50 protein-coding genes, 1 tRNA gene and 2 pseudogenes (1 of these 53 running past the window's edge) are annotated in these 57,671 nt (G+C 63.7%); 23 read left to right on the forward strand and 30 right to left on the reverse strand.

All coding sequences use genetic code 11. From position 1 onward, the window contains the following. Positions 1-431 (reverse strand): annotated as a pseudogene (locus FXB41_RS36995) (L,D-transpeptidase); the annotation flags it as partial. A gap of 322 nt (positions 432-753) precedes the next feature. Between FXB41_RS36995 and FXB41_RS37000 the strand changes: the two are divergent. Further along, positions 754-1,596, forward strand: coding sequence for a hypothetical protein (locus FXB41_RS37000; protein ID WP_007600702.1), 843 nt, complete (start codon positions 754-756; stop codon positions 1,594-1,596). A 2-nt stretch (positions 1,597-1,598) separates the two neighbouring features. Here FXB41_RS37000 and sseA read toward each other — a convergent pair whose 3' ends face one another. From sseA to FXB41_RS37015, 3 genes are all read right to left on the reverse strand, one after another. Beyond that, on the reverse strand, positions 1,599-2,456 hold the full coding sequence (gene sseA / locus FXB41_RS37005; protein WP_219685292.1) for a 3-mercaptopyruvate sulfurtransferase: 858 nt from the start codon (positions 2,454-2,456) through the stop codon (positions 1,599-1,601). A gap of 222 nt (positions 2,457-2,678) precedes the next feature. Beyond that, positions 2,679-3,092, reverse strand: a complete 414-nt coding sequence (locus FXB41_RS37010; protein ID WP_007613708.1) for a rhodanese-like domain-containing protein — start codon at positions 3,090-3,092, stop codon at positions 2,679-2,681. A gap of 124 nt (positions 3,093-3,216) precedes the next feature. Next, on the reverse strand, positions 3,217-4,392 hold the full coding sequence (locus FXB41_RS37015) for a vWA domain-containing protein (protein ID WP_007600698.1): 1,176 nt from the start codon (positions 4,390-4,392) through the stop codon (positions 3,217-3,219). A gap of 123 nt (positions 4,393-4,515) precedes the next feature. Here FXB41_RS37015 and FXB41_RS37020 point away from each other — a divergent pair, with 123 nt between their 5' ends. From FXB41_RS37020 to FXB41_RS37035, 4 genes are all read left to right on the forward strand, one after another. After that, positions 4,516-4,761, forward strand: a complete 246-nt coding sequence (locus FXB41_RS37020) for a GlsB/YeaQ/YmgE family stress response membrane protein (RefSeq protein ID WP_007613712.1) — start codon at positions 4,516-4,518, stop codon at positions 4,759-4,761. Between the two features lie 92 nt (positions 4,762-4,853). Beyond that, positions 4,854-5,696, forward strand: a complete 843-nt coding sequence (locus FXB41_RS37025) for an AAA family ATPase (RefSeq protein ID WP_007600695.1) — start codon at positions 4,854-4,856, stop codon at positions 5,694-5,696. Positions 5,697-6,383: 687 nt separating this feature from the next. Then, positions 6,384-7,688, forward strand: a complete 1,305-nt coding sequence (pncB, locus tag FXB41_RS37030; protein WP_219685293.1) for a nicotinate phosphoribosyltransferase — start codon at positions 6,384-6,386, stop codon at positions 7,686-7,688. Between the two features lie 245 nt (positions 7,689-7,933). After that, positions 7,934-9,241: a GGDEF domain-containing protein gene (locus FXB41_RS37035; protein ID WP_219685294.1), complete on the forward strand. Its 1,308-nt coding sequence runs from the start codon at positions 7,934-7,936 to the stop codon at positions 9,239-9,241. Between the two features lie 14 nt (positions 9,242-9,255). On the opposite strand, the gene FXB41_RS37040 is transcribed toward FXB41_RS37035, so the two are convergent. Beyond that, a complete protein-coding gene (locus tag FXB41_RS37040) occupies positions 9,256-9,876 on the reverse strand; it encodes a TetR/AcrR family transcriptional regulator (RefSeq protein WP_007600688.1) in 621 nt (206 codons plus the stop codon). Between the two features lie 534 nt (positions 9,877-10,410). On the opposite strand from FXB41_RS37040, the gene FXB41_RS37045 reads away from it, so the two are divergent. Together FXB41_RS37045 and FXB41_RS37050 are read left to right on the forward strand one after the other, a co-directional pair. Next, positions 10,411-13,815, forward strand: coding sequence for an acyl-[ACP]--phospholipid O-acyltransferase (locus tag FXB41_RS37045; protein WP_219685295.1), 3,405 nt, complete (start codon positions 10,411-10,413; stop codon positions 13,813-13,815). Between the two features lie 5 nt (positions 13,816-13,820). Next, a complete protein-coding gene (locus tag FXB41_RS37050) occupies positions 13,821-14,495 on the forward strand; it encodes an esterase/lipase family protein (RefSeq protein WP_007600685.1) in 675 nt (224 codons plus the stop codon). Between the two features lies 1 nt (position 14,496). Here the strand turns inward: FXB41_RS37050 and tcuB are convergent, their stop codons facing one another. Together tcuB and tcuA are read right to left on the reverse strand one after the other, a co-directional pair. Beyond that, entirely contained in the window at positions 14,497-15,603 is a 1,107-nt protein-coding gene (gene tcuB, locus FXB41_RS37055) for a tricarballylate utilization 4Fe-4S protein TcuB (protein WP_219685296.1), read from the reverse strand. Further along, complete coding sequence (tcuA, locus tag FXB41_RS37060; protein ID WP_219685297.1) at positions 15,590-16,981, reverse strand: FAD-dependent tricarballylate dehydrogenase TcuA; 1,392 nt, start codon at positions 16,979-16,981, stop codon at positions 15,590-15,592. Before tcuA ends, tcuB begins: the two co-directional genes overlap by 14 nt. A gap of 159 nt (positions 16,982-17,140) precedes the next feature. Here tcuA and FXB41_RS37065 point away from each other — a divergent pair, with 159 nt between their 5' ends. Further along, positions 17,141-17,836, forward strand: coding sequence for a GntR family transcriptional regulator (locus FXB41_RS37065; RefSeq protein WP_219685298.1), 696 nt, complete (start codon positions 17,141-17,143; stop codon positions 17,834-17,836). Between the two features lie 13 nt (positions 17,837-17,849). On the opposite strand, the gene ybaK is transcribed toward FXB41_RS37065, so the two are convergent. The 8 genes from ybaK to mobB all read right to left on the reverse strand — a co-directional run bounded on the left by ybaK (position 17,850) and on the right by mobB (position 27,753). Continuing rightward, on the reverse strand, positions 17,850-18,323 hold the full coding sequence (gene ybaK, locus FXB41_RS37070; RefSeq protein WP_219685299.1) for a Cys-tRNA(Pro) deacylase: 474 nt from the start codon (positions 18,321-18,323) through the stop codon (positions 17,850-17,852). Between the two features lie 233 nt (positions 18,324-18,556). Further along, entirely contained in the window at positions 18,557-21,325 is a 2,769-nt protein-coding gene (gene fdhF / locus FXB41_RS37075; RefSeq protein WP_007600675.1) for a formate dehydrogenase subunit alpha, read from the reverse strand. After that, a complete protein-coding gene (locus FXB41_RS37080; RefSeq protein WP_219685300.1) occupies positions 21,322-23,031 on the reverse strand; it encodes an NADH-ubiquinone oxidoreductase-F iron-sulfur binding region domain-containing protein in 1,710 nt (569 codons plus the stop codon). Before FXB41_RS37080 ends, fdhF begins: the two co-directional genes overlap by 4 nt. A 245-nt stretch (positions 23,032-23,276) precedes the next feature. Further along, positions 23,277-23,564, reverse strand: coding sequence for a hypothetical protein (locus tag FXB41_RS37085; protein ID WP_007600673.1), 288 nt, complete (start codon positions 23,562-23,564; stop codon positions 23,277-23,279). Positions 23,565-23,655: 91 nt separating this feature from the next. After that, a complete protein-coding gene (locus tag FXB41_RS37090; protein WP_219685301.1) occupies positions 23,656-25,311 on the reverse strand; it encodes an OFA family MFS transporter in 1,656 nt (551 codons plus the stop codon). Positions 25,312-25,629: 318 nt separating this feature from the next. Beyond that, entirely contained in the window at positions 25,630-25,893 is a 264-nt protein-coding gene (locus FXB41_RS37095; protein WP_007600670.1) for a sulfurtransferase TusA family protein, read from the reverse strand. A gap of 66 nt (positions 25,894-25,959) precedes the next feature. Further along, on the reverse strand, positions 25,960-27,216 hold the full coding sequence (locus tag FXB41_RS37100; RefSeq protein WP_007600668.1) for a molybdopterin molybdotransferase MoeA: 1,257 nt from the start codon (positions 27,214-27,216) through the stop codon (positions 25,960-25,962). A gap of 9 nt (positions 27,217-27,225) precedes the next feature. Beyond that, positions 27,226-27,753 carry a molybdopterin-guanine dinucleotide biosynthesis protein B gene (mobB, locus tag FXB41_RS37105; RefSeq protein WP_007600666.1) on the reverse strand — a complete coding sequence of 176 codons (528 nt, stop codon included), beginning with the start codon at positions 27,751-27,753 and terminating at the stop codon, positions 27,226-27,228. A 208-nt stretch (positions 27,754-27,961) separates the two neighbouring features. On the opposite strand from mobB, the gene fdhD reads away from it, so the two are divergent. The 3 genes from fdhD to FXB41_RS37120 are packed head-to-tail and all read left to right on the forward strand — an operon-like array spanning position 27,962 to position 29,764. Next, entirely contained in the window at positions 27,962-28,852 is an 891-nt protein-coding gene (gene fdhD / locus FXB41_RS37110; protein ID WP_007600665.1) for a formate dehydrogenase accessory sulfurtransferase FdhD, read from the forward strand. Further along, on the forward strand, positions 28,833-29,474 hold the full coding sequence (gene mobA, locus FXB41_RS37115) for a molybdenum cofactor guanylyltransferase MobA (RefSeq protein WP_088941160.1): 642 nt from the start codon (positions 28,833-28,835) through the stop codon (positions 29,472-29,474). The genes fdhD and mobA overlap by 20 nt, the downstream gene beginning before the upstream one ends. A gap of 56 nt (positions 29,475-29,530) precedes the next feature. Next, on the forward strand, positions 29,531-29,764 hold the full coding sequence (locus FXB41_RS37120) for a hypothetical protein (RefSeq protein WP_245285994.1): 234 nt from the start codon (positions 29,531-29,533) through the stop codon (positions 29,762-29,764). Between the two features lie 26 nt (positions 29,765-29,790). On the opposite strand, the gene FXB41_RS37125 is transcribed toward FXB41_RS37120, so the two are convergent. From FXB41_RS37125 to FXB41_RS37135, 3 genes are read right to left on the reverse strand one after another with little or no spacing between them, the layout of a single operon-like run. Then, positions 29,791-31,740: a molybdopterin biosynthesis protein gene (locus tag FXB41_RS37125; RefSeq protein WP_007600662.1), complete on the reverse strand. Its 1,950-nt coding sequence runs from the start codon at positions 31,738-31,740 to the stop codon at positions 29,791-29,793. 12 nt (positions 31,741-31,752) lie between these two features. Then, entirely contained in the window at positions 31,753-32,859 is a 1,107-nt protein-coding gene (locus FXB41_RS37130) for a molybdopterin-binding protein (protein ID WP_007600661.1), read from the reverse strand. 54 nt (positions 32,860-32,913) lie between these two features. Then, positions 32,914-33,747 carry an ABC transporter substrate-binding protein gene (locus FXB41_RS37135; protein WP_007600660.1) on the reverse strand — a complete coding sequence of 278 codons (834 nt, stop codon included), beginning with the start codon at positions 33,745-33,747 and terminating at the stop codon, positions 32,914-32,916. 406 nt (positions 33,748-34,153) lie between these two features. Here FXB41_RS37135 and FXB41_RS37140 point away from each other — a divergent pair, with 406 nt between their 5' ends. Further along, a complete protein-coding gene (locus tag FXB41_RS37140; protein WP_219685302.1) occupies positions 34,154-35,047 on the forward strand; it encodes a substrate-binding domain-containing protein in 894 nt (297 codons plus the stop codon). 99 nt (positions 35,048-35,146) lie between these two features. Continuing rightward, positions 35,147-36,373, forward strand: coding sequence for an ABC transporter substrate-binding protein (locus tag FXB41_RS37145; RefSeq protein WP_219685303.1), 1,227 nt, complete (start codon positions 35,147-35,149; stop codon positions 36,371-36,373). Positions 36,374-36,481: 108 nt separating this feature from the next. On the opposite strand, the gene FXB41_RS37150 is transcribed toward FXB41_RS37145, so the two are convergent. Then, positions 36,482-37,459, reverse strand: coding sequence for a TAXI family TRAP transporter solute-binding subunit (locus tag FXB41_RS37150; RefSeq protein ID WP_219685304.1), 978 nt, complete (start codon positions 37,457-37,459; stop codon positions 36,482-36,484). Between the two features lie 107 nt (positions 37,460-37,566). Between FXB41_RS37150 and FXB41_RS37155 the strand changes: the two genes are divergently transcribed. Beyond that, positions 37,567-38,541, forward strand: a complete 975-nt coding sequence (locus FXB41_RS37155) for a Bug family tripartite tricarboxylate transporter substrate binding protein (protein WP_219685305.1) — start codon at positions 37,567-37,569, stop codon at positions 38,539-38,541. Positions 38,542-38,925: 384 nt separating this feature from the next. After that, positions 38,926-39,001 (forward strand) — tRNA-Ile (locus FXB41_RS37160). A gap of 170 nt (positions 39,002-39,171) precedes the next feature. Here the strand turns inward: FXB41_RS37160 and FXB41_RS37165 are convergent. After that, positions 39,172-42,606, reverse strand: coding sequence for a DEAD/DEAH box helicase (locus tag FXB41_RS37165; RefSeq protein WP_219685306.1), 3,435 nt, complete (start codon positions 42,604-42,606; stop codon positions 39,172-39,174). Beyond that, positions 42,593-43,372 (reverse strand): Hachiman antiphage defense system protein HamA, encoded by a 780-nt coding sequence (locus tag FXB41_RS37170; RefSeq protein ID WP_219685307.1) that lies wholly within the window; start codon positions 43,370-43,372, stop codon positions 42,593-42,595. The genes FXB41_RS37165 and FXB41_RS37170 overlap by 14 nt, the downstream gene beginning before the upstream one ends. Positions 43,373-43,879: 507 nt before the next feature. Here FXB41_RS37170 and FXB41_RS37175 point away from each other — a divergent pair. From FXB41_RS37175 to FXB41_RS37190, 5 genes are all read left to right on the forward strand, one after another. After that, complete coding sequence (locus FXB41_RS37175) at positions 43,880-45,634, forward strand: amidohydrolase (protein WP_246649485.1); 1,755 nt, start codon at positions 43,880-43,882, stop codon at positions 45,632-45,634. Between the two features lie 100 nt (positions 45,635-45,734). Continuing rightward, complete coding sequence (locus FXB41_RS37180; protein ID WP_219685308.1) at positions 45,735-45,968, forward strand: hypothetical protein; 234 nt, start codon at positions 45,735-45,737, stop codon at positions 45,966-45,968. 107 nt (positions 45,969-46,075) lie between these two features. Further along, positions 46,076-46,204: a hypothetical protein gene (locus tag FXB41_RS41620; RefSeq protein ID WP_007600646.1), complete on the forward strand. Its 129-nt coding sequence runs from the start codon at positions 46,076-46,078 to the stop codon at positions 46,202-46,204. 408 nt (positions 46,205-46,612) lie between these two features. Beyond that, positions 46,613-46,846: a hypothetical protein gene (locus tag FXB41_RS37185; protein WP_007600644.1), complete on the forward strand. Its 234-nt coding sequence runs from the start codon at positions 46,613-46,615 to the stop codon at positions 46,844-46,846. Positions 46,847-46,951: 105 nt separating this feature from the next. Further along, entirely contained in the window at positions 46,952-47,248 is a 297-nt protein-coding gene (locus FXB41_RS37190; protein ID WP_219685309.1) for a hypothetical protein, read from the forward strand. A gap of 70 nt (positions 47,249-47,318) precedes the next feature. On the opposite strand, the gene FXB41_RS37195 is transcribed toward FXB41_RS37190, so the two are convergent. The 5 genes from FXB41_RS37195 to FXB41_RS37215 form a co-directional block, all read right to left on the reverse strand. Next, the gene (locus FXB41_RS37195) at positions 47,319-47,609 is read right to left on the reverse strand and encodes a hypothetical protein (RefSeq protein WP_219685310.1); all 291 of its coding nucleotides are present in this window, start codon (positions 47,607-47,609) and stop codon (positions 47,319-47,321) included. 154 nt (positions 47,610-47,763) lie between these two features. Next, a complete protein-coding gene (locus tag FXB41_RS37200) occupies positions 47,764-48,255 on the reverse strand; it encodes an Hsp20/alpha crystallin family protein (protein WP_219685311.1) in 492 nt (163 codons plus the stop codon). 167 nt (positions 48,256-48,422) lie between these two features. Next, entirely contained in the window at positions 48,423-49,295 is an 873-nt protein-coding gene (gene rpoH, locus FXB41_RS37205; RefSeq protein ID WP_219685312.1) for an RNA polymerase sigma factor RpoH, read from the reverse strand. Positions 49,296-49,320: 25 nt separating this feature from the next. Continuing rightward, the gene (locus FXB41_RS37210; protein WP_157158649.1) at positions 49,321-49,503 is read right to left on the reverse strand and encodes a hypothetical protein; all 183 of its coding nucleotides are present in this window, start codon (positions 49,501-49,503) and stop codon (positions 49,321-49,323) included. Positions 49,504-49,624: 121 nt separating this feature from the next. Then, a complete protein-coding gene (locus tag FXB41_RS37215) occupies positions 49,625-50,176 on the reverse strand; it encodes a TetR/AcrR family transcriptional regulator (RefSeq protein WP_219685313.1) in 552 nt (183 codons plus the stop codon). Between the two features lie 115 nt (positions 50,177-50,291). Between FXB41_RS37215 and FXB41_RS37220 the strand changes: the two genes are divergently transcribed. After that, positions 50,292-51,149 (forward strand): oxidoreductase, encoded by an 858-nt coding sequence (locus FXB41_RS37220; protein WP_219685314.1) that lies wholly within the window; start codon positions 50,292-50,294, stop codon positions 51,147-51,149. Between the two features lie 47 nt (positions 51,150-51,196). After that, entirely contained in the window at positions 51,197-52,198 is a 1,002-nt protein-coding gene (locus FXB41_RS37225; protein WP_219685315.1) for an NADP-dependent oxidoreductase, read from the forward strand. 28 nt (positions 52,199-52,226) lie between these two features. Here the strand turns inward: FXB41_RS37225 and FXB41_RS37230 are convergent, their stop codons facing one another. The 4 genes and pseudogenes from FXB41_RS37230 to FXB41_RS37245 all read right to left on the reverse strand — a co-directional run bounded on the left by FXB41_RS37230 (position 52,227) and on the right by FXB41_RS37245 (position 57,263). Then, positions 52,227-53,024, reverse strand: a complete 798-nt coding sequence (locus tag FXB41_RS37230; protein ID WP_219685316.1) for an adenylate/guanylate cyclase domain-containing protein — start codon at positions 53,022-53,024, stop codon at positions 52,227-52,229. Between the two features lie 133 nt (positions 53,025-53,157). Then, positions 53,158-54,342 (reverse strand): adenylate/guanylate cyclase domain-containing protein, encoded by a 1,185-nt coding sequence (locus FXB41_RS37235; protein WP_219685317.1) that lies wholly within the window; start codon positions 54,340-54,342, stop codon positions 53,158-53,160. Positions 54,343-54,485: 143 nt separating this feature from the next. After that, positions 54,486-55,070: a HutD/Ves family protein gene (locus FXB41_RS37240; protein WP_219685318.1), complete on the reverse strand. Its 585-nt coding sequence runs from the start codon at positions 55,068-55,070 to the stop codon at positions 54,486-54,488. Positions 55,071-55,173: 103 nt separating this feature from the next. Then, positions 55,174-57,263 (reverse strand): annotated as a pseudogene (locus FXB41_RS37245) (adenylate/guanylate cyclase domain-containing protein). Between the two features lie 319 nt (positions 57,264-57,582). Here FXB41_RS37245 and FXB41_RS37250 point away from each other — a divergent pair. Further along, positions 57,583-57,671, forward strand: partial view of a BufA1 family periplasmic bufferin-type metallophore gene (locus FXB41_RS37250; protein WP_007600627.1) — the beginning only. It continues 217 nt past the right edge of the window; only the first 89 of its 306 coding nucleotides appear in the window; the start codon lies at positions 57,583-57,585; its stop codon lies beyond the right edge, outside the window.

The following is a 57,671-nucleotide window of genomic DNA, read 5'->3' on the forward strand; positions in this document are numbered from 1 at the left end:
TGCGCCGGACGATCGGCGTAGATCACCGCAGGCGGGCCGGCAGGGCGGCCGTAGCGCGGATCGTCGGGTGATGTCACGGGACCCTGCGGCGGCGCGGCCGAGTAGACGGGGGCGCCGGCGGGACGGCCATAACGGGGATCATCGGGCGACATCACCGGCCCCTGCGGCGGCGCGGCGGAATACACCGGGGGAGCGCCGGGCGGACGGCCGTAGCGCGGATCCGGGCCGGGCGGCGGCAGCGCTGCCTGCGGCATCGCATCGTCTTCATCGTCCATAGCGTCGAAATTCGGCGCGCGGTCGCCGGGCCGATATTCGGCCGGCGCGCCATAGCTCGGCGCCTGCTGGACCGGATAGCTCTGGGCCTGCGCGAGCGAGGTTCCCGCCGCAGCGACTGTTGCGGCAGCGCATATCGTCAGAAAATGTTTGATCATCATCGCTCTTGTATAGTCCCCGGGCCCCGTCCGGACCGTTAACGGCCAGATGACGGAAGATAGCGGCACATTCAAGACATGACAGGCGGATTTGTGCCTGATTTGCCGATTTGTGATCCGCAAGACTACCGTTGCCTGGTTGCATCACGGGACGAAAATCAGCCCACGCCCGAGATTGCTGGACTAGCCGGCTCTGTTTTTTACGGAACGGCGCGGAATCGTTGCGGTATGTTCGAATCAGCCTGATTCGCCGCCGCTTTGAGCTTCGATCCCCCGCGTGGCGAACGCGGCAAGCAGTACCGTCACCGCGTTCAGATGGCTCATGGGCCCTGGCCACTTCGCCGCCGGGGCGGAAATTCGCAATCCCTCGATGCTTCCCGGCTTTCGCTTTCTGTTTGCCGCGATCCTGCTGTCAGCCTCCATCCTGGTATTCGGCCTGGGCGCCGCCGCGCTGCTGCGGGCGAGCCATGAGCAGTATGTCAGCAACCCCTCCTGGCGGAATGGTCCGCAGGAGCAGGTGTTTGCACAAGCTCCCGAGCCGGCCCAGCCGGTGCTCGCGGTCCTGCGCGCCGAGCCGGAGGCGGCCACCGATCCGACGCCGTCGCTGCGCGATCAAGTCCCGACCATCGCGCTGCCGATGAGCGAGCCCGAGCCGGTCGTCGTGGTGACAACCGAGACCGACGGTCAGCCGCAGGTCGTTGCAGCTCCGGCTGACGTCCCGGCCGAACCGGCCAATGTCGAGGCCAAGGCCGAGACGACGACGGACGCCGCGGCGCCGGCCTCAAGCAACACGCTTACTCCGGCCGACGCCAGCGCATCCATCGCCGAGGCCAAGCCGGTTTCGATCGCTCTCACAAGCAAACCAACACCTGCCGCCCCCAGCGCAGCCTCGGCTTCGTCCACGTTCGACATGGCGAGCGCGAAGTTCGCCGCATTGAATAACCTGGCAACCACGGCCTGGAAGGATCCGCCGGCGAAGGCCAAGGCCGACGCTAAGGCCGACAGCAGTTCGCCGGAGAGCAAGGCGACTAAGCCGCGGGCGCACCGGGTGAAGAAGCGCCGCCGCATTGTCCGGCGTCCGCCGCCGCCGGTTCAGCAACTCGATCCGTTCGGGCAGCCGCAACCCACCCTCGCCGCAACGACGACCGCGCGCGCACGTCAGTAGGGTTACGCCGGCCCCGTTGCGATCGGCGGTCCCTTTTCCTGGCCCCATTCCGACCATGAGCCGTCGTAGAGCGCGGTGTCGGTGATGCCGAGGCGATAAAGCGCCAGCGTCAGCACGCCGGCAGAGACCCCGGAGCCGCAGCTCGTCACAATCGGCGCATCGAGCCTGACGCCGGCGTTCGTGAAGGCCGCGCGGAGATCATCGAGCGGCTTCATCGTGCCGGTCGCGGCGTCGAACAGCAGGTTATAGGGCACGTTGCGAGCGCCCGGGATATGGCCGGAGCGAATGCCCGCGCGCGGCTCGGGCGCCCGGCCCTCGAACCGGTCGGCGGCGCGCGCGTCGATCACCTGCTCGACACGGCTTTCGACGTTGGCGATCAATTGCTGCATGCTACGCACGCGCTTGGAATCGTAGCTCGCCTTGAACGTCGCGGGCTTCGGCTTCGCCTCGCCACTTTCGACCGGACGCCCCTCGGCGCGCCACTTCTTCAGGCCGCCATTGAGGATGCGCACATTGCCGTGGCCGAAGGCCAGGAACATCCACCACGCGCGGGGAGCAGCGACCCAGCCGCCGGCATCGTAGAGCACGACAGTATCGGCATTGGAGATGCCGAGTTGGCCGACGTCGCGGCCGAACTGCTCGGCGCTCGGATACATGTGCGGCAGCGGGTTGGAGTGGTCCGAGACCGCGTCGACGTCGAAGAACACAGCGCCCGGCAGATGCGCGGCAAGGTAATCATCCTTCGGCAATGGCAGCACACCCGGCAGCTTGAAGCTGGCGTCGAGCACCTTGACGTTGGCGTCATTGATGTGGGCGGCGAGCCATTCGGTGGAGACGAGGGGATCGGTGGGGGTGGTCATTGGCTTTTCCTTGCAGTCATTACGGTGCGCGCGCAGCGCGAGAGAGTTTGATACGGCGCGCGGCAAATTCCGCTGTCATCGCCCGGCCAGTGCGCAATTGCGCACTAGGAACGGGCGATCCAGTACGCCGAGACGATTGTGCTTCAATCGATAGGCCGCGGCGTACTGGATTCCCCGCCTTCGGGGAATGACGCCGAAAATTGGAGCGGCAGCGCAGGACCCTCACCCCTTCTTCTTCGGCTCCCATTGCTCCACCGGCCCGCCGGCGTCGCGCCAGGCGGCGTAGCCGCCGGCGATGTGGGCGACGGGCTTGAGGCCCATGTCCTGCGCGGTCTTGGCGGCTAGCGCGGAGCGCAGGCCGCCGGCGCAATGGAAGACGAACTTCTTGTCCTCCTGGAACACCGGCTTGGCATAAGGGCTCTGCGGATCGATCCAGAATTCGAGCATGCCGCGGGTGCAGGCGAACGCGCCGGGAATGCGGCCGTCGCGCTCGATCTCGCGGGGATCGCGGATATCGACGATAACGACGTCGCCGTTCTTCGAGATCTCGATGGCGTCCTTGGCGGTGAGCGTCTCGATCTCGGCATTGGCCTCGTCGATCAGCGCCTTGATGCCGCGGGTGATGGTCTGGGGCATGTGGCTCTCCCTCTTGTTGTCATTCCGGGGCGTGCGCAGCACGAGCCCGGAATCCATTTGTCTACACGTGCTGCGGCCCGATGGATTCCGGGTTCTCGCTGCGCGAGCCCCGGAATGACAACAGCTAGTGCGTCAATTCCTTCATCGCACCCTCGAGCCCCTCGATCGTGATCGGATACATGCGGTTGGCGAAGATGCGTTTGATGATGGTGGTGGATTCCGAATAGTCCCAATGCTTCTGCTGCACAGGGTTGAGCCACACCGCATGCGGATAGGTGCGGATGATGCGGTCGAGCCAGACCGAGCCGGGCTCCTCGTTGACGTGCTCGACCGAGCCGCCGGGTACCATGATCTCGTAAGGCGACATCGAGGCGTCACCGACGAACACGATCTTGTAGTCGTGCGGGTATTTGTGCAGCACGTCCCAGGTCGGGGTGCGGTCGGTGAAGCGGCGCTTGTTCTGCTTCCACACGCCTTCATAGAGGCAGTTGTGGAAGTAGAAATATTCCATGTGCTTGAACTCGCTCTTCGCCGCCGAGAACAACTCCTCCACCTGCTCGATATGCGCGTCCATCGAGCCGCCGATGTCGAAGAACACCAGCAGCTTCACCGCGTTGCGGCGCTCGGGCCGCATGTGCACGTCGAGATAGCCGTGATTGGCGGTTTCGCGGATGGTGGTGTCGAGGTCGAGTTCATCAGGCGCGCCGGTGCGCGCGAATTTGCGCAGGCGCCGCAGCGCCACCTTGATGTTGCGGATGCCGAGCTCGACATTGCCGTCGAGGTCTTTGAACTCGCGCTTGTCCCACACCTTCACGGCGCGGTTGTTGCGGTTCTTGTGCTGGCCGATGCGTATGCCTTCGGGATTGTAGCCATGGGCGCCGAACGGCGAGGTGCCCGCCGTGCCGATCCATTTCGAGCCGCCCTGATGGCGGCCCTTCTGCTCCTCGAGGCGCTTCTTCAGGGTCTCCATGAGCTTGTCCCAGCCCATGGCCTCGATCTGCTTCTTCTCGTCGTCGGTCAGGTATTTCTCGGCGAGCTTCTTCAGCCATTCCTCGGGGATCTCGGCCCCCTCCATGGCGTCGAGCAGGCTTTCCAGTCCCTTGAACACGGTGCCGAAGACGCGATCGAACTTGTCGAGGTTGCGCTCGTCCTTCACCAGCGAGGTGCGCGACAGATAATAGAAATTCTCGACCGAATAGTCCGACAGATCAGCATCGAGCGCCTCCATCAGCGTGAGGTATTCGCGCAGCGTCACGGGGACCTGCGCGTCGCGCAGAGAGGTGAAGAATTGCAGGAACATGGGTGACAGATTGCCCGTCGGGGGGCGAACGTCAAGGGGCGGAGGCCACTGCTCTGCGCTGGACCGGGAGGGTTTTTGCTCTAGAATTGGCGGTCTCACGGGGTTGTTTTGGGGACGTTTGCAATGGGAATTCTCGCAGCGCTCATCATTGGCGCGATCGCAGGCTGGCTTGCCGGCAAGATTGTCCATGGGGCGGGATTTGGGCTGATCGGCAACATCGTCGTCGGCATCATCGGTGCACTCGTGGCGAGCTGGATTCTCCCTCAGCTGCATATCCAGCTCGCAACGGGCACGGTCGGAGCCATCGTGGATGCCACGATCGGCGCGGTGATTGTGCTCGTCATCCTTTCGCTGATAAAACGGGTCTGAAAGCCTGACCGAACCAGGAACGGCCGCCACGCGCGGCCGTTCCCATGTCGCGACCGGGGCAATGCCGGGACGACGACCAACAAGGACGCGCGATGAAATTTACCGGCACCAAGGACTATGTTGCGACCGACGATCTCAAGGTCGCGGTCAATGCCTCGATCGTGCTGGAGCGCCCGCTGCTCATCAAGGGCGAGCCCGGCACCGGCAAGACGGTGCTGGCGGAGGAAGTGGCGAAGGCGCTGAACGCCCCGCTTCTGACCTGGCACATCAAGTCCACCACCAAGGCACAGCAAGGCCTCTACGAATACGACGCGGTGTCGCGCCTGCGCGACAGCCAGCTGGGCGATGCGCGCGTGTCTGACATCAAGAACTACATCAAGCGCGGCAAGCTGTGGGATGCCTTCACCGCCGAGCAGCGCCCGGTGCTGCTGATCGACGAGATCGACAAGGCCGATATCGAATTCCCGAACGATCTTTTGCTCGAGCTCGACCGCATGGAATTCCATGTCTACGAGACCGGCGAGACGATCAAGGCCAAGCAGCGCCCGATCATGATGATCACCTCCAACAACGAGAAGGAGCTGCCGGACGCGTTCCTGCGCCGCTGCTTCTTCCACTACATCAAGTTCCCCGATGCCGATACCATGACCCGGATCGTCGATGTCCACTTCCCCGGCATCAAGAAGCGGCTGGTCGAGGAAGCCCTGCGCATCTTCTTCGAGGTCCGCGAAGTGCCCGGGTTGAAGAAGAAGCCGTCGACCTCGGAGCTGCTCGACTGGCTCAAGCTGCTGCTCAACGAAGACATGAGCGTCGAGCAGTTGCGCGAACGCGATCCGCGCAAGCTGATCCCGCCGCTGCACGGTGCGCTGCTCAAGAACGAGCAGGACGTGCATCTGTTCGAGCGGCTGGCGTTTCTGAGCCGACGGGAAGTGTAGACAACGGCTCTGCACGCTCGCAATCGCAAGGCGAACGCGCGACGAGCGAACCTGCCTGGACCGGGGCCCGATCACAGCAGGACAATTCCGTAGTCCCGGCGATCGCTGCTGTTTCGCAACGGGCCAGAAATCCGTCGCGGGCATATGCCGCAAGCCTTCGCGTTGCCGAATTCGTCACCCGGAGCTCAAGCTCGGACGTCCGGGCTGCGACGAGCACTGGTGTTGCGTTGCCTGGCTTTCCGGCGATCACCAGCTTTTCCACAACGCTCTCGACATTGCGCGATACGCGCGCGAGCTTCCTTGGCGCCGGACCACTCATCGGTGTCGAAGGCCCGTTCCCATTTGCCGGCAAATGGTCGTTCGATATGCCGGCGACGCCGCCCTGCTCCTCGGCCGGCAACGGTCGGCGACCAGTTCGTCGAACCTGTTCTCGGTAACGCCGTCGGTCCTTTCTCTCCTCGTTCCAATCGCGAATACGCTCAACACGGGCAACGATCGGCACGGCCCCCGCGTCACGCTCACGGGAGGGTCCGAGGCCAGGTAGGCCACCCGGCCATCCGCAGACCGGTACGCGAACGGGCTCTCTGGGCGATTTCGAGCCGCCCTCGCGCAACCGGATGCTCGGCGGTGACCTGCCCTTCGCCAAATCCACTGGTTGCGCACCGGGAGCCACGCTAGAATTCCCCCATGACAGTGACCGACATTGCGAGCCGAACCTATAATCACAGCTGGCGGCTGGATCCCATCATCCGCAGCCTGCTTGATACCGACTTCTACAAACTATTGATGTTGCAAATGATTCGGGAATCTTACCCGCATCAGCAGGTGACATTCTCGGTCATCAACCGATCGCGCCATGTGCGGCTCGCCGAAATCATCGACGAGGGCGAGCTGCGCGCCCAGCTCGACCACGCCCGCACCATCCGCTTCACCAAGAAAGAGCTGATCTGGCTTGCCGGTAACACTTTCTACGGCAAGACCCACATGTTCTCGGCGGACTTCATCCGCTGGCTCGCCGAATTCCGGCTGCCCGAATACGAGCTGCGCAAGGTCGAAGGCCAGTACGAGCTGCACTTCCACGGGCCGTGGAGCCATACCACGATGTGGGAGATTCCTGCGCTCGCCATTCTCAACGAATTGCGCTCGCGCGCAGCGATGAAGGGCCGCGGCCGCTTCGAGCTCGACGTGCTCTATGCCCGCGCCAAGGCCAAGCTTTGGACCAAGGTGGAGCGGCTGCGCAAACTGGATGGCTTGCGGCTCTCCGATTTCGGCACCCGTCGCCGCCATGGCTTCCTTTGGCAGCGCTGGTGCGTGGAGGCCGTGAAGGAAGGCCTGGGCCCGTCCTTCATCGGCACCTCCAACGTGCTGCTCGCGATGGACAATGATCTCGAAGCCATCGGCACCAATGCCCATGAACTGCCGATGGTCGCCGCGGCGCTCGCCAAGGACGACGAGGAATTGCGCTGGGCGCCCTATCGCATCCTCGACCAGTGGCGCCAGACCTATGGCGGCAACCTCCTGATCGCGCTGCCCGACGCTTTTGGCACCAAGGCGTTCCTGCGCGATGCGCCGGAATGGGTTGCAGACTGGACCGGCTTCCGCCCCGACAGCGCGCCGCCGATCCAGGCCGGCGAGGAGATCATCAAATGGTGGGAGCAGAAGGGCCGCAATCCCAAGGACAAGCTGCTGGTGTTCTCCGACGCGATGGACGTTGGCTCGATCGAGGAGACCTACCACCACTTCACTGGCCGGGTGCGGCTCTCGTTCGGCTGGGGCACCAATCTCACCAATGATTTCGTCGGCTGCACGCCGGACGGATCGTTCAATCTCGATCCGATTTCGCTGGTCTGCAAGGTGTCATCGGTCGACGGACATCCGGCCGTCAAGCTCTCCGACAATCCCGAGAAGGCGACCGGCCTGCCTTCGGAGATCGAGCGCTATTTGCGCGTCTTCGGCGACGCCGGCCGCGTGCGCAAGCCGGTGCTGGTCTAGCGGCAGGGCAATCTCTCCATCGGGTAAACCACTTGGGGCGAATGCGCGACATCGGCTCGCCGATGTCGCGTCAGTTCCGGTTCGACGGCATTTGCAACGATCTGCCAGCATCCGCTTCACAACGCCTTCACCCTGCGACGCAGTCTCCTGGCATTTTCAAGTCGAGTTAAGCACCTTTCGCGCGTAATCCGCGTTATGAGCGGATCGCTCCGCTGGGGTCGTTGAGCGACTTGGGGAAACGCAACGTGTTTCGCAGAACAGCGCCGTCAACGAAGGGACGCAACTTCCTTCACGTCGTCAAACTCGTCTCGCCTTTCGTCACGGTCGTTCTGCTGCAGGCGGCGATCGCCGGATTCAGCCTGGAGGTTATGTCCTCGGTCCGCGCCTATGTCGCGGGCGAAGCGCTATGGTCCCGCTCGCAGAAGAACGCCGTCTATTTCCTCAATCTCTATCTGCATTCGGGCGACGCCAGCCAGTTTGCGCAATATCAGACCTCGCTGGCCGTTCCCATCGGCGACGAGTTCGCGCGCTGGGCACTCGAGCGCGATCCGGTCGACGTCGAGGCCGCCCGCATCGGCTTCCTGCAAGGCGGCAACCATCCCGATGACGTGCCGGGACTGATTTGGCTGTTTCGCTACTTCAAACAGGTCAGCTTTCTCAAGGAAGCGATCCGCGAGTGGGCCGCCACCGACCCCATGCTGCTGGAGCTGAGCGTGTTCGGCGAGGTCATCCGGTCAGAGTCGAAGAACGGGCCGGTTCAGGACGGCAACCGCCTGCAATTGTTGTCGTCGCGGCTGTCGGAGCTCAACACTCAGTTCACGGTGCACGCCAACCGGTTCTCCACCGTCCTCGGCGAAGGCTCGCGCGCCATCAAGATGACGCTGACTGGCGTCAATATCGTCACAGCCGTGACGCTGATCCTGCTCCTGATCTGGCACACGCGGCGATTGGTGCTGCAACGACAGGCTTTCGAGGATGCCCTGCATGCCGAGAAGGAGCGCCTGGCCTGGCAGGCGTCGCACGACTGGCTGACCGGCTTGTCCAACCGTCGCGCCTTCGAGGCCCGCCTGCAAAGCGAGCTGGACGACACCGCGGCGGGTTCGCTGGGCCTGATCCTGCTCGATCTCGACCAGTTCAAGGACGTCAACGACAGTTGCGGTCACCTCGCCGGCGACCGTCTGCTCCGCCAGATTTCGCGCCTCCTGCTACAGGAGCGGCGGCCGCATGACCTGGTGGCCCGGCTCGGCGGTGACGAATTCGGCTTAATCCTTCCCCGATGCACGCCGTACGACGCCGTGGATATCGCCGAACGGCTGCGCCGGTCGCTCGAGCTATCCGTCTTCGCCTGGGACGATCGTTGCTTTGCAGTGACGGCTAGTATCGGCGTTGCCTGCATCACCGACGGCAACGCCACGCTCGAGGACGCGATGCGGCGCGCGGATGCCGCCTGCTATCGCGCCAAGGAGAACGGACGCAACCGTGTTCAGGTCGACAACGGGACGACGGACGTCGTCGTCGTCACCTCGCGGCAGCGCAAGGCCGCCAGCGCATAGCAGCGCTCAGCACGTTATCGCATTGGCAGAATCCCGAGCCCCGCGAGATGCGCATCCAGAAATTGTTCGACCTGCTGGCGCAGCATCTGCGGCGGTACGGCCACCATGCGCTCTTCGAGGCCGAGCGAGATGATCCCGTGCACGGCGGAAAACAGGGTGCGTGACAGCAGCGCGATCTGCACGTCGTCTGCCTTCGGAAGCAGCCGCACCAGGGGCGCATGCATCAGCGCGAAGGCCTCCATCACCATCTGAAGGATGTCATCGGGGTAAGGGCGGTCGTCCTCCATCCGATGTTCGAACAGCGAGCGCAGCAGATTCGCGTGCTCCGCGAAGAATTCGAGGTAGGTCGCAGCCAGCCCATAGAGCTGGCGAACCGGATCCTCGGCTGGAACTTGGCCCAGCCGCACCGTTAGGGCATTAACGGTCTCCCGATTCACGGTCAGGATTACGCCGTCGAAGTCGCCGAACTCGTTATAGACACTTCCAACCGAGCAGCCGGCGGCGTCAGCGACGTCCCGGACTTTCAACGATTTCAGCCCTTTAGTGGCAATAATGCTGCGAGCGATCTCCACGATCTGCTGCCGCCGTCGAGATTTTTTTCGGTCTCGCAACGATTCGTCTTGAACATTGTTCATTTTCAGGCTACTCATCTGAACAATGTTCAAGCTAGCCCGGAGACCTTCAAAATGCAAACCCTCGCTGTTGATATCGCCTCCACCTTCGTCGATGACGCCACAGCTCTCGTGACCGGATTTGGCCGCGCCCTCCTGCGGCTCGCAATGGGGCCGATCGATCGCATCGCAAATGCCTGCGACATTGCCGGCGTCCTGACCGAGCGCCGCGCGACCTTCCGGATGTGGCGGGCCAACCGCCGCGTTCGTCATGAGGGCCGCCGCTTTAACCTGCTCGGCCGCCTCTCGCCCTTTCGCCGCCTCGCCCATCTCACCTGAGGCGCGCACGCCTCCTTGCCGGAGCGTGATAGAGCCGCGACCAACCATTTGCGAACCAAATGTCGCCACGCGGAGACCAACAGGATCGGAAGGCAAAGGCGCAGAGCAGGCCGGGGACGATCGTCGTCAACCCGCAAATGCCCGTCGCATCTCCTCCGGTCCCGACGCCCATCGGACAATGAAACAACCTCAGACAGCGTTTCCAAAACAGGACTAGTCATGATCAGGGATTTGATGTCGTCACGCCGCTTCGCGCCGCTGTTCTGGGCGCAATTCTTCTCGGCGCTGAACGACAACGTGCTCAAGAACGCACTCGTCATCATCCTGCTTTACAGTGCCGCGACCGGCCACGGAGATGCGCTGGTGACGGTCGCGGGCGCCGTCTTCATCTTCCCCTACTTCATCCTGTCCGGGCTCGGCGGCCAGCTCGCCGACAAATATGTCAAATCCGTCGTCGCAAGGCGGCTCAAATTCGCCGAGATCTTTGCCGCGGGCTTTGCCGCGGCCGGTTTCTTCCTGCACTCGGTGCCGCTGCTGTTCGCAGCGCTCGCACTGTTCGGCGTCATCGCCGCGCTGTTCGGTCCCGTGAAATATTCGATGCTGCCGGACCAGCTCGAGCTCGGCGAGCTCGCGACCGGCAACGCGCTGGTCGAAGGCGCGACCTTCATGGCCATCCTGCTCGGCACCGTTGCCGGCGGCCAGTTCGTGGCCGGCTCCGCGCATATGGGCTGGGTCGCATCGGCCGTGGTCGTGCTGGCCCTGCTGTCCTGGGCCTTCGCCTCCCGCATTCCCGCGACGACGCCGTCCGCACCCGATCTGCCGGTCAACGGCAATCCCTGGACCTCGACGCTCGGCCTGTTGAAGACCTTGCACGCCGACCATCGGCTGTGGGACGGCACCGTGATCGTCTCCTGGTTCTGGCTGGTGGGCGCCATCGTGCTCTCGCTGCTGCCGGCGCTGGTCAAGGAGGTCATCGGTGGCACCGAGGGCGTGGTGACGTTGTGTCTCGCGATCTTCGCAATCGGCATTGCCATCGGCTCGCTGTTCGCCGCGAATCTGAGCCATGTTCGCCCGAACCTCGCGCTGGTGCCGATCGGCGCCATCATGATGGGGTTTGCCGGCCTCGACCTCGCCTGGGCGATCGGCGTGACCGCCAAGGGCCAGGACATCACCGCCGCCGACTTCGCGACCTCGTTCGCGGGCCTGCGCATGCTGGTCGATTTCGTCGCCTTCGCATTCGGCGGCGGGCTGTTCGTCGTGCCTTCCTTCGCCGCCGTCCAGGCCTGGTCCGCCCCCTCCGAGCGCGCCCGCATCATCGCCGCCGGAAACGTGCTGCAGGCCGCCTTCATGGTAGCCGGCTCGCTGTTCGTCGCGCTGTTGCAGGCCGGCGGATTGCACATCGGCTGGATTTTCTTCGGCCTCGGCGTCGCCAGCTTCGGCGCAGTCTGGTTCGTGCTGACGAAGTGGGGCAAGGAAGGCGTTCGCGACTTTGGCGGGCTGCTATTCCGCGCGCTGTTCCGCACCGAGGTCCGCGGGCTGGAGAACCTGCCGCCTGCTGGCACGCGCATGCTGATCGCGCCCAACCATGTCAGCCTGATCGACGGCCCGCTGCTGCACGCCGTGCTGCCGATCGACGCGAGCTTCGCGGTTGATACCGGCATCGCCAAGGCCTGGTGGGCCAAGCCGTTCCTGCGGGTGGTCAAGCACTACACCATGGACCCCAGCAAGCCGCTGGCCGCGCGCGACCTCATCAAGCTCGTCGCCGCCGGAGAGCCGGTGGTGATCTTCCCGGAAGGACGCATCACCGTCTCCGGCTCGCTGATGAAGGTCTATGACGGCACAGCGATGATCGCGGACAAGGCCGACGCGGTCGTCGTCCCGATCCGCATCGAAGGCGCCCAGCGTTCGCATCTCAGCTATCTCAACGGCAGCCAGATCAAGCGCACGTGGTTTCCGCGGGTGACCGTCACTATCCTGCCGCCGGTTAAGCTGCCGGTCGATCCGTCGCTCAAGGGCAAGACGCGCCGCAATGCCGCGGGCGCAGCACTTCAGGACGTGATGATCGACGCCATGGTGAAGAACGCCATGCTCGATCACACTCTCTTCGAAGCGCTCGGACACGCCTATCGCGACCGCGACACCGGCAAGGTCATCGTCGAGGACGCGCTCGGCACCAAGCTGACCTATCGCAAGCTGATCCTGGGCGCCCAGGTCTTGAGCCGCAAGCTGGAGAACGGCACCGCTGTCGGTGAGAATGTCGGCGTGCTGCTGCCGAATTCCGCAGGCGTTGCCGTCGTCTTCATGGCGCTGCAGAATATCGGCCGGGTGCCGGCGATGCTGAACTTCTCGGCCGGCCCGGTCAACGTGCTCGCCGCCATGAAAGCCGCGCAGGTCAAGACCGTGCTGACGTCGAAAGCCTTCATCGAGAAGGGCAAGCTCGACAAGTTGATGGCCGCGATCTCCGCAGAGGCCCGAATGGTCTATCTCGAGGACGTCCGTGCTTCGATCGGCACGGCCGACAAGATCAAGGGCCTGCTCGCCGGTACCACGCCGCGCGTCGTCCGCCAGGCGGGCGATCCGGCCGTCGTGCTGTTCACGTCGGGCTCGGAAGGCACGCCGAAGGGAGTGGTGCTGTCCCACCGCAATATCCTTGCCAACGCCGCACAGGCGCTGGCGCGGGTCGATGCCAACGCCAATGACAAGGTGTTCAACGTGCTGCCGGTGTTCCATTCTTTCGGGCTGACCGGCGGAATGGTGATGCCGCTGCTCGCGGGCATTCCGATCTACATGTACCCCTCGCCGCTGCACTACCGGATCGTTCCCGAGCTGATCTACCAGACCGGCGCCACGATCCTGTTCGGCACCGACACGTTCCTCACCGGCTATGCACGCTCGGCCCATGCCTACGACTTCCGCACCCTGCGTCTGGTGATCGCCGGCGCCGAGGCGGTCAAGGATCGCACCCGGCAGGTCTTCATGGAGCGTTACGGCATCCGCATCCTCGAAGGCTATGGCGTCACCGAGACCGCGCCGGTGCTGGCGATGAACACGCCCATGGCCAATCGTCCCGGCACGGTCGGCCGCCTGTCGCCGCTGATGGAAAGCCGCCTCGACCCCGTCCCCGGCATCGAGGAAGGTGGACGCCTGTCGGTGCGCGGACCGAACGTGATGCTCGGATACTTGCGGGCCGAAAATCCGGGCGTTCTCGAACCGCTCGCCGAGGGTTGGCACGACACCGGCGACATCGTCGCGATCGACCCGGCCGGCTTCATCACCATCAAGGGACGCGCCAAGCGCTTTGCCAAGATCGCCGGCGAAATGGTCTCGCTGTCGGCGGTCGAGAACATCGCGACGACGCTGTGGCCGCAGGCCGCATCGGTCGCCGTGTCGATCCCGGACCCGCGCAAGGGCGAGCGCATCGTGCTGCTGACGACGGAAAAGAACGCCGAGCGTAGCGCCATGCAGGGCCACGCAAAGACGATCGGCGCGTCCGAGCTGACCGTTCCCGCAGCGATCATGGTGGTCGACAAGGTGCCATTGCTCGGCACCGGCAAGACCGACTACGTCACCGCAACGACGATGGCCCGCGAGCAGGCATCCGCGCCGGAGCGCGAGGTGGCGTAAGAGAGATGCACGAGGCGTCTCAATCAAGCGAGGCGCGATGCCCTGGAGTGGTTCTGCTTCACGGCATCGCGCGCACCTCGGCGTCCCTGATCAGACTGGAACGGGCGCTCCGGGCCAGCGGCTTTGCAACGCTCAACATCGACTATGCCAGCCGCCGCAAGACGATCACGGCGCTCGCGGACGATATTCACCTGGAAGTCGCCCGCTTCGCCGAGCGTGAGGCGCCGCTGCATTTCGTCGCGCATTCGATGGGCGGTCTGGTGACGCGCGCCTATATCGCGAAATATCGTCCGGACCGGCTTGCCGGCGTGGTGATGCTGGGCACGCCAAACGGCGGCAGCGAGGTCGCCGATCTCCTGAGCGGATATCGCCTCTACAGCGCATTCTACGGACCCGCCGGACTCGAGCTCACCACCACGTCCACGCCCCGGTCTGACGCCCTGCCCGCGGTGGACTATCCCGTCGGCGTGATCGCGGGAAACCGCTTCATCGATCCCGTCGCCGGCCTCTTGGTTCTGCCGAAGCCAAATGACGGACGGGTCTCAGTGCAAAGCGCGATGGTCGCCGGCATGGCCGACCATATCGTCGTGAAGGCGTCCCATACCGGACTTCCGCGTCACGCCGCCGCCATCGAACAGACCATCGCTTTCCTGCGCGATGGCCGCTTCCGCACCATCTGAATCAAGAACCGGCATCGCTGCGTCGCTCCTGCGCGTAACGCACCAGTGCCGCGAAGCGATAGATGCCGTGCACGAACTTGCCGTACGGCATGGTGACGAACAGCGCGAACACTGCACCCAAATGCAGCGCCAGCAGCGGCCCCATGGCTGCAGTCTCGCGCAGAATCAGAAGCAGCATGCCGGTGAAGCCGGTGAGGAACAACATGGCGATAAAGCCGACATCCATGCCATAGCGCTGCTCGTCGAGCAGCGCCGGATCGCGCCGCATCTTGGCGACGAACAGGCCGATCGGCCCGATGATCAGACCGATGCCACCGAGCGTGCCGAGCACCACCGGCAGATCCCACCACGGATACGGCGCCTCGCGCCCGAGCAGATAGTGATACAGCGTGGCGACCGAGGTCGCGGCGAAGCAGAGCAGGAAGCCGTAGAAGGTCAGGTGATGGAAAAGCTTGCGCCGGTCGGTCGGCTTGTCATCCTCATTGTAGCAGCCGACGCCGCCACCATGGAGATAGCGCAACTCACCAGCGTCCCGCATCGCCTGAAAGATCGAGCCACCGTCCGCACGGCCGCCGATCGGTGGACCGATATCCCGCCAGAACGCGCGCACGCTCATCACCAGCGCGAAGATCGCATAAAGGAAGGCCGCGCTGAACAACGCCGCCATCGCGTTGTGCGGCATCAACTTGTAGAAAGCGCCGGGGCCGGTGTGCACGCCGAACAGCACGGTGCGGTCGTTCAGGGCCGCGAAGCCGAGGATGAAGGCGGCCATGCTGAGCGCGGCGACGATGCTGATGACGAGACCGTTACGCGCGAAGACACCGGACAGCGCCTGTGGCCAGGCATAGGCCGCGTAGGATTCCGCGCGCGCGATCGCCAGCGTCTGCGGAACGTTGACGTTGAATTCGTGCGGCGGCGAGAACTGGCAGTCGACGTAGCAGGCGCCGCAGCCATGGCAGAGATTGGCGAGATAATTGAGGTCGCCGTCGGAAAAGGCGCGACGCATCTCCATGGCGGGAAATACCGCGCAAAGTCCCTCGCAATAGCGGCAGGAATTACAGACGGTCATCAGACGGTCTGCCTCGTCCAGAATCCTAGTTCCGTGCATGTTTCGCCGCTTCCCGTCCTGCGATCCGTCCGAACACGCTGCCGATGGTCATGCCCATGCCGGCGGCATAGCCCTTGCCGAGCACGTTGCCGGCCATGATCTCGCCGGCCGCGAACATGTTGGCCGACGGCTTGCCGTCAGCCATCAGCATCCGCGCCTCCCTGGTCACGCGCGTGCCGAGATAGGTGAAGGTGATGCCGGGCCGCACCGGATAGGCAAGGTAGGGCGGCGTCTCGATCCGCCTCGCCCAATGCGTCTTCGGCGGTGTGATGCCTTCGGTGCGGCAATCGTCCAGAATGGTGTGGTCGAAGGTGCCGGGCCGCACCGCGGCATTGAATTCGGTGATGGTCTTTTCCAGCGCGGCCGGATCGAGCTCGAGCTTGCCGGCGAGCTCGGCAATCGTCTGCCCTGCGATCGGCGGGAACAGCGTCGGCATGAAGCTCGTGACCACGGTGGAATCGAAGATGATGTAGGCGATCTGGTCGGGCTGCGCGGCCACCAGCCGGCCCCAGATCGCGTAACGCTTCGGCCAGATGTCCTCACCTTCATCATAGAAGCGCTGCGCGTGCTTGTTGACAACGATGCCAAACACGACGGAATCGTGCCGCGTGATGATGCCGCCGTCGAATTTCGGCGCGCGCGCGTCGATCGCGACCGCATGGCACTGGGTGGGGTCGCCGACCTCCTGCACGCCCTTGGCGAGCAGCATCTTCAGGATTGAGCCGCGGTTATAGGGCGTGCCGCGGATCAGGAAATTGTCGGCGGCCTCGCCCCAATATTGCTTCAGCCATTCGATGTTGGCCTCGAACCCGCCGGCGGCGGCGACCAGTGACGTCGCGCGTATCTCGGTGTCGCCCTTGATAGGCCGCTTGAGGCAGGCGGCGAGAAACATGCCGTCCTCGATCACGAGGTCGGTGACCTCGGCGTCGTATTCGACTTCGACCCCGAGCTTCTCGGCGGTGAGATAAAGTGCGTTCAGCATCGCGCGGCCGCCACCGAGAAAGAAGGAGTTGGTGCGACCGAGGCTCAGCGTGCCGCCAAGCGAGGGCTGCCAGCGCACGCCCTGCTCGACGATCCAGTTCAAAATGTCCTTGGACTCGCGGATCATGTGCCGGGCGAGTATCTCGTCGGTCTGGCCGCCGGTGACGCGCAGGAGATCCTCCCAGAACTCCTCCTCGGTGTAGGGGCCGGTGAGGATTTCGGTCGCCTCGTCATGCGCGCAGCGCATATTGCGGGTGTGGCGCGTGTTGCCGCCACGATAGAATTTTGGCGCGCCTTCGAGCACCAGCACCGACGCACCACCGCGTCGCGCGCTGATCGCCGCACACAGTGCCGCGTTGCCGCCGCCGATCACCAGCACATCGTATTTGCTGCTCATGCCGTCTGCCCGATGCGACGAAGTCGGAGACATTCTGCCCCGCAGGCGGCCCCGGTCAATCCGGTTCGCCATTGCGCACTTTTGTATACAAAGATATACAGAAATCCAGCAAGCGCCATCGCTGCATGGGCAGGATGCGCGTGGCGAGCACGAGGATGGATGGCAAGACGCCCGACAAAGGCAGGCGGCTCGATCGCGCGCGGCGGCGGCGTGGCGCTCGGCGAAGCCGTGTTCCGCTCGCTCTGCGAGGCGCTGCAGGCCGGCAGCTACCGCGCCGGCGACCGCCTGCGCGAGGAAGAGGTCGCCCAGCGGCTGAAGGTCAGCCGCACGCCGGTGCGGGAGGCTCTGGGGCGGCTTGCGGCCCGCGGGTTCGTCGAACCTGCCGGCGGCCGCGGTCTGATCGTGCGCAACCTCGACATCTCCGAGGTGCTCGAACTCTACGCCATGCGTGAGATCATGGAGGGCGCCGCCGCCCGACTTGCCGCCGAGCACGCCTCGGCGCCCGAGGTCGATGCACTCAGGGATATCGAGCAGGCTTTCGTCGAAGCGTCCGAGACCGACGCGGGCGAGATGGCAGGAGAAATGGCAAGGCTCAACCGCGCCTTCCACGAAGCGATCTGCCGCGCCGCGCGCAACCGCTATCTCGACAACGCTTCGCGGGAATTGCAGGACTGGATCGCTCTGCTCGGTCCGACTACGTTCACCGTATCGGGCCGCCCTTCGACCAGCCACGGCGAGCACCAGGCCATCATCGACGCCATCGCGGTTCGCGACGGCGGCAAAGCGGAGCAGCTTGCGCGTGCACACATCGGCGAAGCGCTGCGCTGTCGGCTGAAGCTGTTGCAAAAGCAGTAGCAGAACGCCGCGCTCAGGCGACCAGTTCCGCGACGATCGCCTTCAACACGTCCCGCACATCGCCTGGACTGAGCCGCACCTGCAGTCCGCGCTGACCGCCATTGACGTACACTTGGTCATGTGCGAGCGCGCTCTGCTCGATCACGGTGCGCACGGGCTTCCGCTGCCCGAACGGGCTGATACCGCCAACCTTGTAGCCGGTGAGGCGCTCGGCCTCAGGCGGCTTCATCATCTGCGCCGACTTGCCGCTAACAGCAGCGGCGAGCTTCTTCATCGAGACTTCCTGATCGGACGGGACGATCACGCAGACCGGCTTGCCGTCGACCAGCGCCATCAGCGTCTTCAACACGCGCGCGGGGTCCTCGCCGAGTGCGGCAGCCGCCTGGAGGCCGATGCTTTCGGCGTCGGGATCGTAGTCGTAAGAGTGGACGGTGAAGGCTACACTGGCGGCTGTGAGGGCGCGTGTGGCGGGGGTGGCTTTGGACATATGCGATGTCTAGCACCGCTGCTGCGAGGAGCGAAGGGACGAGTACGGCGCAGTCTCTCCCCGAGCCGTCCTGGCGAAAGCCAGGACCCATTACCCCAGGGAGGCGTTGGCGAAGACTCCTAGTTCGGTACTGCGACCATCCACATCGATGGATCACGCGGTATGGGTCCTGGCTTTCGCCAGGACGACACCGGGGTGTGGGATCCCTGCGCCGCCTAACGACCGCTGCCGCCCTACTCCGCCGCGTCCCGCAGCTCGGCGCGCTCGGCCCTGGCCGCGCAGAACTTGAACTCCGGGATCTTGCCGAATGGATCGAGCGCCGGGTTGGTCAGGAGATTGGCCGCCGCCTCCGCGTAGCAGAACGGCATGAACACCATGTTCTCGGGAACGTCGCGGTCGGAGCGGACCTTGACCTCGACCGCGCCGCGGCGGGTCTCGAGCCGGATGAAATCGCCCGGCGCGAGCTTCTTCCTGTGCATGTCCTTCGGCGACATGAACGCGACCGCCTCCGGCTCGATCTGGTCGAGCACCTGCGCGCGGCGGGTCATCGAGCCAGTGTGCCAATGCTCGAGCACGCGGCCGGTCGAGAGCACCATCGGATACTCGGCGTCGGGAATCTCGTCCGGCGGGATGACGTGGGCCGGAACGATCTTGCCGCGGCCGCTCGCGGTCGGAAATCCCGTGGTGAAGATGATCTCGTTGCCGGGCACGTCGGGACCGTCGACGGGATAGGTGACCGCGCCCTCGCGGACCAGACGTTCCCAGGTGATGTTCTTCAGCGACGGCATCAACTCCGCCATCTCGGTGAAGACCTCGCCGGGACCAGCATAATTCCACGGCAGCCCCATGCGCTTGCCGATCTCCTGGATGATCCAGAGATCCTGCCGCGCATCGCCCGGCGGCTTGATCACCTGGCGCGCGAGCTGCACGCGACGATCGGTGTTGGTGAAGGAGCCTTCCTTTTCGGCAAACGCCGAGGCCGGCAGGATGACGTCGGCGTGGAATGCGGTCTCCGTGACGAAGAGGTCCTGCACCACGAGATGATCGAGCATGGCAAGCGCCTGGCGCGCGTGCTGGAGATCGGGATCGGACATCGCGGGGTTCTCGCCCTCGATATACATGCCCTTGATCTCGCCGGCATGGATCGCGTTCATGATCTCGACCACGGTCAGGCCGCGCACGGGATCGAGATCCTGGCCCCACAGCTTCTCGAAGGCACCGCGCATGTCGTCGCGGCCGACCGGCTGATAGTCCGGTAGGAACATCGGGATCAGACCGGCATCGGAAGCGCCCTGCACGTTGTTCTGGCCGCGCAGCGGATGCAGGCCGGTGCCGGGCCGGCCGACCTGGCCGGTGATCAGCGCCAGCGCAATCAGGCAGCGCGCATTGTCGGTGCCGTGGACATGCTGGCTGATGCCCATGCCCCAGAAGATGATCGACGATTTTGCCCGCGCATAGGTTCGCGCGACCTCACGCAGGGTCTGCGCCGGGACACCGCAGATCGGCTCCATCTTCTCCGGCGTGAACTCCTTGATCTTCTCCTTGAGGTCCTCGAACCCCTCGGTGTAGCCGGCGATGTACTGATCGTCGGTCAGCCCTTCGGTGATGATCGTGTGGATCATCGCGTTCAGCATGGCGACGTCCGAGCCCGGCTTGAACTGCAGATGCTTGGTCGCATGACGCGACAGCGTCTGACGGCGCGGATCCATCACAAACAGTTTTGCGCCGTTCTGCTTGACCGCGTTCTTGATGAAAGTCGCAGCGACCGGATGGTTCACGGTGGGGTTGGCGCCGATTACGATGATGACCTCGGCGTCCATCGCCGCCGAGAACGGCGCCGACACGGCGCCCGAGCTCAGGCCTTCGAACAGCGCCGCGACCGACGAGGCGTGGCACAGGCGGGTGCAATGGTCGACGTTGTTGGAGCCGAAGCCGGTGCGCACCAGCTTCTGGAACAGATAGGCCTCCTCGTTCGAGCCCTTCGCCGAGCCGAAGCCGGCCAGCGCCTTCACGCCCTTCTCGTCGCGGATCTTGACGAGGCCCCTGGCCGCGATGTCGAGCGCTTCTTCCCAGCTCGCTTCGCGGAAATGCGTGAACGGATTGGCGGGATCAACCTGGTCGTTGGAATCCTTCTTCGCATTCGGCAGCCGCACCAGCGGCTTGGTCAGTCGATGCGGATGGTGGATGTAGTCGAAGCCGAAGCGGCCCTTGACGCAAAGACGGTTGCGGTTGGCCGGGCCATCGCGGCCCTCGGCATAGATCACCTTCTCGTCCTTGACCTCATAGGTCACTTGGCAGCCGACGCCGCAGAACGGGCAAAGCGAATCCACCTTCTTGTCGGCATAGACGACACGGGTCTGCTTCTCGTCCAGCATTACGGCCGGCATCAGGGCCCCGGTCGGACAGGCCTGAACGCATTCGCCGCAGGCGACGCAGGTGGACTCGCCCATGGGATCGTCGAAATCGAACACGATTTTCGAGCCGTGGCTGCGATAGGCCATGCCGATGACGTCGTTGACCTGGACCTCGCGGCAAGCGCGCACGCAGAGGCCGCACTGGATGCAGGCATCGAGATTGACGCGCATCGCCGGATGGCTGGCGTCGGTCGCCCAACGCTCGGCGGCGGGGAAGCGGCTCTCGGTGACCCCAGTGGTTTCGGCCCAATGCCAGAATTTGGACTCCGGATCGTGCGAGGTCTCGCGCGCCGGCTGATCGGCAACCAGCAGCTCCATGACCATTTTTTGCGCGGAAACCGCGCGCGCGCTCTCCGTCTTCACCTTCATGCCGACCGATGGCGTGCGCTTGCAGGACGCCGCGAGCACGCGCTCGCCCTCGATCTCGACCATGCAGGCGCGGCAATTGCCGTCGGGACGATAGTCCGGCGCGGGCGAATAGCACAGATGCGGAATCTCGCGACCCTGGCGTTTTGCGACCTGCCAGATCGTCTCGCCTGCATTGGCCTCGACCTGCTTGCCGTCGAGCTCGAACGTAATCTTCGTCATTCGGCCGCTTCCTTGAACTCGTCAGGGAAATATTTAATCACGGTGGCAAGCGGATTCGATGCCGCCTGTCCAAGCCCGCAGATCGAGGCATCGCGCATCGCCTGGCTCAATTCGTCCAGGAGAGCGCGGTTCCAGACCGGTTGCTGCATCAGCAGTGCGGCCTTCTGGGTTCCGACGCGACACGGCGTGCACTGGCCGCAGCTCTCGTCCTCGAAGAACTTCATCAGGTTCAACGCGGCCGCGCGCACGCTGTCCTTTTGCGACAGGATCACGATCGCGGCAGAGCCGATGAAGCAGCCGTATTTTTCAAGCGTGCCGAAATCGAGCGGGATGTCGTCCATCGCCGCCGGCAGGATGCCGCCGGACGCACCACCCGGGAGGTACGCATAGAATTGATGGCCGTCGGCCATGCCACCGCAATATTCGTCGATCAGCTCGCGCACGGTGATGCCAGCAGGCGCGAGTTTCATGCCGGGGTTCTTGATGCGGCCCGAGACCGAGAAGCTGCGTAGGCCGTGCCGCTCATGGCGGCCGTGGCCCTTCCACCAGTCGGCGCCCTTCTCGACGATATCGCGCACCCACCACAAGGTCTCGATATTGTTGATCAAGGTCGGCAGGCCGAACAGGCCGACCTGGAATGGATAAGGCGGCTTGTGCCTGGGCAGGCCGCGCTTGCCCTCGATGCTTTCCAGCAGCGAGGATTCCTCGCCGCAGATATAGGCGCCGGCGCCGCGGCGCATATGCAGCGTCGGACCGCCCGGCGGCAGCTTTGCAATCTCGCGTTCGAGGATTTCGCGCGATGCCGGATATTCATCGCGCAGGTAGATGTAGATATCCGAGGCCTGCACCACATGGGCGCCGATCAGCATGCCCTCGAGGAAGCGGTGCGGATCGCTTTCGAGATAGACGCGATCCTTGAACGTGCCGGGCTCGCCCTCGTCGCCGTTGATCGCCATCAGCCGCGGGCCGGGTTCACCCAGCACCGCGCGCCATTTGCGTCCCGTCGGGAAGCCGGCGCCGCCGAGACCGCGCAACGAGGCGTCGTCGAGTGCCTTCAGCAGGTCGTCGGTCGCTAGCTCGCCCGAGCGCAGGCGATTGAGCAGCTTGTAGCCGCCACCGGCGACATAGGCGTCATAGCCGATATAGTCGGGCAGATGCGCGTGGGTGTCGCCTGCCTTCGCCGCCGCCATCACATTGGCGACCGTGGCGTGGTCAACAAAGTTGTGTCCGACTTCCGCGGCGGGCGCCGTATCACAGCGACCGACGCAGGGCGCGCGCACCACGCGGATGCCGGGACCCGACGCGTCCTGCAAATCGGCAAGCAGCTTCTCTCCGCCCAGCATCGCGCAGGTCAGCGAATCGCAGACGCGGATGGTCAGCGGCGCGATATCGGGCTCGCCCTCCTTCACCACGTCGAAATGCGCGTAAAAGGTTGCGGTCTCGAACACCTCCGCGAACGCGAGCTTCATCTCGTCGGCGAGCGCGGCGAGATGCGCGGCCGCGATCTGGCGGTACTTGTCCTGGATCAGGTGCAGATATTCGATCAACAGGTCGCGACGCCGCGGCCTGTCGCCGAGCAGCTGCGCGATCTCATGCGCGGCGGTGGGATCAACCTGCCGTCCCTTGGGGGTGGATTTGGCGCGCTTCCGTCCCTGGCCCGGATGCTCGAATTCTCTGACCTTGTGAACGTCGTCGTTGCTGCTCATGGAGACGTCGCGTTCTCTTCAAATGCGTAATGACTTTAGGCCGGATCGCCAAGCGATGCGCCTTCGTTTCCTGATTCGATCAGCGGAACGACCGGTTCCCGCGTCGCGCCACCAAGCCAAATTCGAAGCAACTCTAGTCTCTGGTATGCCAGATGCAAGACAATTTAGAGCGTGTCTAGAGTGATTTAGGAGGCAGGCGGTCGCCCGCCATGCCCCTTTACGCAAGCGTCGGACGGAACCCGATCTCAGGTCTTGCTCATGCACTCTTCGATGTAGAACCAGCGGTCATCGCCGGCGAGGCCTTTGGCTTTCACGTCGGCGCGACAGGCCTTGAGCTTCGGTTTGTTGGCCGCCCATTTCGCCTTCATGTCTTTCAGCTTCTGCATGGTGAGCTTCATCTTGCCAGGCTTTGCTTCCGTCGTTGCAGTGGGCGCCGCAGGTGTCGTTGTCGTCTGCGCGGATGCGGTATGAAGTCCAGCGACGAGCAATACGGCCGCAAGGCCAATTCGAATACAAATTCGGGTGCGAATCATTTCAATCCCCCTAAGTCCCATTCCTGATGATGTCTGAAAGGCCAACGAAGCGGGACGCCTGATGAGCATCCCGCTTCTGTCTCGACGGCGGTCAGAAGATCTTGACCGCGCTCTCCAATGTCTTCCAGACACCCCAAAGCAGGGGAACGCCGACGAAGGCCCAGAACAGCGCCGCCTTGGCGTCAAGCCCGCCAAAACCGATGCCGTAGGAGCCGTGCGGCCCCGCGGCTGCGGCGCTGGCGCTTGCCGCCTGCAACTTGGCGACATCGGCCTCCTTCATGTGCCATTTCGAATCGACCGGCTTGATCAGGTAGTTGCAGATCAGACCGGCGATCAGCATCGCGCAGAGAATGTACATGGTCGTGTTGTAGAGCTGGTCGCGCGGCACGCCCGCCGCGAGCTGGAACTCGCGGATGTAGTTCACCACGACGGGGCCGATGATGCCCGCGGTGGACCACGCCGTCAGCAGCCGGCCATGGATGGCGCCGACGAACTGGGTTCCGAACATGTCGGCGAGATAGGCCGGCACGGTGGCGAAGCCGCCGCCATACATCGACAGGATGATGCCGAAGCCAAGCACGAACAGGAGCTTCGAACCCATCGCCGCAAAAGTCGGCGCCAGCGCGTAAAGCGCGATGCCGAGGATGAAGAACGTATAGTAGGTGTTCTTGCGCCCGATCTTGTCCGACAGCGATGCCCAGAAGAAGCGGCCGCCGATGTTGAACAGCGACAGCAATCCGGCGAAGCCCGCGGCGATCGCGGCGATCTGCGCCTTCTGTCCCGCATCAAGCGCGTTGAAGCCGACGTTAGGCAGGCCGATCAGCTTGCCGGCGAAGATCTCCTGGAGCATCGGCGAGGCCATGCCGATCACGCCGATGCCGGCCGACACGTTCAGGCACAGCACCCACCAGATCAGCCAGAACTGCGGCGTCTTGTGCGCGTCGTTGAGATGGACGTTGGCCTTTGAGATCATCGCGTTGGCCTTCGACGGCGCGGTCCAGCCCTCGGGCTGCCAGCCGGGCGGCGGCAAGCGATAGCGGAACGCGCCGATCATCATGAACACGAAGTAGATGACGCCCATCGTGACGAAGGTCTCCCAGACGCCGACCGAGGTCGGGGTCTTGAAGTAGTTCATCAAGAGGTTCGCCAGCGGCGCGCCGATCATGGCGCCGCCGCCGAAGCCCATGATGGCCATGCCGGTCGCCATGCCGCGGCGGTCCGGAAACCATTTCACCAGCGTGGACACCGGCGAGATATAGCCAAGGCCGAGACCGATGCCGCCGATCACGCCCGAACCCAGCCACAACAGCCAGAGCTGATGGGTGTAAACCCCGATCGCACCGAGGAAGAGGCCGCCGCACCAGCACAGCGCCGAGACGAAGCCGGCCTTGCGCGGGCCTACGCGCTCCAGCCAGCCGCCCCAGACCGCAGCCGCGATACCGAGCAGCACGAAAAAGAGCGTGTACATCCATCCCATGCTGGCGACCTTCCAGTCGCAGCTGGTCGTGAACAGCTCCTGAAACAGCGACATGTCTGCGCACGCCTTCGGCGCGGTCACGCCGATCGCGCGCGACAGCGGCAGCCAGAACACCGAGAAGCCGTAGGCCATGCCGATGCAGAGATGGATGCACAGCGCAGCCGGCGGCACCAGCCAGCGATTGAACCCGGCGGTCGCGATGGTCCGCTCGCGATCCAGAAAACCTGCGCCGGCACCCGAAAGTGTTCCCGCGCTCTCGATGGTAGACATGCATTCCTCCCCTAAAGCCGCGCTTCTGAACGGCCTGCCACGACGGTCCTGTTCCTCAGCCTGCAGCGCAGCCTTTGTCCCTGCTGCTCCGCACAATGATCGACGCGCGCCAGGATCGTCACGCGCATCCGAGACGTTAAACCCCTAACCTTGGGGGCTATGCCCGACGCCACGGTCGGGCTTCTTTCGATGGCCCACTTGCTCCGCATATCGCAGGCAAGACTCGACCTCCGCGTCTCGGCGGAGGAAGTCAATTGGGGCAGAAGTGATGATCGATGTCGATAGACAAAAGGTAGGTATCAACCGAGTGACCGCCGGCTAAGTGGGCGGCGCACCATTGATGTTTTCTATCGACCGATCGGCCTTCTCAATCAAGAACACGATGCGCGCGTCGTTGCGCTCGGTGATCTCCACCGTGTCGCCGGTCTCCCGGATCAGGTTTGGAATGTCAATCACCGACAGGGGATCCGTGCAGTGCACTTCGAGCTGATCGCCCGGCTGCAAGGGCTTCAGCGCTTTGCGCGTCTTCAGGGCGGGCAGCGGGCATTTCAGTCCGGTGAGATCGAGCGTCGTTCTGGTCATCGGCGCAACATGGCGGGAGGGGCCGATGGCGTCAACGCCAGGACAGCGCCAACGCAACGCCAAGACTCAGAGCAGATCGGCATAGGACAAGAAACCCACGCTCTGCCCCGGCTCGACACGCGTGACCTCCTCATCGAGCTCGATGAGGCCGTCGGTGTCGACCAGTGAGGACAACAGCCCAGCGCCCTCGCGTGGAAACTTGATGGCCTCGAGTGCACCGTCCGGCGTGCGCCGCAAGGAAGCGCGAACATATTCGCGACGCCCCGCCTTCTTCTTGTAGGTGAATGCCGCGCGCACCGGGATCGGCAACGGCGGCTCCGGCAGGCTGCCCGCAAGCGCGAGCACCGTCGGCCGCACCACATGCACGAAGGTGACGAAACTCGCGACGGGATTGCCCGGCAATCCGATCAGCGGTGTGCCCTCGATGATGCCCATCGCCACGGGCCGTCCCGGCTTGATCGCCATCCGCCACAACACCAGCGAGCCGATGCTCTCGACCGCCGCCTTGACGTGATCCTCCTCTCCGGTCGAGACGCCGCCGGTGGTGAGGATCAGATCGTGACTGCCTGCGACTTGCTTCAAGCCATTCGCGAGCAACGTCCGCTCGTCGCGCAAGATGCCGAGATCGCTGACTTCGCAGCCGAGCCGGCGCAGCATCGCCATCAGCATGAAGCGATTGGAGTCGAACAGCTGCGAGGCCGCGCGCGGCTCGCCGGGCGAGGCCAGTTCATCACCAGTCGAGAACACTGCGACGCGGATGCGCCTGACGACGTCGAGCCGGACCAGGCCGAACGCCGCCGCGAGCGCGACATGTTGCGGCAGCAAGCGCTGGCCTGCGCGCAGCGCGATGTGGCCCTGGGGAATGTCCTCTCCCGCAGGGCGGACATTCGCGCCCGGCTTCAGCCCCGGCGGCAGCACAATTCGACCGGCCTCGTCGATGCGGACATCTTCCTGCATGAAGACGGTTTCGGCATCCGGCGGCATCGGCGCGCCGGTGAAGATGCGCGCGGTGTGGCCGGCCTTGATCAGCGCCAGTGCCAGACCGCCGGCCTGGATGCGGCCGTCGAGCGGGAATGCCCGCTCAACGCTATCAGGAAGATCTGCGTTGCGCACGGCGTAGCCGTCAACAGCGGAATTGGTGAAGGGCGGCAACGGCAGCGGCGCCGCGATATCGCGGGCCAGCACGCGCCCATCTGCATCGATGAGCGCCACGGTTTCGAGATCGACAATCGCGTTGACGCGCGTCGTGATCAGGCCAACGGCCTCGTCGACCGACATCATCGGTCCGCCGAAGGCAAAACAATCGTCCGACAATTGCGCCATGGTGCCTCGTCAGCGCATCGCAGCGCTTTTCGCGACCGCTTCCTCGACTGGCATCGCGGCGCGCAGCAGCAATTCCGCGGCGGCGGCGATATCGTCGAGATGGACGGTCGGCAGTCGGGTTTCAATGGCAACGTCGGCCGCGATCCCGAAAATTCCGGGATCATCGGGAAACAGCAGCGGCTTGTCGTTGGCGGCGCGATGCACCTCGATCTTGCGATGCGGCTCGCGCTTGAAACCCTCGACCACGACGAGATCGACGGCCGACAATTTGCTCAACAGTTCCGGCAGACGCGGCTCCGCCGCCCCGCGCAATTCGTGCATCAGCGCCCAGCGATTTGACGAAGCAACCAGCACCTCGGCCGCGCCGGCCTCGCGATGGCGCCAGGAATCCTTGCCGGGCACGTCGACGTCGAACTGGTGATGCGCATGCTTGATGACCGAGACGCGCAAGCCAAGCGCATTGAAATGCGGGATCAGCCGCGTCAACAGCGTGGTCTTGCCCGCACCGCTCCAGCCTGCAAGGCCGATGACTTTCATTCCAGCTCCGTCTCCGCGAGCGACCCGGTCCTTGATGGAACCACTCTCTTCTCCGTCATTGCGAGCGCAGCGAATCAATCCAGGAATGCATCCACGGCGGCAGCCTGGATTGCTTCGCTTCGCTCGCAATGACGAATAGGCGGCATTTCGTTCTCTCGCTAGCATGCTTATATCGGCTTGACCCGAATGTCATGCTAACGTCGCGGCCATGATGAAGATCGACAAAGCCCCCGTGCCCCTGATCGTCCCTGACACCGAGGACCCGCGCCTCACCGAGAGCGTGACCGGGACCGACCAGTCCGGCGCCAGGATCGAAATCAAGGTGCCGGTGGAGCGCCCGCTGACGCTCTACCTGAATTCGCAGGAGATCGTCACCATGATGACGATCGGCGACTATCCGGAATATCTGGCGCTGGGCTATTTGCTCAACCAGAATATGCTGAAGTATAATGACGCGGTCACCGAGGTCGAATACGACGACGACCTCCAAGTGGTGGTGGTGCGCACCGAGCACCACACCAATTTCGAAGCCAAGTTGAAGAAGCGCACACAGACCTCGGGCTGCGCGCAGGGCACCGCCTTCGGCGATCTGCTGGAGGCGGTCGAGAGCGTGGCGCTGCCGAAGGCCGAGCTGCGCACCTCCTGGCTCTACCAGATGACTCAGACCATCAACACCATGCCCTCGCTCTATCTGGAGGCTGGTGCGATCCACGGCTGCGTGCTGTGCAGGGAGGGCGAGCCGCTCTGCTACACCGAGGATGTCGGCCGTCACAACGCCGTCGACAAGATCGCGGGCTGGATGTACCGCCACGGCGTCGATGCATCCGACAAGATCCTCTACACCACGGGACGGCTCACCTCGGAGATGGTGATCAAGACGGTCCGCATGGGCATTCCGATCCTGGTGTCGCGCTCCGGCTTCACCGCCTGGGGTGTCGATCTCGCCCGGCAGGTGGGCTTGACGCTGGTCGGCCGCGCCCGCGGCAAACGGTTCATCGCGTTGTCGGGGGCAGAGCGCATCGTCTACGACCAGAACCTCGCTTACGTCGAGGAAGAATCGGCCAAGCACAAGCGCAAGGGTGAAGGTGGTGACGACTAGCTTTCCGACCACGCAAGGCGTGCTGCTCGCCGGCGGCCTCGCGCGGCGTATGGGCGGCGGCGACAAGCCGATGCGTACCATTGGCGGCCGCACCATTCTGGAACGCGTGATCGCGCGCCTATCGCCCCAATGCAGCGGGCTGATCCTCAATGCCAACGGCGATCCCGTCCGCTTCGCCGCGTTCGGTTTGCAGGTCATCGCCGACGACGTGCCCGGCTTTCCCGGCCCGCTCGCCGGCATCCTTGCCGCGCTCGACTGGACCGCGGCGAACCGGCCCGAGGTGAAGTGGGTGCTCAGTGCCGCCTGCGATTGCCCGTTCCTGCCGCGCGATCTGGTCGCGCGCTTGCATGAAAAACGCATCGCGGCGAATGCCGAGCTCGCCGTTGCGGCATCAGGCGATCAATCGCATCCGGTGATCGGCCTGTGGCGCGTTGGCTTGCGCGACGAACTGCGTCATGCGCTGGTGGTCGAAGACCTCCGCAAGATCGACCGCTGGACCGCGCGCTACCCGCTCGCGACCGTGACGTGGCCGACGGAGCCGCTCGATCCGTTCTTCAATGCCAACACCGTTGAAGATATCGCGGAAGCGGAACGGCTGACCGCACTGGATGACGCCGCTTAAGGCCGCGTGAGCTTGGGTTCGCGGGCCGTGAACCGAGACGAGAACGCGAGCGACCAATGATCGGGACATTGCCCGGATCAGCCATGACGGACCCCCTCTTGAACGTTATCTTCGAAGTGATCGATTTCGCACTCGATTGCTCGGTCGCAGTCGACGACACGAAGTGGCGGAGCAAGCCTGAAATCGTTGAGGGCCCGCTGCCACCCGCCGCGCAGCGCGCACTTGCCGAAGCCGAGGAGCGGCAGCGCGTGCGCGAACAGACCGGCGGGGAGACAATCCAAACCTCGTAGCGGAGCGCTGACCGAACGACGCCAGACTACGCCGGTCGGAAGCCGGCGCGCTCCAGCGCGGCGCGCGCTTCGTCCGAGCCGAGCGCATCGAGAAAGGCCCGCACTGCCGGACGCTGCTTGCGCGCCGTCACCAGCGCGAAGTCATAATGTTCCTCCGCGAGCGGAATGAAACCGAGGCCAACCGCGTTGGCGACCGGCGCAATGGTCATGCCCCAATCGGCGCGGTGCTGTGCGACCGCCGCGGCCACCGCATTGTGCGAGCGTGGCTGGTTCCAATAGCCCTCCGGGCGCGCACCACCGAGCAACCGGTCGATCAGGATGCGCGTGCCGGCGCCTTGGTTGCGGTTGACCATGATGCAGGAGGGATCAGCGAGCGCCGCGGCCACGGCATCCTTCGCGCTGTGGCCTTCAAAACGCTTGTCGCCCTTGCGGAACACGATGCCCTGCATCCGCCGCCAGCCCGGCACGAGCTCGAGTCCTTCGGCGAGGTAAGGCGTATTGTAAGTCTCGCTCTTTTCGTCGAGCAGATGGATCGGCGCCAGATCGCATTCACCGCGCCGCGCCGCCGCAAGTCCGCCGAGGCTGCCGACGGCGATCGAGCGCACGGTCAGGCCGGCATGCGCGAGTTGCGCCGTGACGAGATCGAGGCCGGTGCAATGGCTGCCGACGATAACGAGATCGGGCACCCGCACATGCGGCGTAAACAGCGTCACCTCGGCCTCGGTCCCGGCCGGCATCTTGTCGGCGAGTGCGTCGATGCGCAGAAAGCCGTCGGCCTGCGCGAACGACGTGATCGCACCGGACCCCTTGCCGGAGGGATAGGCGATCAAGCCGTCCTTGCCTTCGACCAGCGAGACCATGACGAATTCGGTGCGGCCGAGCTCGGAAGCAATGCGCACCGGCACGGTCGCGTTCACCTTGGCATCGGAACGCGGCGGCAGTCCGGCCATTTTGCGCAGCACCGGTACGATCATGTCGTGAAAGGTGAACATCGCCGAAGTCGGAAAACCCGGCAGGATCACCACCGGCTTGCCGTCACACACCGCAAGGCACAGCGGCTTGCCGGGCTTGAGCGCAATGCCATGCGCGATGATGCCGGGCTGGCCGAGCCGGCCGATGATGCGATGGGACAGGTCGCCCGCGCCTTTCGACGTGCCGCCGGAGAGCACCAGCATGTCGGCGTCCGCCAGCGCACCCCTCATGGCGGCTTCGAGCTGAGCTTCGTCGTCCGGAATGGCGCCGAGGAAAACCGCCTCTCCGCCGTTCTCGTCGATCGCAGCAGTGACGATCGCGCCGTTGGTATCGTAGATCGCAGCGGGCGCGAGCACCTCGCCCGGCTGAACCAATTCGTCACCGGTGGAGATCACGGCAACACGAGGTTTGCGCACGACGCTCACCTCGGCAATACCACAAGCCGCCAGCATGCCGACCTCGCGTGAGCCGATGATGGTGCCGGCGCGCAGCAGCGCCTCGCCACGCGCGATATCGGATCCTGCGTAGGATATGAATTGCCCGGGCGAGGCCGCGCGACGGACGTCGATCGCACCGGACCCCGCCGGCTGGGTATGCTCGACCATGATCACGGCATCGGCACCGCGCGGCAGCGGACCGCCGGTGGCAATCGGCGTTGCCGTTCCCGCCGCCACTTGCACCGCCGGTACGGTGCCGCAGTGAATGGTCTCGCCATTCAGCCCGAGGCGAACCGGCGCGCCTTCGCCGGCTGTCGCAAGATCCGCAGAGCGCACCGCAAAACCATCGACATTGGAACGGTCGAACGGCGGCACGTCGATCGGCGCAGTGATGTCTTCAGCGAGCGACGCGCCAAGCGCAGCACCGAGCTTGCGCGTTTCGCTCGAAAGAGCTCGCGGGAACAGCGCGGCCTCGAAGCGTGCCAGCGCCTCCTCGCGGGAAAGGATTTTGAGGAACTGTTCCTGTTCGAGCGCGCTGCGGACTTGCGATTGCGGGATCATGGTCATGCTAAACCCATATCATTCCCGCATCAGATAGGCATCGACCGGCGCGCCCGCTGCAAATCCCTCGTGACTGGCGGGAACAAGCAGCCATGCATCCGCGCGGGCAATTGCCTGGAGCGGCCATTCTCCTACCGCAAGTGGCACCCACGCATGATGTTCCTCGGCCAGCAGGACCATTTCGGCGATGCCGACGCTGGATGCAATTTTTCGCGCGAGCGACAAGGCTATCGGTCGGCGCGGCAGCCGCGCTGACAGACGGTCGAGGAGCGGCAGCACGAGCGCAAGCCAGACCGCAAGCGCATGTTCCGGCGATCCGGGCAAGGCGACGACAGGAATGGTTCCGAGCCGCCCGATCGCGGCGGTGCGTCCGGGCTGGAGCGCAAGACCATGGGCGATCACGTCACCACGCTGGGCCAGCGCCGTGACCGCTGCATCGTTGCGACCGACACCGCTGCCGCCGATCGTCAGCAGGAGATCGCAGGTGGGCGCCCCGATCGCCTCCGCGATCGATCCCGCGTCGCGCGCGCCGGCCTCGTGCGTTTGCACATCCAGCCCTGCGGTGCGTGCGATGTCCGCAATCAGATGCATGGTCAGCGTTGCACCTGGTACATTGACAATGCGCAGTCGCGGACGCCGCACGCTCAGTCGGTCCAGTCCGGCGGCGCGCGCAAGCAGCAGAGCGCCAGGACCGACCGGATACCCCTCTGCCGCGGCAGGCGTGCGTCCGTCGATGTCACTTCCGGCGCGCCTGACGCCCTGCCCCGGTGCGCTCTCCGCCAACACCTGGACGAGCGGACCAGACATCTCGACTGCGTCGGCATCGAGCACACAGTCGCATCCCGCCGGCATCGCGTCGCCGGCATCGACCCAGGCGGGCGCTGTTGCGAGAGGCAGCGGTGAATAGGAGGACGCGCCGACCAGATCGTTGGCCCAAAACGCCCAGCCGTCGGCGGCAGCGACGTCACGGGACGGTCGGGCCGCGAGCAGCGGATTGCCCGCCGCGATGCAGCCGGCCGCTTCAGTCAGCTGCAACTCCACCGGCGCGAGCGGATCGAGCCCCTTCAGCAACGCGGCGAGCGCGGCGTCGAGCGGCGTCAGCAAGGGCGGCAGGCGCTGGGTCATGCGCCATGATGGACCATGCATCGCCCGGTTTGGCAACCGCTGGCGATACGAACGTCAGCCGCCCGACTTGTCCGCATTGGGGAAGAACAGTTGTTGTCCGTCCACCTTGTATCCGGCGATCGCCGCCTGCCCGTCAGGCGAGATCAGCCAGTCGACGAAGTCTTGCCCCAGCTCCTTCTTCACGTTCGGAAACTTCGCGGGGTTCACCAGCATCACGCCGTACTGATTGAGCAGACGCTTGTCGCCTTCGACGACGACGTCGAGATCGCCGCGCTCCCGAAAAGCGATCCAGCTGCCGCGGTCGGACAGCACATAGGCGTTCGCTGTGCGCGCTGCATCGAGGGCGGAGGCCATGCCCTGCTTGGCCTCGCGATACCAGCCGCCTTTGGTGCTCGCGATGTCGATGCCGGCGACGATCCAGAGCGCGAGCTCGGCGGCATGGGTGCCCGAACGGTCGCCGCGCGTCACGAACGGCGCGCCCTTGGCCTCGATCGCCTTCAGCGCGGTCGCGATGTCCTTGCCCTTCACGCCGGCGGGATCGCTCTTCGGCCCGATCAGCACATAGTCGTTGTACATCACGTCAAAGCGCTTCACCGCAAAACCGTCGGCAACGAATTTCTCCTCCTGCGGCCGTGCATGCATCAGCACGACGTCGACTTCGCCCCTTCGTGCCCCCTCGAGCACCTCGTCGGCGCGCCGCGCGATCACGGTCACGTCGATGCCGGTCTTCTCACGGAAGATCGGCAGCAGGTAATCGAGCAGGCCGGACTCCTGCGTCGCTGTGGTCGTGGCAAGCACGATCGCGCGGTCCTCCGCGGATGACGCCGCAACGCCTGCGGCAAGGCCGCAGAGAAGCACGAGTGCAACGGAGAGGCGGCGGACGGCCATGATCGGGTTCCCACTGGCTATGACGCGATCATGATGATGATCGATTGCGCCGCACTCGTGACGCGTTTGCTCGTTGCCGCGCCGGATGCAGACAACAACAGATAGAGCGCAGGTCAAGCCACTACCGGCCACAGACTTTACCCTCCGCGTCCGCGCGCCGACGACTCGGGAAATCTCGGCAACACGCGGAGCGGCATATGCCCATTGCAGTTGCGCGCGCGACAGCCCGCAAGATGGGCACCACGCGAGCGATTCAGGATCGTTCACCAAAGCAGAGATCGCGCGTGAGGATGTGTTGCAAAGCAGCGAGATGATCAGGCATGGTCGTGGCGGACAAAACTTGAAATGCAGAATTCCACCTGCGTCGACCGTCAAAAAGAAGCAAGAATTTGCATAGGAATGCAGGATGGAATTCCTGACGACCAGCGAAGCCGCCGATTATCTTCGGCTCGGCGAACGCAAGCTATACGAACTCGTCACCACCGGTGCGATCCCCTGCACCAAGGTGACCGGAAAGTGGCTCTTCCCGCGGCACGAACTCGACCTCTGGGTGCTGTCCGGACTGGCGCGCCCGGCCGGCATGCTGATCGCGGAGCCGCCGCCGGTCGTCGGCGGCAGCCAGGACGAGCTTCTGGATTGGGGGCTGCGCGAATCCGGCTCGGGCCTGGGCTCGATGAGCGAGGGCAGCGCGCGCGGGCTCGAGCGGTTGCAGCGTGACGAGGTGATGGCCGTGGCAATGCACTTCCACAGCCTCGATGCCGACGGCAATCTTGCCGCCGACGCCAATGCGACGGTGCTGCGAGACGCTCCGGACCTGCATGATGCATTGCTGGTCGCGTTCGTGCGCCGCGAGCAAGGCCTCGTGTTGCCGCCGGGCAATCCCAAGCGGCTGCGCGGCCTTTCCGACGTGCTCGCGCTCGGGGCCAGGATGGCGATGCGGCAACAGGGCACGGGCGCGCAGATGCTGCTCGATGTGCTGCTCAAGCGCGCCGCCGCGTCGACGCGCGATTTGCGCCGGATCGAGACGCCGGCCCTGACCGGGCCGGATCTCGCCGAGATCGTCCGCGCGGGACAAGCCGATTGCGGAATCGCGACGCGTGCGTCCGCGCGCTCGGCCGGCCTCGATTTCGTGCCGCTGGTCTGGGAAAACTTCGACCTCGCGATGCGGCATCGCAGCTATTTCCGGCCCGCGATGCAGGGCCTGATCCGGTTCCTCAGCGAAAAGCGGTTGCTCCAGCGCGCCGCGGAGCTGACCGGCTACGATCCCTCCCCGGCCGGACAAATCCGCTTCGCCGGCTGACGTTGACGCCCGCCCCCAAATAGTTGCAAAAGAAACCAATTCAGCCGGGCCATACCCGGGGACACACCGGCCAACGCGCCGGATCAGGGGAGGACAAGCATGAAGCCAACGAGATTTGGACTGCCGGTCGCTGCCGGCTTTGCAGCGACATTCCTGGCGACGCTGATGCCGGGCGCCGCAATGGCGCAGGTGTCCGACGACGTCGTCAAGATCGGCGTGCTCACCGACATGAACGGTCCGGCCTCGGCGCCGACCGGCCAGGGCTCGGTGACGGCAGCGCAGATGGCGATCGACGATTTCGGCGGGACCGTGCTGGGCAAGCCGATCAGCATCGTCGTCGGCGACCACCAGCTCAAGGCCGACATCGGCGGCGCGATTGCACGGCGCTGGTACGACGTCGACCAGGTCGATCTGATCGTCGACGTGCCGGTCTCCGCGGTCGGGCTCGCGGTGCAGAACATGGCCAACGAAAAGAAGCGGCTGTTCATCACCCACTCGACCGGCACCGCCGATTTCCACGGCAAGTTCTGTTCGCCTTACGCGATCCAGTGGGTGTTCGACACCCGCGCGCTCGCGGTCGGCACCGCTGACGCGGTGGTCAAGCGCGGCGGCGACAGCTGGTTCTTCATCACCGACGACTACGCCTTCGGCCATTCGCTGGAGCGCGACGCCTCGGCGGTCGTGACCGCCAATGGCGGCAAGGTACTGGGCTCGGTGAAGCCGCCGCTGGCAACGCCCGATCTCTCCTCGTTCGTGCTGCAGGCGCAGGCCTCCAAGGCCAAGATCATCGGCATCGCCGCGGGTCCGCCCAACAACATGAACGAGATCAAGACCGGCTCGGAGTTCGGCGTGTTCAAGGGCGGCCAGCAGATGGCGGCACTGCTGGCGCTGATCACCGACATCCACGGGCTCGGCCTGCAGGCGGCGCAAGGGCTGTTGCTGACGACCTCGTTCTATTGGGACATGGACGACAAGACCCGCGAATGGTCGAAGCGCTACTTCGCCAAGATGAACAAGATGCCGTCGATGTGGCAGGCCGGCGTCTATTCGAGCGTGATGCACTATCTCAACGCCATCAAGGACACCGGCACCGACGATCCGCTCAAGGTCGCAGCCAAGATGCGGGAAAAGCCGATCGAGGATTTCTTCGCCCGCAACGGCCGCTTACGCGATGACAATCTGATGGTGCACGACCTCTGGCTGGTGCAGGTGAAGACGCCGGAGGAAAGCAAATATCCGTGGGACTATTACAAGATCCTCACGACGATCTCGGGCGACAAGGCGTTCGGTCCGCCGGACCCAGCGTGTGCGATGGTGAAGAAGTGAGGATCGCTTAAAGCGATCCTCATTCCGGGGCGGTGCAAAGCACCGAGCCCGGAATCTCGAGATTCCGGGTTCGGTCCTGCGGACCGCCCCGGAATGACCGCTGCGCGATCACTTCACCACCCCGATCTCGCGAAAATACTTGATCACGCCGGGATGGATCAGCTCGGGCTTCGGCGCGGCGGCGACGGTGTTCGCGGCCGTGGTCTCGCAGGCTTGCGCGAGCTGCTTGCAGAATGTCGGCTCGACGCCGTGAAGCGTCTTCGCCAGGCGATAGGCGACATCGTCGGGCAAGTCTTCGCGCGTCAGCACAAAGCTCCAGGAACCCAGCGAGGCGATCGGCTCGGACTGGTTCGGGTAGCTGCCGGCCGGCACGGTGAGCGGCTTGAGGAACGCGTGCTTGGCGCGGATGCGCGCGATCTCCTCGCTGTCAGGCGCGATGAAGCGCGCGCCTGACGCGCTCGAGGCTACCGCCGCGAAGCCCGGCCAGCCGATGCCGGCGCCCCAGAGTGCTGCGACGCGGCCATCCTCGACCATGGCGGGGCCGTCGCCAGCGCGGTCGAGATAGACGGCCTTGAAGTCCTCGTCCTGCTTCAATCCGAGACCATCGAGCACGTAGCGCGCCAGGATCGGCAGGCCCGAGCCCTTGGCGCCGAACGCGACGGGCTGACCGACCAGATCGCGGATGGTCTTGTACGGACTGTCCGCGCGCACCACGAACATGCCGGGGTTGGAATAGATCGCGGTGAGAATCTTCAACCGTACCGGCGCGCGGCCGATGCCGGCGAAGGCTTCATAGGCCGGCTCGCCCGCGACCAGAGCGAGATCGAGTTCGCCCTTCTCCAGCAGCGGAATGTTCTCGTTGCTGCCCTTGGTGTTGCGCGGGGCGATGATGGCTTGCGGATCGGCCGCGTTCATCGCTTGCGCGAAGGCGTTGCCATAGAGCGGAAAGCCGCCGCCGGGCGTCGCGGTGCCCAAGCTGATCGTCAGGCCGGGTGTCGTGGTCGGAATGGCGTTGCCTCCGGTTTGAGCAGCGGCGGGGCTTGCAAGCAGCACCGCGCCGAGAAGGAAAACAAAAGCGAATCTCATGGTCGGTCCCGACGGGGGCGCGTCAACATCGACTTGCGACGATGTAGGCAGCGCCCCGATTTTGTGAAAGCATGCAGCCCAACGACAATAGAACAATGGGAGGCGTCATGTTGCGAATATTGCGTAACAGTGTTTTCGGGCTGGTTTTCCTTGCAACGCTGTTGGGCGCCGCACCTCCCGCCTTCGCCGCTTATCCCGACCGTCCCGTGCATTGGCTGATCGGCTTCTCCGCCGGCGGCCCGGTCGACATCGTGGCGCGGATCATGGCGCAGTGGCTGACTGACCGCTTCGGCCAGCAATTCATCGTCGAGAACCGCACCGGCTCGGGCGGCAACATCGCGGCCGCTGCCGCGATCACCTCACCGCCGGACGGCTACACGCTGCTGTTCGTCGCGCCCAACAATGCGATCTCGACCTCGCTCTACAAGAAGCTGCCGTTCGACTTCCTGCGCGACACCGTGCCGGTCGCCAGCATCATGCAGCTCACCAACATGCTGGTCGTCTCCAACGCGTTTCCGGCCAAGACGGTTCAGGAGTTCATCGACTACTGCAAGGCCAATCCCGGCAAGATCTCCTTTGCCTCGTCCGGCAACGGCACCTCGGTGCACATGTCGGCGGAGCTGTTCAAGGTGATGACCAAGTGCGACATGGTGCACGTGCCCTATCGGGGATCTGCGATCGCGTTCCCGGACATCATCTCCAACAAGGTGCAGCTGATCTTCGACAACCTGCCCTCCGCGATGGAGCAGGCCAAGGGCGGCAACGTCCGTGCGCTCGGCGTCACCTCGCCGCAGCGCTGGCCAAGCGTGCCCGACGTGCCCGCGATCGCCGAGACGTTGCCCGGCTTCGAATCGGTCGGCTTCTACGGCATCTCCGCGCCGAAGGGCACGCCGCAAGATGTGATCGAGATCCTCAACAAGGCCGTCAACGAGGCGCTGAAGGACCCGAAGCTGGTCGCGCGCCTCACCGAGACCGGCGGCATCCCCAAGCCGATGACGCCGGCCGAGTTCGGCAAGCTGGTCACCGATGAGACCGAGAAGTGGCGCAAGGTGGTGGAGTTCGCCGGCGTGTCGGTGGACTAGGCCTGTGGAACTGCCGCGCGCCGGCAGCGCGCCAACGCGACATCGGAGGGGATCGGAAGACCCCCCTCCCAACAAAAAGTGCGAAAACAACCCCATGCACAGTAGAAAGATCGAGTGATCACAAGGGGTTACGGAATCGAAAAACCGAGCCCCCTGGCGCGATTGCCAGAGGGCGGCGGGCGAAAGGCTCGGCGAGGTGGGCTTGCGCCGTCGGGCAAAACAGGACTATAAGGGCATCGTCGCAAATTTCGGTTATTCAAAAATTCCAGGCCTTGCCGCGCCAACGTTTGCAACCGCCAGCGCCAGCATTGCACCCCCGCCTCCGTCCCTGTAAACGAACCGCGCACCGTTGCCGGCCGCCGCTTTTGCGGCCGTCTTGCGGCGGGGCCTGTAGCTCAATGGTTAGAGCCGGCCGCTCATAACGGTCTGGTTGCAGGTTCGAGTCCTGCCGGGCCCACCAGCCTTCGCTCGGCGTCGGAGCGGGCTATGCGGACGCGAGCTATTGCTCGCTCGAGACCGGGTGGTCAGGTGCCTGGCACCTGAACTCGGGCATAGAGATTTGGCTCCTTCTGCAGCCGTCGACAACCTTGCTCTCTGCTGCCAGCCCACAAATGCAGCTCGTCTATCCGGTTACTCGGACCACCTAGCTTGCCCTCGACCGAAACGTCGAACGATGGCTGTGTCGCTTCCGGACACGAAACTCGCAGACATCAAGCCCTGAAGACGGTCTCTTCCGTGAAGCCGCAATTTGGCGACCTTCTGAAAATCAGGCGTACACACCCAAGCATCGCCCGTGTCCTCCAGTTCGACCCTGTAAAGGCCGTTCGCCGGCCGCTCTTCGAATTCGTCGAGTTCAAGCCTGACCTCCGATATCTCGGCCGTACTTGCGCCAGCACGAAGCGTTTCCCGTCTGAAACGTTGCCAAATGGCGGCCGTACCGGGCGTTGGCCAGTTGTCGTTTTCCGTCAATGCTGCGACTTCATCGCTTTCAAGCCACTCTTTCATGCCGCCAAGGTCTACGAAGAACGCTTCCCCGGTGTTTACGGCGGCAATGGCAGCACGTCGGGAGGGTAACCCGGCGCGAATCAGCATCGCCGTCATGTATTGCGGCACGCCCGTTTCGAGTGATGCTGCGCCACCGCCAGCTATAGCATCGGGCTCCCAACCCAATGACAACCTTCTGGTTCGTAAAGCCTCCATTGCCCATACGAGACGGTATGTAAATGCGTCTTCGACCACGCCCATGTTGTCGGTGCCGATCGCATTCACATCGACGCCAGTCACCCACCACCGCAACAAATCACGCCAGTTCGATGGCAGCGCGTTCTTTGCATCCGGAACAAACGGTCGGAGCACAAGCAGATGTTCCGCAAGACTGACTAGCGCCGCGACTAGCTGCTCTTGATTACCGGTCAAAGATCCATCGTCTGCCTGATCGAGCAGCAAGTTAAGTTGGTCGGCCATGGCATCAAGGGCGATACCGGCTTCCAAACCCACACCCATCGCGAAATGGCCGCGACGAGCTAGCGCAGTGGTCGCTCGCCAGATGAGCTGCGCCCGAGCTTGCAGAATCCATCTGTGCCACTCTCGGATTTGATCGCCTCTCTCGCGGCGCGACAACTGGCGCGCCCAAAGCGAGCCCTGCAACGCTTCATCCAGCAAACGAGGAAGGTCCGCATTGTTAGCATCGAGAGCTTCGATAAGGCCGAACACCGTTGCGTCGAGCTTTTCTACAAGTTCCGAAAGGGGCTCACTTTCATCGCCTTCAACAAGGGGGCTTTGAGCGTTCCACGGTTCACGAGAATTCGCGAGAAATTCAAAGGCATCAGCACGATTAAGAATCCCCTGTTCCGAAAACTTTGTCAGAATGGCGTTTACAATTTGGATTAGTCCGCTCTCCAGCGTTCGGCTTCTTGCCGATGCTACCAAATTACGCCATTCCTGAAGCCGCCATTCGCCACCAACGTGCATGACATGGACGACTAACCCCTCCACGTCCACGAACGCTCGTCCGGCACGACCCGCAACGTTTGCAAACTCTTCCCCCGTGATTATGTTTCCAGATCGATGCAGTATCGGCACCAACATGACTGCGGCATTCAAATTAAGGCCCTGCGACAACGTTGGAGACGCCACTGTGACTTTGATTGTGCCGCGGGACAGCAACAATTCGAGTTCCCGCAGAAAGGGATTTGGAAGTCCGCCGTGGTGGATGGCTACACCGATTTCAAGGCACTTAACTGCACAATGGTCATCGCCCAACCATTCCTTGCCGACCTCGACCGCACGCCCAATGGCGTCGGGATCGTCGAGCAACGAAGGAAGATATCCACGTTGGACAAGCTCAAGGGCACTCCTGCCGTAGCCCTCTACCCAATTTGCTTGCGTAATGAAGATAAGGGTTTTCTTTCCCTGTTCGGCAAATCTCCAAGCCGCGAACACCGACAAATCCTTCTCTTCTCGCGGTCTTGAGCGACGTTCGGGTCGGCGCGCAGGCACCTCTTCTACGAAGCGAGAAATGAACGGCACTTCAGTCCGGGAGTCGAAATATAACTGAGCGCCGGCCGGCTTCAGCCGCGTTGCAGCTCGCCACACCAGATGGCCAAAGCGTTGTCTTGTTGGACGCCATGGAAACACTACCGGTCCACCGGGCTGGTCATTGCGAATCCAGGCAGTCAGATCATTCAACTGATCTCCTTCTGGTAGAATCGCTGACAAACAAATAATTCTCCGGGTTGAAGCATCCGCTCGGCGCAGCAGACGCTGGACCAGCGTCTCGTAACGAATTTCGCGTTCGGTCGGTCCAATCATATGACCTTCATCTAGGACGATCAGGCCCACATCGTCGATAATGTCAGCATCGTTGCGCAACGCAAAATCCAACTTCTCCGGCGTACTGATAACTATATTCTTCGATCGCAACGCGTCCTCATCAGATTCCGAAACTCCACTCGCGCCATAAAGTGAAGAAACAGAAAATCCGAGTGGACCGAACGTGTTGCGAAAGGAACGTTCTGTCTGAGCCGACAACGCCCGCAGCGGCGTGACAATCAAAACGCGTCTGCCCTGGGACAGCGTCATCAAGGCGCAAATTTCAGCGATCCTTGTCTTCCCAGCGCTTGTTGGTAGGGCAACTACGAGGTCATCATCAACGTTGGTTGAACGTTGTGCGGCTTCGAGCTGCGAAGGCCAAAGCTCTACTTCAGACATCTTTCGCGCATATAACGATGAAATGAGACGCTCGCGCAATGCAGCGTAGGACTCCTCGGCGCCGACCGGAGGAATAAGCGGCAATCGACGATGCAGTGAATGTTCCCAGAGATCGTCAATAAAGCTTCTGGTTAGACGGATAATCCACCACAATGAAACCGCCGCCGCGTTCGCCGCAAGATTTTGTCCTGTAGCAAGCAATGACGAAGCTCGTTGAACCAGACCTTCATCGCCCGTCTGCAAAGCGAAATCGAAATAGGCAAGCGCACGGCAGACTGTAGCGTTCAAGATGATTGAGATTGCTTCGTCTGGCTCCTCTTCGTCATCTTCTAGCAATTCAGTGATCGTATCGTCTTCGTGGTCGTCAGAAAGAAGGTATTCACGCGTGAACTCGCGGAGCGCCGTCAAGTCGCGGAGGACAAGCAGCGCCAACGCTTGTTCTGCTGAATTAAGGTTCGCATCACCCAAGGAACGCAAAAGCGAATACGCGATCGCAGAATAGCTGGCCAGGTGATAAGAGGCTGCTGCTAGAACCCGGTAAAAACCAATCTCGGGTGCGTCGAGCATCCCGTTTGTCGTTATCGCTTCGAACGATCGTGCGGCTCGATCAAACGCGCGGCGGGTTTCGTTCGTCGATCCGGTCCTCTCACGCAAAGACATGGCGACGCGTAGAAGCGAAAAGCCATACTCCGCAAGATCAGTCTCAATCTCATCTCCTAAAGGAGGTGCATCGTCAGGCAACACGCCATCTTGACGAAACTGCGCCCATGCAGCTCCTCGATCGAGAAGCTGCCCCCTAGCTCCATCGGCGGCAATCTCGCCAAGCAGAGCTTGCAATTCGTCAATCGTTTCCAATTTCACCCGCCTGTTCGTATACTTCTGCTATAAAATCCTCGTGATCTTCGATATGCAGGTTAACAACCAGCTGCCGTCGCTTTTGATCTAGCTCCTCGAAATCGTCAATAAGAGCCTGCGGAGCCCCGTTGCCAGACAGGGTGAACATGACGTGGTCGACGCGTGAAGGAGGTAAGGCCCTCCTTGCGACCTCGCGGCGAATTATTTTTCCGAGTGCTTCATCGCCTCCACCGCGCTCCATCATCCTGTCAGCAACGAACAGTAGTGACGCTGGAGTGCAGCGCCCATCATCACGATCCAAGGCACCCCGGGCTGACACGACCGCGGCCTTTCCGAGCGTCCTTCTACTTTTAGATTCGCCTTTCAAGAGACGAAGGCGATCATTCGCCTCGCTATATCGAATTCCGATAAAGTCGTCTCCGCGCAATGCAACTTCGCGCCCGTCTTTGAATCGCATGCGACGGACAGGCACGGCAAACCCGAGCATCTCTTGCGTTAGTTCTGAGGCAAGTATCTCTCCAAGATCCCCGGAGCGCGCTCTCTTTCCTCGCGGGAGTCTTTCTCGAAGAATGGCAGACGCACCCTCATAGCCAAGCTCTTCAACATCTTCCGCAATTCGCTCTAATGTGTCGTAGTGAGAACGTACGGTCTCGGCGAGATTTTCGGCGATCGTCTCTCGACCGTCGTCTTTCTCGGTCAACTTCCAGAGGCGCTTCTTCTCATCCTCTTCCTCATTCTTTTCGCACCAGTCATCGAACAGCGCCATTTGCGATCCAGTATCAACAGTCCTACAAAGGCGGCATTATATGAAGGCAACCGATAATTGCGTAGCAATTTCGTACTTCCATTAGTTGAATATCCCCTACTCGTTCTTTGGCTTATTGAGGAGCAGGCAATGCGCCCCAGCAAATCGTGTATCGCGGCGAGATAAAGGTCACTGCGGATCTTCTAAGTTTGGTGTCTCCTGCAGACATGTAAGCCGGGGTGTTCCAACCTTATTGCACGTTGGACCGATCGGGCACGATCATGAGCGGTTTCGAACTTTCAAAAGAGCCCTATACGTCGCCTAGGACGTTTGCTGCGAATGCGAGATCAAGCTGACATCGGCCTTATGGTACCTAAAGTCGGGTCAGAGAATGGCCGGTACAACGCCCTGGGCAGCCTCTTTTGACGTGCGAAGCGGGCGCGGGCCGCCGCGCCGAAGCCCAAGAATCAATTGTTTGAGCCGTTACCAAACTTTCCGGTGGACCGGCTGAATTTGTTGGTGCCAGACATGGTCAGGATCACCACACTCCCCGTTGCGACGCGCGATGTCCGCGAGCGCATCCAGCGGCGGATGTGTGGCGCCGCTTCGGCCTCTCTCATGTCGGGACTGATGATGCGAAAGCTTCTGGCGATATTGCTGATCTCGTGCTGGGCCAGTTTGGCTTGCGCACAAAAGGCCGACCTTATTGTCACGAACGCAAAGCTCGTGACGCTGGATACCGCATCGACGATCGCGCAGGCTCTCGCCGTCCGCGAAGGCAAGATCGTCGCAATTGGCGGCAACGATGCCATGGAAGGCCTGATCGGGCCCGCGACGCGCCGTGTCGACGCGGGTGGACGCACCATCATTCCGGGATTGATCGATTCCCATATTCACGCGGTGCGCGCCGGCCTCACCTACGCAACCGAGGTCAACTGGATCGGCGCAAAGACTATCCCTGAGGCCATGGAACGCTTGCGCCAGGCGGCAAAAGCGCGGCCGGAATCCTGGATCATCGTGGCCGGTGGCTGGAGCGAATTGCAATTTGCGGAGAAGCGGCGGCCAACGCTCGCCGAGGTAATGGCGGCCGTTCCCGACAATCCGGCTTACATCCAGCTGTTCTATTCGGCGGTGCTGATGACGCCAAAAGCGCAGCAAGCCCTCGGGATGTCCGCGGATCAGCTGCCGGCCGGCATCACGACTGAGCGCGCCGCATCGGGCGACGCCACGGGCTGGCTCAACGGCTCCATCGTCAGCATCTCTGCGCTGTTCGATCGGCTGCCGAGACCGAATTTCGAAGAGAATGTCGCCGGGACCCGGCAGTTCTTCACGGAGCTCAATCGTCTTGGCGTGACCGGGATCGTGGATCCCGGCGGCTTCAGCATTTATCCCAGCCATTACGCCGCCTTGCAAAAGCTCTGGCGTGAAAAAGCACTTTCGGTTCGGGTTGCCTTCAGCCTGTTCGCCCAGAATGTCGGCGCGGAATTCGATGAGTACAAGACTCTCACGCCGTTCCTGCCGATGGGATTCGGCGACGACATGCTGCGGTTCAACGGACTAGGCGAGCGGATCACCGGCGCCATGTACAACAACAATGCGCCCGACGCGGCCGCCAAGGACGAGTTCCGCGAGATCATTCGCTGGGCGGCCAAACAAGGGCTGACCGTCACCATCCACTGGCAGGAAGACAAATCCGTCCATCACCTCCTGGACCTCTATGATGAGGTCAACAAGGAGACGCCGCTCGCGCCCCTGCGCTGGTCCATCGCCCATCTCGACAACACCTCGTCAGAGACGCTGGCGCGCATGAAAGCCCTTGGTGTCGGCTGGACCATGCAGGACGCGATGTATCTCGGAGGCGACCGTATCGTGGCGCAGGCCGGCGAAGCTGCGCGCAGCATGCCGCCCCTCGTCACGGCGTTGCGCATGGGGGTCCATGTCGGGGCCGGCACGGATGCGCATCGGGTCGCATCCTACAATCCGTTCGTGGCGCTGCAATGGATGCTCGACGGCAAGACCGTCGGCGGACTGTCGACGCGCGGCCCGGACGAAACACCCAGCCGCGAAGATGCCTTGCGCCTCTACACGGTGGGAAGCGCGTGGTTCTGCTTCGACGAGACGCGGCGCGGAACGTTAGAGACCGGCAAGCTCGCCGATTTCGCGATTCTCGATCGGGATTTCATGTCCGTCCCCGTCGAGCAAATTGGCGCCACGGCGTCTCTGCTGACGGTCGTGGGCGGCAAGGTCGTCTACGCAGCGGATGCTTTCTCGAGCGCGAAATAGGAGCTGGAGACCTGGTGTGCGGCGCAGCCTGAACCGGGTGAGAGCAACTAAATCGCCGATCCGGCATTATCCCCGCGAGCCGTTTCGCGGAGGTCTCACGATGGAAGACCAGAATCGGATGACCCTGGTTTTGAGTGCGATCGCCCTCGCCGTTGCCATCGTGGTTGCATCTGCGATCACGATGGAGCGCGTCAACATGCCTGCGGTCAGCAACGACGCAGCTCCCGGAACAGTCGGACTCGCCAGGCCGCACCCACCGCTGGACCGCGCCGCCGGTGAGCCGATCCAGACGGTCGGCGGCCCCTCCGGCGCGAGTATTCGCGGACGTCCCTGATCGAACGCCGGGATGACCGCACAGCACTCTTGATGATTTCTGCCGCTTTCGCGGGGTCAATATCCTATACAAGGCGCCCGTCCCCCCTTCCGCGGCAGGAGCCATCCATGACCAGTGAAAAAGGCCCGAACATCAAGAAGAAGCAGAAATGCAAGAACTGCGAGGGCAAAGGCCTGCTCAAGAAGGGCGACAAGGTGGTGAAGTGCCAGCGCTGCAAGGGCACGGGCGTGCGGTGATATTGGGCTGGCGGCCTCTCCGATGCCGAGGTGGAGGCGGTCAGATTGCGCAAACCTTCAGTCCGGCGCGAACACCAACCTGATGTTCGCCCCGATCAGCCGCCTCGCTCCAACCTCGATTGGCACTTCCTGCGGCAAGGCGCGTTGCGGTCTTTTCAGGGAGGTGCAGATGACCAAGACCGGCGCGCAAGGCGTAAGGACCAGGACATCAGGTTTGTAGGAACGACTTTGTAGGAACGACCTGGGGCCGTCGCGTATTGGGCAGCGCCGGGTCCTTGCGATTCCGGCAATGGCGGCCTCGGCTCGAAGCCCCGCCCCCGGGCCACAGGCCGGGGCCGCCTGACGGGGATCGGCCCGTCATCTCAGCCCGTCATTTCAGGGCCGTCTTGGAGGACTGCGCGAGAGACCATGGAGGCGCCCACACCAGGGATGCAAAACCCGCTTCGACAGGCGCGGCTCTACGGCTACCTGATCGAACGCGAGGGCGCGCTGTTTCATCCCGGCGGCAGCCACCCGCTGTGCAGCGCAGGCATGACGCGACGCATGATCGAGGCGGGCTGGCTGATGAAAGCCGACGATCGCTACGAGCTGACGCCGCAAGCGCAGGAACGGATCGCCCCGGGCGCGATGAGTTCGGGATGACTTCATCGTCGCTGGTGCCGGATTTGCGCTGCCCCGCAGGAACAGGTGCGTCCCCAAATCTTTGCCTCGGCACGGCATGTGACGACGTCAAGCATAGGAGCGGACATGAAAAAGCTGGTTCTCGCAGGGCTCGTTGCGGCTCTCGCATTTCCCCCTTCCGCATTCGCGCAAGGCGGCACGGGTGCGTCCAGGACCGGGTCGAGCATCGACTCCTCCAGCACCGGCGGCACGACGGGAGCGGGAGCCTCCAGCCTCAACACGTCATCGGACAACAATGGCGGCGGCGCGAACGCACCGGCCAAATCGTCGACGACGCGGCCAGGCGATAACGGCACAAGGCAAACGCAAGGAGGCCAGCAGGCCATGCCAGGTTCCGGCTCCACCGGAGCGAACCGCAAATAGGCGCGCCACGAACGATAGACCGATTGCGCTCACGCAGGAAGGCCCGGATGATGGTCCGGGCCTTGTCTTGTCACCACCAGGGATCCCAGTAGGGCGGAGGAGCGTAGGCGTAAGGCACATAGTAGGCCCGCCGCACGACGCGCGGTCCATAGTAGCCGTAGGGCGGGCCATAGTAGCGCGGGCCATAATAGGCATCGGCCGCGAGCCCCGCCGCAAGCGCACCGGCAACAAGACCGAAGCCGATACCCGGGCCTCCCCAATGGCCGTGCCAGCCGCCGCGCCAAGCATGGGCTTCCGCCGGCGAAGCCGCCGCCACGAACAGGGCCGAGATCAACGTGAGGACTAAAGCAAGTTTCTTCATGTGCGACTCCCAGAACTTGGAAACCGACCGCAAAACGCCAGACCGGAATTGAAGTTTCCGGGCGTTCCGGAAAATTTTGCAGCGAGCCGACGGACGCGAATGCGGCCGCCGGCAGGACGCGGGCGAGAGAGACGGCTCCCGCCCGCGGCCATGCTTACTTGCTGTTGATCGCGATGCGCTTCACCTTCTGTTGTGCCGCCGGTGACTTCGGCAGGGTGACGGTGAGGACGCCGTTGTTGAAGGAAGCCGCGACCTTGTCCTGGTCGACGTCATCGACCGGAATGCGCCGCTCGAAACGGCCATAGTAACGCTCGCTGAAGAGACGCTCCTTGTCTTCCGTTTCGCTCTTCTTCTCGCCGCTGATCGTCAGCACCCCGTTTGCAAGCTCGACGTTGACATCCTTCTGTTCGAGACCGGGAAGCTCGGCGACAACCTTGACCTCCTTTTCGCTCTCGTCGAGTTCGACGTTCGGCCAGCCCATTGCGGTCGAGGAACCGAACGGGCCGAGATCAAAGCTGCGGAAAGCGTCGTCGAACAGCCGGTTCATCTCGCGGTGAAGCGCAAGCAGCGGATTGCCGGCTTCGCCGCGCTGAGCGGCCATGTTGCGTGAGCCGTTGTTCCACGGAATGAGATCACGTAGTGCCATTGTCGTTTCTCCTTATCTCCTGTCTTGGTTGTCGATTGGCGCAGCTCAGCGCGCGGCGAGAGCCACGCACGCGCTACAAAGCCCGGACGATCAACTCGTCAGGCATCTGCTTGTGCTCGATGTTTCGGTCGGGGCTGCCAAAAGAATTAGGAGACGGCGATTTGGTTTCAAGAGCCGGCTGCCAAGCGCCCCCCGATGGCAGCCCGAACCTTTTCGAACGCGCGCATTTCGATCTGCCGCACCCGCTCGCGTGAAACGCCATACCGTGCCGCGAGCTGCTCAAGTCTCAGCGGCGGCTCGGAGAGCCAGCGCGCCTCGAGAATGTCGCGCTCGCGCGGCTTGAGGACGGCCAGCGCGCCGGCGAGGGCGTCACGCCTCCGTCTGGTTTCTTCCCGCTCGGCGTATTCGGCTTCAGGACTGGATGCGGGGTCGACCAGCCAGTCCTGGACTTCGCCGCCGTCGGCGTCGCGCACCAAAACGTTGAGCGACAGGTCGCCGCCGAGGCGCCGGTTCATCTCGATCACGTCGTTCTCCTGCACGCCGAGCCGCCGCGCGATCTGGCTGGCGTGCTCGGGGCGGAGATCACCATCCTCCAGGGCGGAGATTTCCGCCTTGGTCCTGCGAAGCTTGAAGAACAGCTTCTTCTGCGCCCCGCTGTTGGCGATCTTGACCAGCGACCAGGACCGCAGGATGTATTCCTGGATCGACGCCTTGATCCACCACATCGCGTAGGTCGCAAGCCGAAAGCCGCGCTCCGGCTCGAAGCGCTTGACGGCGTGCATCAGGCCGACGTTTCCTTCGGAAATGATGTCCGCAACCGGCAGGCCGTAGCCGCGATATCCCATCGCAATCCTGGCAACGAGCCGCAGATGGCTTGTGACCAGATGATAGGCTGCCTCGCGGTCGCCGTGCTCGCGCCATCGCTTGGCATAGGCGATTTCCTGGTCGGGCCGCAGCATCGGAAACTTGCGAATTTCCGCCAGGTAATGTGCCAATCCGCCCTCAGGCGACAGCATCGGAACAGTTGCAGTGCTTCCCATTGCCCACCTCTTCGAGTTTGTCTGCTTACGCTGCAAAATCGACATGACAAAAAATGGTTTCGGCCGACGATGTTACGACCGGTGGGGCCGGCGCGTGAGTTTGCGGCGGCTCCGGTCGCGTCACGAGATAGAGCTCGCCCGCCACCAATAGGAGGGCAGCGACGGCCAGGGCCAACATGCCGAGCACCAGATCGCTGTCATCATCCATGCGCGTTCGAAACGTGTGTCGATGTCGAAGATCGGCAGCCATTGGTTTTGGCTGTCCGCGACATCGAACGTCGACACCGGAATTTTGTTCCGGACTTTCGGCGTCCCGCCGAGACGCGGTCTCACCCTCCCAGCGAATTCCTCGTCGCGCGAAGAATATCGTCCGACAGCTTGGGATCGTCCACGGCGCGGGCGAGCACGAGGGCGCCGACCATGGATGCGGCTGCGGCGAGCGCCTTGTCCTCGCGCTGGCGTGGCTTCAGCGTGGAAGCCATCCGGCTGCTCAGCAGGGCGATCGTGCCGCGCACGCCAGCGGTGAAGCGCTGCCTCAGGCCGCCGCCTTGACGTGACACCTCACAGGCGAGCGCAGCAAAGGGGCAGCCGGCGGCGGGATCGTCGCGATGCCCCGGCGAGAGATATTCCGAAAGATAGTCCTCGAGCGCGAAGGCCTCGGGCAATTCCTGGCCTTTGGCCTTGATCGCATGGGCCACGGCTTCCTCGACCAGCCGCTCCTTGGAGCCGAACTGGCTGTACAGGCTGCCGTGCGTCATCCCGGCCGCCTCGGCGAGCGCGTCGACACCGACGCCGGCGATGCCGCGCTCCCGCAGCAGGCGCGAGGCGGTCTCGAGAATATGCTCGCGATTTTTGGCGGCCTGTTCCTTTGAGACGCGCATGGGACCGATCCTCGGATACGGGGCTTGACTTTTATAATTACGATCGTCATGTATATCAATAGTTACGATCGTAATCAAACGATTTCAGGCCCGGTAGTGGCGTCGGAGAGGCATTATGAACAGGATTACACCGAAGATCGCGCTGGTGACCGGCGCCTCCTCAGGCATCGGCCAGGCCACGGCGGAGCGGCTCGCGAACGCCGGCTATAAGGTGTTCGGCACCAGCAGGCGGGGCGCACAGTCTGGCAAGCAGGCCTTCGAGATGCTGGCCCTCGACGTCACCAGCGATGCGTCGGTGGAAGCCGCCGTCGGCGAGTTGATCCGGCGCGAGGGCCGCATCGACCTGCTGGTGAACAACGCCGGCTTCGGCGTTGCCCCCGCCGGCGCGGAAGAGAGCTCGATGGGGCAGGCGCGCGCGATTTTCGAGACGAACTTCTTCGGCCTGATCCGGATGACGCGCGCCGTCGTGCCGCACATGCGCCGCCAGGGTAATGGCCGCATCATCAATATCGGCTCGGTGCTCGGCTTTCTGCCGATGCCTTATGGCGCGCTCTACGCCGCGACCAAGCACGCGGTGGCAGGCTATTCGGAATCGCTCGACCATGAACTGCGCACGCGGGGCATCCGGGTCTCCGTGGTCGAGCCCGCCTACACCAAGACGCCGTTCGACGCGAACTTCATGGAGCCCGACGCCACGCTCGAGGAATATCGCGAGGCGCGCGCCGGCGTGACCAAGCGGGTGAACGAGGTGATGGCGACGGCCGAACAGCCCGGCGTAGTGGCCGAGACCGTGCTGAAGGCGGCAAGCGCGGCGCGCCCGCAACTCAAATACGCGGCCGGCAGCCTTGCGAAGCGCCTGCGGTTTCTGCGGCGGTTTGCGCCTGCAGCCCTGGTGGATGCCGGGCTTCGAAAGGATTTGCGGCTCGATGCGACTGCGGCGCCGCAGCCCGCCCGCACCGCGCGGGCTTTCTGAGGGCCGCAAGCTTGCCGTTGCGAAGAACCTCCGGACCGAGAGAAAAAATGAAAGCCCTCATCTTCAAGCGCTACGGCAAGCCGGACCAGATCGCGTTGGCCGAGATCCCGCGGCCGACGCCGAAGCCGAACGAAATCCTAGTCCAGGTTCACGCCGCGGGCTTGAACCCGATCGACAACATGATTCCGAAAGGGACGTTCAAGCCGATCCTCAAGTTTCAGCTGCCGGCCACGCTGGGCAGCGATCTTGCGGGCGTCGTCGTCGAGGTCGGAAGCCGCGTGACCCGCTTCAAGCCCGGCGATGCCGTCTTTGCCAGCATCTTCGATCTCGGCACCGGCGCTCTCGCCGAATTCGCGATCGTGCCGGAGGATGCCGCCGCGCTCAAACCTGCGAATCTGGACTTCGTGCAGGCGGCCTCGATCCCGATGGTCGGCCTGACATCGTGGCAGGCGCTTAGGGAGCGCATACGTCTCAAGTCCGGCCAGAAGGTGTTCATTCCCGCGGGCGCCGGCGGGATCGGCACGTTTGCGATCCAGCTCGCGAAATATCTCGGAGCGAAAGTGGGGACGACGACCAGCACTGGAAATATCGATCTGGTGCGCAGCCTCGGGGCTGACGAGGTGGTCGACTACAAGACGCAGCAATTCGAAGCGGTGCTGCGGGACTACGACGCGGTGCTGGGCACGCTCAGGGGCGACGCAGTCGAGACATCGCTTCGGATCCTGAAGCGGGGGAGCAGGATTGCTTCGCTGGTCGGGCCGCCGGACGCCGCGTTCGCGCGCGCCCGCGGGATGAACTTCGTCATGGTGCTGCTGTTCGGATGGCTGAGCCGCAAGATCATCCGCCAAGCCGGCAAAATCGGCGCGGACTATTCGTTCGTGTTCGTGCACCCGGACGGCCTCCAACTCGCCGAGATCGGCGAGCTGCTCAAGTCCGAGCGCATCCGGCCGGTGATCGACAAGGTCTTTCCGTTCGAGCAGGCGAAAGAGGCACTGGCCTATCTCGAAGAGGGACGGGCCAAGGGGAAAATCGTCGTCCAGATGAGATGAGGGCGTGGATGCGGCCCGCCCAATCGCCTCAGCCCTCCACCCGCCACAGCCGCCATCGCTCCGGCACGCCCTTGAGCTGGTGCATGCCGTGATCCCTGAAACGGATCCCGGACTGCGGCGCCAGTAGCTCCTTGACCGCGCTGGAGACCAAGACTTCACCGGCGCGCGCCTTGGCGGCGACGCGGGTGCCGATATGGAAGGCGAGGCCGACCGCCTCGGTGCCGCTCACGGTGTATTCGCCGGCATGCAGGCCGACCCTGACCTCGAGGCCGAGCGTACGCACGGCCTTCTGGATCGCGGCCGCGCAATTGATTCCGGCAGCCGGCGTCTTGAACGTCGCCAGCACGCCGTCGCCCGTCGTCGTGACTTCCTTGCCGCGCGAGCTCTTCAGCTCCTTGCGGACCGCCGCGTAATAATGGCCCATGATTTTGGTCCAGCGGACATCGCCGAGCTTTGCGGCTTTTGCCGTGGAGCCGACGATATCGACGATCAGGATCGTGGCGAGCGCTCGCTTGAGTTCGGTGCTGCCTGCGGCCGGTCGGCGCCGGAGCACGATCGCGCCGGCCAGCGGTTCATAACGATGGTTGCGGCGTCGCGCGATCGCGGCCTTGGCGTAATCCTGGGCCCGCTGCGCGCTGCCGCAGCGAATTGTCTTCTGCTGCGGCAGACGCGTCCAGTAGACCTTTCGTCCGTCACCGGCGCCCTGGACTTCCACGGCGCCCCATTTCAGGAGGATCGCGGTGCCAACGCGCCGGACACACCACGCCTTCGACGTGTAGCCCGATACATTCGACTGATGGATTCCGATGCGGAGGAATTTTGGCATGAACGTGCGGCCGATCGATGACACGCTTGGACGAAACGCTTGGGCGGCGTCGCACCGAGCGTAGTCACACAATCCCGGGTTGGCAACAGGACTCGAAGCTCGCCCGCTGCTGGGCCGGGGGCCGCCGTCATCTTCAAAACGCAAAAAGCTCGATCGGATCGCTGAAGCCGCGCACCTCATATTTGCCGACATGCTCCAGCTCGAACTCTCGCTCGACCAGCTCGGCGAAATCGCGTGACAGCAGCACTTTCTTTCCCAATTGCTTGGTCAAAGCTTCGAGTCGCGAGGCCATGTTGACGGCGGGACCGATCACGGTGAAGTCGAGCCGGGTGGACGATCCGATATTGCCGTACATGACGTCGCCGACATGGACGCCGATGCCGTAGTTCAGCGGCGCTCGGCCGGTGCCGTCGTTGCGCGCGTTCAACGCGATCATCGCCTGACGGGCTTCGGTCACGGCATGCAGCAGGTTTGCGCAGGCCTTGGGCTCGCTCAGCGGAAAGATGGCGAGCAGGCCGTCACCGATGAATTTCAGGATCTCGCCGCCATGCCGCGCGATCGGCTCCGACATCGCGTCGAAATAATCGTTGAGCAGATCGATGACGTCGTCGCGCGGCCAGTTGTCGGAAATCTTGGTGAAGTCGCGCAGATCGCAGATCATGATCGCGGCGCGCACCGTCGTGCCGGTGCCGCGCCGCGTGGCGCCGGCCAGGATGAGCTCGCCGGCGTGGGAGCCGACATAAGTCTCGAGCAGCGTTCGCGCCAGGCGATTTTTGACGCGGATTTCGCTGACCAGCGCCAGCACAGGCAACAGGTTCTTGAGGGCGGCGACGTGGGTGTCGTCGAAGCCGCCGGGCCGGTTGGTCGCAAAGGTGACGAGATGGCGCTTGCCGAGCGTATGATAGAGCGGCCAGGCCACATAGTCGGTGAGGCCCTGCGCGCGCATCTCGCGGTAGAGCGCGTGCTTGCGGCCGAGCGCGGGGTCCTGCTCGAGATTTTCGCGCAACTCGGTCGCGCCGTCGAACATTTCGTTGGCGGGACTGCCGATGAACTCGGACCGCTCGCGGACGTCATGGTCGACCCGTGCAATCTCCGCCTCGCGCATGCCGTCGGACCACATGAAGCGGGCGCCCAGCCATTGCGGATGGTGGATCAGCACGTGAAGCGTCGACCGCGCCAGCGGAATGCCGGCCTGCTGAAGCCGGATGCACATCTCGGCAAAGATATTGTCGATGAAGCGCTGGTCGCGCGTGCCGTTGATCAGCCAATCGACGACGCCGTCGGACAGCGTGGCGGATTTCTTCTCTGGCGCGGTCATATCTGCCCGTTCATATCCTGGCCGTCCACATCGTGTTTTGGGCGGCGGTCTGCATCAAGGCAGATATCGTGCTCCGGCGCGACGGCGTCAACCTAGCCAGTTGCATGGATTGTACGCATCGCTCTGATCGGCGGGAACGCCGTTCAGCCGACGACCTGGATAGACCCCAGCACGGCCAGCCCCGAGACGAGCGCAAGCGCCGATGCTCCGGTCAGTTCGACCTTCAAGGTGTTTTCGTGCGAAATCGCAAAATCCGTGCCGTCGAGACGGATGTCGCAGTCGCCATGCGCCGCGTAGATGACATGCGTGCCGGCGGGCAATCGCCGGTCACCGGGCGCCCTGAGCGCTTCGAGCTCAAGCGCGACCGCACCGCGCCGGCCCATCAAATTCACGACTTCGACTGGCCCTTCCTGGAGCTCGGTGACGATCTCGAGCTCGCCGGTGAAACGCACCGTGGTGAACGGCTCGCGCTCGTCGAATTCCTGCGTGGGCGACTTCAGCACCAACCCGCGGCCGCCGACCACCATCTGCAAACGGTCGATGCCGGGCATATGGGAGAATGGCCCGGCCGCCACGATCGGCGTGGAAGCAAAGCGCCACAGCAGGCTGTCCCAATCCCTCACGCTGGAATCGGCGCGATGGGCATCCGCGATATCGGTGAAGATGCCGCCGCCGTTCTTCCAGGGCGAGCGGGTATAGTCTTCGGGTTTCAGCAGGGTGGTTTTCATGTCTCGAGGTGGTCCGGGAGCGCAAGAGCGCGGGTGTCAGTTGCGTATCATGCAGACAGGATCGTCGCCAGCTCACTTCCGTCAGCGCGCCAATCTTTCGCGACTACTTCGTCGTCAGTGCCGCGACTGGGCGCCACGCAACATCAGGCGCGCTCTCAACCAACTGCCGACAGCGGTCGCGCATCAGTTCAGCCGGACGATCCGGGCCGCGCATGTTCAGCACGGCTTCGAAATCGGCGAGCGCGGCGGCAAACCGGCGCGCGCGGTAGTTGGCGAGGCCCTGTTCATAGCGGACGATCCAATCTTGCGTCTCGCCGCCGTCCTCTCCGACGAGTCCGACCAACTCGTAGACCGCAAACCCCTCCTCGCGTCCATACACGGCGATGCTGTCGATCTCGCGCGTGACGATGGCGCCGCGTGCGAGACGTTCGGTCGCTTCGCCAATGAGGATTTGCGTGCCGTAGGATTTGTTGGCGCCCTCGAGGCGGCTTGCGACGTTCACGGCATCCCCGATCACGGTGTAGTTCAAGCGCAGTTCCGAGCCGATATTGCCGACCAGCATGCGGCCGGAGTTGATCCCGATCCGGATCTGGAGCGGCTGGCCGAGATCGTCGGCAAGGCCCGACGCCGAGATTGCCCTGCAACAGCCGAGCGCCGCGCGGCAGCAGCGCAGCGCGTGGTCGGCCTGCGGCTGCGGCGCGCCCCAGAACGCCATGACGGCGTCGCCGATGAACTTGTCGATGGTGCCGCCATTCGCGACAACGGCCTCGGAGGCGAGGTCGAGATAGCGCGACAGCAACGGCACCACGCGATCGCCGAGCCGCTCGGACAGCCCGGTGAAGCCGGCGATGTCGACGAACATCACGCTGAGCTCCTGCATGCTGCCACCGGGTCTTGCCTCGACGCCCTGGCGCAACAGCGAGCGGACCAGATCGGCCGGGATGAACTTGCGAAACGCCGACAGGCCGGCCGCCATCTCGGCGATCGCGCCCGACAGGCTCGCGATCTCCTTCAGCCGCGACGGATGGCGGCGGACCTGCTCCAGCGCGAAGGCTTCGACATGACGGAGCTCGCCGACGACACGCGACAGCGGCGCGGCGATGACGGAACGCGCCAGCATCGCCGAGGCCAGCGCTGCGAGCACGGCGCCGATGGCAAGGCCGAGGATCAGGCGGCGCAATGTCGTCTCGACCGGACCGAGAAACTCGGCCTCGGGGATCACGGTCGCCAGCGACCAGCCGGGAAACGGCAGCGGCGTGAGCGCCACTTCGTAAGCCGCGCCACCCGATGTCAGCCGGCTTCGCCAGGCTTCCTTGCGACCATCCTCGCCCGCCTTCACGAGCGCCATCGCGCCAGCGGTAGCAGCGTCGTATCGCCCTTCGCAACGTGCAGCTCGTCGGCATCCTTGTCGGGCGCCGCGATCAGCTCACCACTGCCGTCGATGATGAAAGCCGTTCCGGTGCGCCCGACCTCGAGCTGCGACAGGAAGCGTGCGAGCCTGGTGTATTCGATGATGACCGCGAGCACGCCTTGCCGCTCCTGGTACACGTCGATAGGTCCGGCAAAGGCAATCGACGGCCGCTCGCCGGTCGGATGGTCCATGACCTTGAACCACTCCGGCTCCCCGGCCGCCAGCCCGGTCTTGAACCAGGTGCGATCGGCGACCCGAAAATCGGTCGGCTCGAAACGGCGATTGGCGAATTCGATGTCGCCGGGCACCACATCGTATTCGTCGATGCGGCGCTGGCCGGCATGATCGGTCAGCGAGATCTCCATCATTTCGAGGCGGCGGTCGCCGAGCTTGTGCGCGGCGAAGAAGGAGCCGTCGGGCCAGCCGAAGGCGACCCAGGAGATCGTCGCCTGCGATTGCAGTTGCGACAGGAACACGAATTCGCGCTTGTCGGCGTCGCGGGTGTCGAGCACGTTCTGCAGGAACAGTGTCCGAATGGCAGTGTGCGCGGCACGCGCCTCGTCCACGATCGCGGCGACCTCCTTGCGGACAGCGGCCACGATTTGCTCGTTGATGGTCGATGCGAGCTGCCGGCTCGCCGCCTCGGCCGTGCGCCACCACAACAGGCTGGAGAGAGCCGCGGTCAAAAGGATCGCGGTCAGGACCAGCGCCGAGACGGCGAGCCGAATGCTGACCGTCAGCTTCGCGATCGCGCGCAGGTGCCGTCCGGGATCAACATTCATCGCTGTTTCCGTTCTCCGGCAAAGCGGCGACTGGCCACCTCCTGTTACCGCTCTACGCAGCGCGTATGCATTCGTTACCTGTGGCATCCATCGCGCCCCGCCGCCAATGCTCTCCGGCTAAGGTCTCGATAGAGACTAGGCATTGGATTGACCGGCCAGTCACCCGCTAATCCGATCCAAGCGCACAGCCCGTGCGCCCATCTAACCGCCTCACGAACTCGTGACCTACTTGATTGGTAACGCGAGCCGGGTGCGAGGCGAACCGAACAAGGCGCTCTTCGCCTGCCAGGCGATGCCATCTCGAACAGGAGAAACTTCAATGTCTGCCAAACTTGCCGTGACCACGCTCGTTCTCGCCGGCGCCATGTCGACCGCACTGGCGACTCTGGCCACTGCTGCTCCGCTGAC

It is taken from the genome of Bradyrhizobium canariense, assembly GCF_019402665.1.
In the GTDB taxonomy this organism is placed as follows: domain Bacteria; phylum Pseudomonadota; class Alphaproteobacteria; order Rhizobiales; family Xanthobacteraceae; genus Bradyrhizobium; species Bradyrhizobium canariense.

Coding starts and splice junctions, on each gene's coding strand:
- FXB41_RS37170 (WP_219685307.1), bottom strand. CDS start 43,372: ATGGCGCTGTTCGATGACTGGTGCGAAAAGAATGAGGAAGAGGATGAG.
- tcuB (WP_219685296.1), bottom strand. CDS start 15,603: ATGCACGGAACTAGGATTCTGGACGAGGCAGACCGTCTGATGACCGTC.
- FXB41_RS37000 (WP_007600702.1), top strand. CDS start 754: ATGGGCCCTGGCCACTTCGCCGCCGGGGCGGAAATTCGCAATCCCTCG.
- FXB41_RS37095 (WP_007600670.1), bottom strand. CDS start 25,893: ATGACCAGAACGACGCTCGATCTCACCGGACTGAAATGCCCGCTGCCC.
- FXB41_RS37080 (WP_219685300.1), bottom strand. CDS start 23,031: ATGAGCAGCAACGACGACGTTCACAAGGTCAGAGAATTCGAGCATCCG.
- FXB41_RS41620 (WP_007600646.1), top strand. CDS start 46,076: ATGACCAGTGAAAAAGGCCCGAACATCAAGAAGAAGCAGAAATGCAAG.
- FXB41_RS37125 (WP_007600662.1), bottom strand. CDS start 31,740: ATGACCATGATCCCGCAATCGCAAGTCCGCAGCGCGCTCGAACAGGAA.
- FXB41_RS37225 (WP_219685315.1), top strand. CDS start 51,197: ATGAAAGCCCTCATCTTCAAGCGCTACGGCAAGCCGGACCAGATCGCG.
- FXB41_RS37130 (WP_007600661.1), bottom strand. CDS start 32,859: ATGACCCAGCGCCTGCCGCCCTTGCTGACGCCGCTCGACGCCGCGCTC.
- FXB41_RS37180 (WP_219685308.1), top strand. CDS start 45,735: ATGGAAGACCAGAATCGGATGACCCTGGTTTTGAGTGCGATCGCCCTC.
- FXB41_RS37215 (WP_219685313.1), bottom strand. CDS start 50,176: ATGCGCGTCTCAAAGGAACAGGCCGCCAAAAATCGCGAGCATATTCTC.
- pncB (WP_219685293.1), top strand. CDS start 6,384: ATGACAGTGACCGACATTGCGAGCCGAACCTATAATCACAGCTGGCGG.
- FXB41_RS37155 (WP_219685305.1), top strand. CDS start 37,567: ATGTTGCGAATATTGCGTAACAGTGTTTTCGGGCTGGTTTTCCTTGCA.
- FXB41_RS37045 (WP_219685295.1), top strand. CDS start 10,411: ATGATCAGGGATTTGATGTCGTCACGCCGCTTCGCGCCGCTGTTCTGG.
- FXB41_RS37200 (WP_219685311.1), bottom strand. CDS start 48,255: ATGGCACTACGTGATCTCATTCCGTGGAACAACGGCTCACGCAACATG.
- FXB41_RS37040 (WP_007600688.1), bottom strand. CDS start 9,876: ATGAACAATGTTCAAGACGAATCGTTGCGAGACCGAAAAAAATCTCGA.
- FXB41_RS37150 (WP_219685304.1), bottom strand. CDS start 37,459: ATGAGATTCGCTTTTGTTTTCCTTCTCGGCGCGGTGCTGCTTGCAAGC.
- sseA (WP_219685292.1), bottom strand. CDS start 2,456: ATGACCACCCCCACCGATCCCCTCGTCTCCACCGAATGGCTCGCCGCC.
- FXB41_RS37120 (WP_245285994.1), top strand. CDS start 29,531: ATGATCGGGACATTGCCCGGATCAGCCATGACGGACCCCCTCTTGAAC.
- FXB41_RS37230 (WP_219685316.1), bottom strand. CDS start 53,024: ATGCCAAAATTCCTCCGCATCGGAATCCATCAGTCGAATGTATCGGGC.
- tcuA (WP_219685297.1), bottom strand. CDS start 16,981: ATGAGCAGCAAATACGATGTGCTGGTGATCGGCGGCGGCAACGCGGCA.
- FXB41_RS37065 (WP_219685298.1), top strand. CDS start 17,141: ATGGCAAGACGCCCGACAAAGGCAGGCGGCTCGATCGCGCGCGGCGGC.
- FXB41_RS37025 (WP_007600695.1), top strand. CDS start 4,854: ATGAAATTTACCGGCACCAAGGACTATGTTGCGACCGACGATCTCAAG.
- FXB41_RS37185 (WP_007600644.1), top strand. CDS start 46,613: ATGGAGGCGCCCACACCAGGGATGCAAAACCCGCTTCGACAGGCGCGG.
- FXB41_RS37085 (WP_007600673.1), bottom strand. CDS start 23,564: ATGATTCGCACCCGAATTTGTATTCGAATTGGCCTTGCGGCCGTATTG.
- FXB41_RS37235 (WP_219685317.1), bottom strand. CDS start 54,342: ATGACCGCGCCAGAGAAGAAATCCGCCACGCTGTCCGACGGCGTCGTC.
- FXB41_RS37135 (WP_007600660.1), bottom strand. CDS start 33,747: ATGGCCGTCCGCCGCCTCTCCGTTGCACTCGTGCTTCTCTGCGGCCTT.
- FXB41_RS37090 (WP_219685301.1), bottom strand. CDS start 25,311: ATGTCTACCATCGAGAGCGCGGGAACACTTTCGGGTGCCGGCGCAGGT.
- ybaK (WP_219685299.1), bottom strand. CDS start 18,323: ATGTCCAAAGCCACCCCCGCCACACGCGCCCTCACAGCCGCCAGTGTA.
- rpoH (WP_219685312.1), bottom strand. CDS start 49,295: ATGGGAAGCACTGCAACTGTTCCGATGCTGTCGCCTGAGGGCGGATTG.
- FXB41_RS37195 (WP_219685310.1), bottom strand. CDS start 47,609: ATGAAGAAACTTGCTTTAGTCCTCACGTTGATCTCGGCCCTGTTCGTG.
- FXB41_RS37140 (WP_219685302.1), top strand. CDS start 34,154: ATGGAATTCCTGACGACCAGCGAAGCCGCCGATTATCTTCGGCTCGGC.
- FXB41_RS37020 (WP_007613712.1), top strand. CDS start 4,516: ATGGGAATTCTCGCAGCGCTCATCATTGGCGCGATCGCAGGCTGGCTT.
- FXB41_RS37240 (WP_219685318.1), bottom strand. CDS start 55,070: ATGAAAACCACCCTGCTGAAACCCGAAGACTATACCCGCTCGCCCTGG.
- FXB41_RS37100 (WP_007600668.1), bottom strand. CDS start 27,216: ATGGCGCAATTGTCGGACGATTGTTTTGCCTTCGGCGGACCGATGATG.
- FXB41_RS37050 (WP_007600685.1), top strand. CDS start 13,821: ATGCACGAGGCGTCTCAATCAAGCGAGGCGCGATGCCCTGGAGTGGTT.
- FXB41_RS37220 (WP_219685314.1), top strand. CDS start 50,292: ATGAACAGGATTACACCGAAGATCGCGCTGGTGACCGGCGCCTCCTCA.
- fdhF (WP_007600675.1), bottom strand. CDS start 21,325: ATGACGAAGATTACGTTCGAGCTCGACGGCAAGCAGGTCGAGGCCAAT.
- FXB41_RS37190 (WP_219685309.1), top strand. CDS start 46,952: ATGAAAAAGCTGGTTCTCGCAGGGCTCGTTGCGGCTCTCGCATTTCCC.
- fdhD (WP_007600665.1), top strand. CDS start 27,962: ATGATGAAGATCGACAAAGCCCCCGTGCCCCTGATCGTCCCTGACACC.
- FXB41_RS37210 (WP_157158649.1), bottom strand. CDS start 49,503: ATGGATGATGACAGCGATCTGGTGCTCGGCATGTTGGCCCTGGCCGTC.
- FXB41_RS37145 (WP_219685303.1), top strand. CDS start 35,147: ATGAAGCCAACGAGATTTGGACTGCCGGTCGCTGCCGGCTTTGCAGCG.
- FXB41_RS37175 (WP_246649485.1), top strand. CDS start 43,880: ATGGTCAGGATCACCACACTCCCCGTTGCGACGCGCGATGTCCGCGAG.
- mobB (WP_007600666.1), bottom strand. CDS start 27,753: ATGAAAGTCATCGGCCTTGCAGGCTGGAGCGGTGCGGGCAAGACCACG.
- FXB41_RS37010 (WP_007613708.1), bottom strand. CDS start 3,092: ATGCCCCAGACCATCACCCGCGGCATCAAGGCGCTGATCGACGAGGCC.
- FXB41_RS37015 (WP_007600698.1), bottom strand. CDS start 4,392: ATGTTCCTGCAATTCTTCACCTCTCTGCGCGACGCGCAGGTCCCCGTG.